The sequence below is a fragment of the Subtercola sp. PAMC28395 genome (assembly GCF_018889995.1).
Lineage (GTDB): Bacteria > Actinomycetota > Actinomycetes > Actinomycetales > Microbacteriaceae > Subtercola.
In genome coordinates this window covers 741569-797262 of record NZ_CP076547.1, presented here as the reverse complement: position 1 = coordinate 797262, position 55694 = coordinate 741569, and the positions used below count along the sequence as shown (strand labels likewise).

Below are 55694 nucleotides of genomic sequence, written 5' to 3'. Positions count from 1 at the left end.
GTGGAAGGCTGGTCCGATCATCTTTCCGATCGGCCACGAGCACCCGGTGAGCCACCACAGCGGACCGATGATTCTCGGCCACGAGTTCGTCGGCGAGATCGTCGAGACCGGTGACGGCAGTCGGTTCACGGTCGGCGACCTCGTTGCGAGTGGGGCGGGCATCTCATGCGGCACGTGCGCCCGGTGTCTCGAGGGTCGCACGAACCTCTGCCTGAACTACTACACGCTGGGGCTGAACGTCGATGGAGGCATGGCGGAGTACGTCTCGTGCCCCGAGCGAGCACTCGTTGCGCTCCCCGCCGGGCTCTCACTCGACCTGGCAGGGCTCGCCCAGCCGCTCGCGGTTGGCCTGCACGCTGCTCGGCGTTCGGGCGCCGCCGACGGCGACACGGTGGTCATCATCGGTGCCGGAGCCATCGGGTCGTTCGTGCTCGCCGGCGTCACCTCGCTCGCCCAGGTCGACGTGACGGTGATCGACTTCGAAGGCCCCCGGCTCGACCGGGCGCTGAGGCTCGGCGCGACACGAGTGGTCGCTGCGGGGCCGGATGCCCGGGCATCCGTTCTCGACGCAGTCGGTCTGCGCGGTGCTGACGTCGTCATCGAGGCGAGCGGGGCACCCGGCCAGCTCAATCATGCGATCTCACTCGTGCGCAACGGAGGCACGATTCTGCAGGTGGGCTTGCCTTCGTCTGAGCAGTCGGTCGACATTCACGCGCTGGTCATGCGTGAGATCACCGTGCGAACCACGCTCGCGCATGTCTGCGGAGAAGACCTCGGGCCGGCGCTCGACATACTGTCGGCGACGAACCTGGGCCCCGAGCTGCTCGAAGGCGTTCTTCCGCTCGCCGACCTCGCCGGCCAGCTCGAGCGTCTCGCGACCGGCAAGCTCGACGGCAAGGTGCTGTTCGACCCGACGCTCCGTGCAGCGGAGCACTCACTGGCAAATGCCACAACAACAACAACGACGAACGAACAGAACGAACGGTGACAAAGCGATGAAGGCAGCAGTATTCCACGGCGCACACGACATCCGCGTCGAAGAGGTCGGCACACCGCGGCCCCTGGCTGGGGAGGTTCTGCTGCGCCCCTACTGGTGCGGCATCTGCGGTACCGACCTGCACGAGTACGCCATGGGACCGATCGTGATTCCGTCGAGCCCGCACGCCCTCACGGGTGCCACGGCCCCTCAGGTCCTCGGTCACGAATTCTCGGCCGAAGTCGTCGAGCTGGGCGCCGGAGTGACGAATGTCACCGTTGGCCAGCGCGTCTCGGTGATGCCGCTGCTCTACTGCGGCCAGTGCTACTACTGCCGCCGCGGTCTCAACCACCTGTGCCGGTCTATGGCCTGTGTCGGCCTCAGCTACCAGTCGGGAGGCATCGCTGAACTGGCCGTCGTGCCCGCGACGCACGTCAGCATTCTGCCTGATTCGATGACCGAACTGCAGGGGGCACTGGTTGAACCGGGTGCTGTCGCCGCCTACGGGGTCGACACAGCGCAGGTGCGTGCAGGTGACACTGTGCTGATCACCGGGGCCGGCCCGATCGGGGCGCTCGCCGCCCTGTATGCCTCATCGATCGGTGCGAACATCTTCATCTCGGAGCTGAATCCGACCCGCGCCGCGCTCGCGAGGAGCCTCGACGTGGGCGAGGTTCTCGACCCCTCGAAGGTCGACGTCGCCGCGTGGTTGAAGGACCACACCGACGGCATCGGTGCCGATGCGGTCATCGAGTGCTCAGGCAACGAGCGGGCCCTGCAGACGGCGATCGCCGCAGTACGTTCAGCGGGTCGTATCTCCCAGACCGGATTGCACACCAGGGCTGCCGCAATCGACCCGATGGTGCTCTCGGAGCACGACATCACGCTCTCGGGCACCTGGTGCTACCCCGTGACCGACTGGCCGCGCATCATCGACCTCATCTCACGTGGCCGCTACCCGGTCGAGAAGGTCGTGAGCGCCCAGATCTCGATGGATGACATCGTCGCCAAGGGTTTCGAGACGCTTCTTTCGCCCACCGGTGACCAGGTCAAGGTTCTGGTCAACGCGCGCTGACAGCGTTCGCTGACCAAGCAACACCCGATCACGGATTCGCGCTGACCACTCGGCGCTGTCGAATTCACGTCGCTGGAACATCAGAAGGGCATCCAATGAAGGCATTGCAGTATGTGGCACAGAACGAACCGACGGTCTCGGAACTGGCAGTTCCCGAGATAGCCGACGATGAAGTGCTCGTCGCGGCACGCTCGGTCGGCGTCTGCCACTCGGACATCGACCTACTCGAAGGCCGGTACATCATCCCGTTCTCGTACCCGATCATTCCGGGGCACGAGTGGTCGGGCGAAGTGGCGCGCGTGGGCTCGAAGGTCACGCAGTTCGCTGTCGGTGACCGCGTCGTGGGTGAGTGCGTCATCGGAGATGACCATTTCGGATTCTCCATCAGCGGGGCCGCGGCCGAGTTCTTCGTGGCCAAACCGGCGTGGCTGCATCACCTGCCCGACGGAATCACGTACACCAACGGGGCGCTCGTCGAGCCGTTCAGCGTCGCCTACGCCGGGCTCATGCGAGTCGGAAACGTGAACGCCAGTGACGTACTTGTCGTGCTCGGCGCCGGCCCCATCGGACTCGCGGTGACGGCTGCTGCATCGGCTCTGGGGGCACTCACGATCGTGGTCGAGCCGTCGCCCGAACGCCAGCGCGCAGCTCGTGCCCTCGGTGCGGTCGCCGCCGTCGGCCCCGACGAGATCGAGGCTGAACTCGCACTCCGTTCGGGAGGGAGAGGTGCCGACGTGGTCGTCGAGGCCAGCGGACGACCCGACGTCATGGCTCGCGCTCTCGAACTTGCCGCCTTCCGTGGACGGGTGGCCTACATCGGCATCGACGTCGGGCGTGAGGCGCCGGCGAAACTGGGCCTGATCCAATCGAAAGAACTGCGCATCACCGGCTCGATCGGCTCGCCGGGGGTCTGGCCGGAGACTCTCCGGTTCCTCGCTCAGACCGGCATCGACCTGAGCCCGCTCGTCACCCAGCAGTTCGCCGTCGACGAGGCTCTCGATGCTCTGGATGCTGCACACCACCCCGCGACGACCATCAAGGCCCACATCCAGTTCTCGGGTTCGCTGCCCGAGTAGGGTCAACGAAGAAGCCCCCGCGATCATCCGGTCGCGGGGGCTTCTTCGTGCTCGGGAGGGTGGGGATCAGGGCAGGATGCGCGCTGCCCGGTAGCGCTCGAGCTTGTCGACGAAGCTGTCTGGGGTGACGCGAAAGTTCAGGAACCCGGCTGTGCGGCTCTTGCCCATGTCGGTGAGGCATTCGATGTTGCGACCGAGGTCACCATCGCTGTGCCACCATGAGGCGAGCTTGGTGAGGTCTGGTTCGACCAGGTCGTATTTCGCTGCGATGCCCTTCCAGGTGTCCTCCATTCCCGCCATCTGGTCGGTCAGCGGCCGGGGGCTGCCTTCGAAACCCGCCCACTCGACGCCGAAGATGCGGGCGAGGCGGGGCCACAGCCAGCGCCAGCGGAAGACGTCGCCGTTCGCGATGTTGAATGCCTCGTTCTGGCCCTCGGCGTGGGTGCTCGCCCAGATGAGTTGCTCGCCCAGCAGATCGGCATCAGTGACGTCGGTCACCCCGTTCCATTGCGTCTCGGAGCCGGGGAAGGTGAAGACAAGGCCCAGCTCTTTGCAGAGCGTGGCGTACACAGAGAGTGTCAACACCATGTTCATTGCGTTGCCGACGGCGTAACCGAAAACCGTGTGGGCGCGGTGCACGCTCCACGTGAAGCCGTTCTTCTCCGCCGACGCGAACAACTCGTCTTCCTGGGCGTAGTAGAAGTTCGGAGAGTCGAGACGAGGTTCGTCCTCGTGGAAAGGGGTGTCGGCCATCACGCCGGTTGCGTAGTTGTCGAACGGCCCGAGGTAGTGCTTCAGTCCGGTCAACAGGGCGACGTGGCGCACCGAGTGCTCTTGTTCGAGCGCGGCGAGGACGTTGCGCACCATGGCGCTGTTGACCCGGATGTTCTCCGCCTCCGTCTCGTTGCGCATCCAGGCCGTGATGAAGACGATGTCAGGCTTCGTGCCTGCCAGCGCGGCAGACAGTGCATCGGGGTCGAGTAGATCGGCGGCGATGGAGGTGACTCCCGGTACGGCGAGGGCACCGCTTCGTGAGAGGCCGAAGGTCTGCCAACCGAGGTCGGCGAGCTGGCGGCCGGCCGTCTGGCCGATGATGCCGGTGGCACCCACGATGAGTGCGCGCCCCGGGCTGGAGTCGGAGGGGTCGGTCTGTGCCATGTTCGATTTCTTTCGTCGGTGTTTCGGGGGGTGGTGGTGGTTGTTCGGCCCGTCGGTGATCAGATCACTGACTCGAGCGGCGGCCGTGTAGCAAGGTACTCGGCAATGCCGGCTGTGCGTTCTTCGCGGTTCACGTAGGCGACCTCGACAAGCTCAAGAGGGATGCCGTCGGGATCATGCAGGTAGACCCAGCGCCAGCCGGCGAGAACGCCCTCGTCGACGACGTTGACCTCGGAGAGGAACTCGACACCCTTTTTCTCGAGCTCAGCGCGGGCCGATTTCGCATCGTCGACACGAAAGGCCAGATGCATCGCACCGAGATAGTTCTGTTGGATCGGTCGATCGTTGTCGGCCGGGCGATTGCCGTATTCGATCAGTTCGACGATGAGGCCGTCGGGAGCGCGCAGGCAGACCTGGCGCAGTCGGGCATCTGGCACGCCCACACCGCGTGAAAGTTCGTCTCCTTCGAACCACGGACTCGGCTCGTTGTCGAATTCGAAGCCGAGGAGGTCGTGATAGAAGTAGATCGATCGGTCGAGATTCTTGACAATGATGCCAACGTGGTGGCCTGCGCTGATACTCATCTCATACCCCTGTGTATGGTCGAAGTGTTTGGTAACACTTAACACTACGACATCGGAGCCACCGTTCTGTGTATATTTGTCGAACGGGCGGCTTGGATCATCTTTCGGGCCGTACAGTGGCACTACACCTTATGCGGCGCCACGCCCGCATTGAGCACCAGCGCACAGAGGGGTACGGTCTGCCGTGGACAATCTAGGCTCCCGAATGCGTGATCTGCGTCTGTCGACGGGAATGTCACTGCGAGAGCTCGCACGGCAGGCGAATGTGTCGGCGTCGTTCATCTCACAGATCGAGAATGACAAGTCCCAGCCTTCTGTGGCGACGTTGTACGTGCTCGCCCAGTTGCTGAACGTCTCTGTCGATGAGTTCTTCGGCACGGAGAACGGGGTCTCGATTTCAGAGGCTCAACCTGTGGGGACGTCGTTCGTGGCTTCGGGAGCCGACCCAACGACGGCGTGGCGCCCGTCGGAATACGCGAACCGCATCTCGGTCGAGCATCCATCGCATCGGCCACACCTCGACATGGCGGCTGGAGTCGTGTGGGAGCGCCTGGCGGCTACTCCCGAGAAGGCCGTGAACTTCATGAAGGTCACGTATGCTCCGGGTGCGTCGTCGAGCGACGGGGGCAGCGTGCAGCAGCACGAGGGCTACGAGTATGGGTACGTGCTGGCCGGCGAGGTCGAGATCACCATCGGTGGTGAGATCTTCGTGCTGCGCGAGGGCGAGTCTCTCGGGTTCGATTCGCGCATCGCCCACACCCTCCGCAACGTGGGCACTGAATACTTCGAGGGAATCTGGTTCGTGCACGGGCACAGCCACTGAGCCGAGCCGACGAGCGCGATCAAGTCAGTGGGCGACAGGGTCTGGCAAGACCAGTGCGCTGCTCACCCCGCGATCCACGCGTAGCGGCGCTGGGGTCGGCCGGTCTGGCCGTAGCGCAACGAGACGGAAGCCTGGCCGTTTCCGACGAAGTACTCGAGGTATTTACGCGCGACGACCCGTGACATTCCGAGCGAATCGCCGCATTCTGACGCCGCGATGTCAGGTGTGGCTTCGCGAAGTACCCGTTCGATGAGCGCGCCGGTCTCCTTGCTGAGGCCCTTCGGCAGGTCTGCGACGCGACCGGATGCTGCACCCCCGGCAGACCCGAGTGCCTGGTCCAGGTCGGCCTGGCTCAATGTCCCGGGCTGCGACAGGAGTTCCCTGCGTTCGGCGTATGCCGCAAGTCGACTGGTCAATTCGCTGATCTTGAAGGGCTTCAACAGGTAGCTCACGATGCCGCCCTGCAGGGCAGCGGTCACCATCTCGGCTTCGCGCGCCGCGCTCAGAACGAGGAAATCGACGTCGACTCCCTCCGATCGCGCACGACGGATCACCTCGAGCCCCGTCATGTCGGGCAGATACATGTCGAGCAGCACGAGCTGGGGTGCGAGCATGTCGATCAATTCGAGCGACTGTTCCCCGGAATGTGCGACACCAACCACCTGGAATCCGGGTAGTTGCTGCACGATTCGCTGGTGGGCCCTTGCGACCATGAAGTCATCGTCGACGATGAGCACCTCACACATGCGAAGCCTCGCTCTTCTCGGTCACGGGCAGCATCGCCTCGAACTGCGCTCCGGCCCTTCCGTCGTGTCGGTACGTCACGTCGCCGCCCCGCCGGGTGGCAACGAGACGTACGATCGCGAGTCCGTAGCCGTGGCTCGACCCACCAGCAACAGCCGACTTCGACGTGACCCCGACCTCGAAGACCTTCTCGAGCAGGGCGCTGTCGATTCCCGGACCGGTATCGCTCACTGCGACGCGTACGGCGGACGGATGCGCAGTGCCTGTGTCGACAGGCCTCACATCGAGCAGTACGACGCGCTGTGTCGCTCCGGCGACGGCGTCGAAGGCGTTCTCCACGAGGTTCCCGATCACCGTGACGAGGTCTGCGGACATCCCGGCGTCGACTCGAGGCAAGACAGCCTCGGCGTTCAGTCGGAGCTCAGTGCCGCGCTCCCTGGCGACCGAGGTCTTCGCGATGATCAGCGCTGCGACAGCAGGCTCCTGGATCCGCGTGAGCACGGCGGAATCCAGCTCTGAGCGGTCACGACTGACAGCGTCGATGTAGTCCACCGCAGCATCGGTGTCGCCCAGCTGCATCAGCATCGAGATGGTGTGCAAGCGGTTCGCGAACTCGTGCGTCTGGGCGCGCAGGGTGTCTGTGGCCTGGCGGCTGCTGCCGAGATCGTTCTGAAGGGTGACGAGTTCTGTTCGATCCCGCAGAGTGGTCACAACTTCGGGTCTAGCACGCGGCGGATGAATCGTGGTCTGGTTGAGAACGAGCAGCATGCCGTTGTTCACCAGGAGGGTGTCCTGGTCGAAGCCGTGTGATCGCAGTGTCTGCACAGCGTCAGCGTCGAGCCCGACTCCGCCGATCGGCTTGCCCTCTGCGTCGGCTGGCAATCCGAGCAGCGCCTGGGCACTGTCGTTGGCCAGGGTGATGATTCCGTCGGCGTCGACCGCGATCATCCCCTCCCTGATGCCGTGGATCATTGCGTCACGATGTTCGACCAGACGCCCGATCTGTTCCGGCTCGAGGCCCAGGGTCTGGCGTTTCACCCGGGCAGCCAGCAGCAAGGAACCCGCGGTTCCCAGAACGCCGGCCACACCGAGGTAGGTCAGCAGGTTCGGCGCGGCAGACGCGAGAAGCCCGGCAAGCGAGGGAACCTGCCGCCCGGCGATGATGGTGCCCACGAGCGTGCCCGCATCGCTGAGAATGGGTACCTGTGCAACGACGTGATCCACGCCTCCGAGTGCGACCTCGCCCGTCCAGGCCCCGTCGGACGGAGCTTCTTCGAGTTGCAGTGTGGAACGCAACAACCGGGGGTCAGCGGGCGAAGCGAGCACTAGACCCGCGGCGTCCGTCACGATGAGTTCGTCGACGCCTGTCGTGGTGCGCAGGGATTCGACCGGCCCGACGAGCTGCTGGGGGAGGATGCCCGTGGAGAGCTGGCTTCGCAGCAGAGGGTTGGCGGCGGTGTATTCGGCGACGGTGAGCATCCGGCGCACTGACCCGCTGGTGAAGGAGCTGCGGGACTGTTCCAGGCTGATGGCCGTGACAGCGACAAGCACCATCGCGATGAGCACGAGTTGGAAGAGCAGCAGCTGCCGGGTCAGGCTGAGGCGGGCGTGAAAGGGTGATCTGGAATGCATGTGCCCCCTGACGGCCGACGGTGGCCCCAGAAAGATTGTGCCTCACAATTGAAGAAGGAGGAAATGGAACGCAAGCTACACAACGTTCCCTAACTCCACAAGTTGTGCGGGGTATGGCGGCTCGCAGACCATGAATCTGTGCAGCGATGAGGCTGTCACCCAATCAAAGAGGATTGTCATGAGCACAACCACAGCACCCCGGCGCATGTTCGGCACCGCCCTTCTTGCCTCCGCACTGGCGATCGCGCTGAGTGCCTGCGGCGTCACCGGAGCCGGGAGCACAGCGGCGACGGACAGCGGGCCGCTCAAGAACCTGCAGGTCATGGTGCCCAACGCACCGGGCAGCGGATACGACGTGACAGGCCGTGCTGCAGTGAAGGTGATGGACGAGATCGGGGTCGCCACCGGCACCGAGGTGACCAACCTGGCGGGAGCAGGCGGAACCGTCGGTCTTGCACGCACGCTCACCGAGAAGGGCAACGCGAACTTCATGCTCATGATGGGGCTCGGCGTTGTCGGTGCTGCCTACACCAACGAGGGCGACGCAAAGGTGGCCGATGCAACGCCGATCGCCAGGCTCATCGAGGAGGCAGGAGCGATCTTCGTTCCCGCCGATTCTCCGTTCATGACCCTGGACGACATGGTCACGGCGTGGAAGACCGACCCGGCCTCATTCGCGGTGGGCGGCGGGTCGTCGCCCGGTGGCCCTGATCACCTGCTGCCCATGCAACTGGCTGACGCTGTCGGAATCGACCCGACAGCGGTCAACTTCATCTCGTACGACGGCGGCGGTGAGTTGCTCCCCGCCATCCTCGGCGGCAAGCTCAAGTTCGCGGCCTCCGGATACGGCGAGTTCCTGGAGCAGGTCAAGTCCGGCGACCTGCGTGTGTTGGCCGTCACCAGCAAAGAGCGTGTGCCCGTGATCGATGCGCCCACCCTCACCGAGCAGGGCGTCGACCTGGTCTTCACCAACTGGCGAGGCTTGCTCGCGGCACCAGGCTTGAGTGACGCTGAGACTGCCCGTCTGGTCGGCGCCGTCACAGCCATGCACGACAGTGAACAGTGGGGTGCTGTTCTCGAGGCCAACGGCTGGACCGATGCCTTCCTCACCGGCGCCGACTTCGATGCCTTTCTGACCGAACAGGACAACCGCGTCTCGACGACGTTGAAGACACTCGGCCTGATATGAGTGCCGACATCCTGGGCACCTCGCCCACTTCAAAGAGCAGGGGAGCGTCGGCTGCCCGGGCAGCGACACGGCTGCCGACATGGCTGAGGGGTCGTTCAGAACTCGGAGTCGCTGCCCTTCTTGCCACACTGGCGATCGTGATCGGTTTTGACACGGCTCACATTCGCCGCACAGCAGTCAACGCTGGGGTGATGGGCCCGCAGGTCGTCCCCACAATCATCGCGATCGGCCTGGGCGTCTGTTCGATCGCCCTCACCGTCAGCGTCTTGCGCGGCGGGCGCGCGGCCGCTGAAGAGGGCGAAGACATCGACCTCACGCTGGCGGCACACTGGCCGACCGTGTTCGGTCTGGCGGGTGTCATCCTGGCCTATGCCCTCACGCTCGACTTTCTCGGTTTCGTCGTTTCGAGCGCACTCCTCTTCTATGGCTCTGCACTACTGCTCGGATCGAGGCGCTTCGTCTGGGCCCTGGTCATCGGTGTGCTGCTCGCCGTCGGTGTGTTCTACGGCTTCGTGCTGGGGCTCGGCATTCCGTTGCCAGCCGGCGTACTGACAGGAATCCTGTAATGGAGAACCTCACTCTGCTTCTTGACGGGTTCGCCAACGCACTGACGCTGCAGAACCTGCTCTTCGCGCTCATCGGTGTGCTGCTCGGCACCGCAGTGGGGGTGCTGCCGGGCATTGGCCCGGCGATGACGGTTGCGCTCCTGTTGCCCCTCACCTACGCACTTGATGTGACTGGTTCACTCATCATGTTCGCCGGTATCTACTACGGCGGCATGTACGGCGGGTCGACGACGTCGATTCTGCTCAACACCCCCGGCGAGTCCTCCTCGGTGGTCACTGCGCTCGAGGGCAACAAGATGGCCAAGGCAGGGCGGGGCGCGCAGGCTCTCGCCACCGCGGCCATCGGTTCCTTCGTTGCAGGCACGATCGCAACGGGCGGCATCGTCTTCGTTGCCCCGTTCGTGGTGGCGATCGCCATCAGCCTCGGCGCCCCTTCGTACTTCGCCATGATGGTGTTCGCGTTCGTCGCGGTGAGCACCGTGCTCGGAACAAGCCGCATCCGTGGCCTGTCGTCACTGTTCATCGGTCTCGCCATCGGCTTGGTGGGAATGGATGCCACGACCGGCCAGCCTCGACTCACTTTCGGTCAGCCTCTGCTCTCCGGTGGCATCGACGTGGTCGTCATCGCTGTGGCACTGTTCGCCGTGGGGGAGGCGCTCTGGATCGCCGCCCACCTGCGGCGTGGCAAACAGGCCACCATTCCCGTGGGCGTGCCCTGGATGGGCAAGGACGACTGGAAGCGCAGCTGGAAGCCGTGGCTGCGAGGCACCGTGATCGGCTTCCCGTTCGGCGCGATCCCGGCGGGAGGAGCAGAGATACCCACCTTCCTCTCCTATGTCGCCGAGAAGAAACTCTCGAAGCACCCCGAGGAGTTCGGGCACGGTGCCATCGAGGGCGTGGCCGGCCCTGAGGCGGCGAACAATGCCTCAGCAGCGGGGACTCTCGTCCCTCTGCTCACGCTCGGTCTGCCCACCACGGCTACTGCTGCCGTGATGATCGCCGCCTTCAACCAGTACGGCATCCACCCGGGCCCGCTTCTGTTCGCGACCGAGCCTCTGCTGGTGTGGACGCTCATCGCCAGCCTCTTCATCGGCAACGCCCTGTTGTTGGCGCTCAACCTGCCGCTCGCGCCGATGTGGGCGAAACTGCTGCGGATTCCCCGGCCGTACCTCTACGCGGGCATCCTGTTCTTCGCTACCCTCGGTGCGTATGCGGTGGGGATGCAGCCATTCAACATCGTCATCCTGCTGCTGATCGGTGCTCTCGGGTACATGGCGCGGCGCTTCGGGTTCCCCGTACTGCCGATCATCGTCGGAGCGATTCTCGGCCCGGAGATGGAACGCCAACTGCGTCGCTCGCTGCAGATCAGTGCCGGCGATCCGTCAGCGCTGGTGAGCGAACCTCTTGCCATTGTGGTCTACTCGGTCATCGCCCTGTACCTGGTGGTGCCCCCGATCGTGAAGCGGGTACGCAGGCGGAGCGGTACCGGGAATTCAGGCCCCCGTGGTTCAGACCTGGGAGCAACGACCCCGCCTGAGGTGATCTCCGAACCGGCGCCCACCCGACGGTGAGGTCGCGACTCAGGCTGGCTCGTCGCCCGCGCGGGAGCGGTCGAGGTAGCTCCGCGAACGTGCAACCTGGCCCTCGAGGGCCGCGATGGTGACGGCCATGTTCGTGACCGCCTCCGCGCGATAGCCGTCGATCGCATCCATCGTGGCGAAGACGTTGTCGAAGGCGCGCTGCAGCGTCTCGACGTTCACGCCTGACGACGACGCCTGCTCGTGGATCATCACCGTCTGCTGCTTCAGAGCCTCGCTGGTTCGTTCGATCATCGAGTTGGTCGCGTCGTTCAGTGCTGTGACCTGGTCGAGAACGAGTCGCTGGTTGGCCAGAGCCTGGGCGACGATCACAGCCGTGCGGAGGGCGGCGACGGTCGTGGTGCGAGCGCGTTCGACTCCCTTGACCAGTTCGAGGTTGTTCTTTCGGATCATGTCCAGTGCGAGGTAGCCCTGGACCGAGACAGCGATCTGAGTCGTGAGGTCCTGCCGGCGTTGCCGGATGGGAAAGAGCGCGTCGGAGATGAGGGCGTCGGCCAGCCGGGGGTCGGTTGCACAAACCTCGGCTGCGCGGGCCGAGACGGCATCGTCGAGTGCAGCGGCCAGGGCCGCGTACTCGCCGAGCTTGCCCATGGTGACCCAGAGGTTCGCGCGTTCCTGTTCTATGGCCGCATTGTCTTTGAGCAGTTCGTCCTGCCCTGAAACGAGGGCTTCGATGATGGCGTCGAGCTGCTTCTGTGCCGACTGATACCGGGCGAAGTACTGGGTGAACTTGTTGCCGCCGGGCAGGCGGCTGAACAGCCGCTTCGCGCCGGTGAGGTCTGCGCGCGCCGGGTCGAGCTGGGTGAGGGTGGCCCGCAGATCGTTCAGGGTGAGGGCAACAGTGACTTGCGGGTCACCTGCCGGGCCCCTGCCACGGGCGGCGGCGAGTGACGAGGCCGGTCTGGTGAGCATCCGGTTCGACGTCTCTGCGCTCTCGCGGATCTCGCGCTCACCCATACGGATGATGTCACCGACCTTGGCTTCGAACTCAGGGCTCCCGGGCGTGAGTGCGGCGAGCCCGGCGACGAACGACTGCGCGGTCTCGTGGAGCTTCGCGCGGCTGTCGGCGGCGAGCGGGACCATGCCGACAGCCTGTTCGGTCGTGACTTCTGCGACGGCCGCGGGCGGTGTGAGCACAACCGGGGCGGCCGGCTGTGGCTCTGGTGCTGTCGGGGCCGGGGTCAGATCGAGCTCGGACACGTTTCTCCCTTCGTGCGCGAGTCGCACGTGTGTTCCTCAGCGTAGAACGATCTGCTGCAGATTGACCGCAGATATTCACGCGGATGAGCGCGGGGCACGTGCGCCTGGTCGCACCTGCTCACCTGGTCAGTTCAGATCGCCGAACTTGTAGGTGAGGAATCGGCCATTGACCAGCAGCACGTCGGCATCGCCCCGCAGGGCGGCGTCGTGCATCTGGGAGGCTGCCTGCTCGAGCATCGCCAGCTGGGACGCCAGAGCGCTTTCCGGCGTGCTGCCGTCGGCGTAGACGTGCGTGCGTGCCCAATCGGTCGGCAGTGCGAGGTAGGCCTGCAGGGTTTCAGGCAGGTAGACCGTCGCCGTGCGTTCGGCGTTCGTCTTCAGTTCGAACCCGGCAACCACTCTCGGCAGCGTGTCGAGCAGCAACTCGACGATGCGATCGAGCGCCAGCGAAGCCTCCTCAGGGATGAGGCCGCGAACCTTGAAGGGGAGCGTGCGAAGATCTGGGAGCATGTTCTCGCGACGGACACTGAGCAAAGGGCCAGAGACGGAGATGCCGAGCAACCGCAGCGCATCTGCAGGCCCTGATGACGCATCTGTGGCGACCCCGGCGAGAACCGCCACTCGCCCGGCAAAGGCCTGCAGCCATTCCCCGAGTGTCTGGATGCGGCGTGAGACCACAACGCCGTGTACGACTCGGCGCGTCTCCGCGGTGTAGTTCTGCCCGGTGCGGGTGAGCTCCATGATGTACCCGCGTGTGGCGAGGCTGATCGACGTGATGGACCCGCTGCGGAGCGCCAGGCGGTCAGCGAACGACCGGGTTCGCACGACGGTCAGTGCGGACTGCGCCGCCTCACGGGAGACGACACTCTCGACCGCCTCGACGAGCCCGCCGAGGAATGCCTGCGGATCATCGAGTGCGAGAACGTGCCCTGGCATGAAGAGAGTTTATCGCTGGCGCGGTCTCCGCCGGCTGGTATTCAGCCCTTCGGTGTAACGACGCGGGAGCCTGCAGAGGTCACTCCCGAAGCTCGAGGTACTTCGCGATGAGCGACTTCGTCGACGAATCCTGCGACTCGAGGGCTTGTGCATCACCATCGACCGCCGGTGCGACCTGAAGAGCGAGCTGCTTGCCGAGCTCTACGCCCCACTGGTCGAACGAGTCGATGCCCCAGATGGTGCCCTCGGTGAACACGATGTGCTCATAGAGAGCGATGAGCTGGCCGACCACGCCTGGCGTGAGGGCGGGAGCCAGGATGCTCGTGGTGGGCTTGTTCCCGGTGAAGACGCGTGCCGGCACGACCGACTCTGCAGTGCCCTCCGCGCGAACCTCGTCGGCGGTCTTGCCGAAGGCGAGGGCCTTGGTCTGTGCGAAGAAGTTGGCCATGAAGAGGTCGTGCACGTCTTGGCCAGGACGCACGGAGTGACCATCGCCGGTCTCGTCCTTCAGCGGGCGGGCGGGGTTCGCGACAGCGATGAAGTCGGCGGGAATCAGCCGCGTGCCCTGGTGGATGAGCTGGTAGAACGCGTGCTGGCCATTGGTGCCGGGCTCGCCCCAGAAGATCTCACCGGTGTCGGTTGTCACGGGCGAGCCGTCCCACGTGACGCTCTTGCCGTTCGACTCCATCGTCAGCTGCTGCAGGTAGGCCGGGAACCGGTGCAGGTACTGCACATAGGGCAGAACGGCGTGGCTCTGCGCCTTCAGGAAGTTCGTGTACCAGACGTTCAAGAGCCCCATCAGCACCGGCACGTTCTCCGCGAGGGGTGCGGTGCGCATGTGCTCATCGATCGCGTGGAAGCCAGCGAGGAATTCGCGCCAGTTGTCAGGGCCGATGGCGACGACGACGGCCGTGCCGATGGCCGAGTCGACCGAGTACCGGCCGCCCACCCAGTCCCAGAACCCGAAGGCGTTCTGCGGGTCGATGCCGAACGCTGCGACCTTGTCGAGCGCGGTCGACACGGCGACGAAATGTTTCGCAACGGCGTTCGAGCGGTCACCGTCGCTGTCTGAGATGGCCCCTGCCTCGGCGAGGGCGTTCCACAACCACTGGCGTGCCAGGCGCGCATTCGTGAGCGTCTCGAGCGTGCCGAAGGTCTTCGACGCCACGATGAACAGCGTGGTCTCGGGGTCGAGCCCTGCGGTCTTCTCGAAGATGTCGCTCGGGTCGATGTTCGACACGAAACGGCACTGGATGCCCGTCTGTACGTAAGGCTTCAGAGCTTCGTACACCATGACCGGCCCGAGATCCGAGCCGCCGATGCCGATGTTCACAATGGTCTCGATGCGCTTGCCGGTGACCCCGGTCCAGGCTCCCGATCGCACGTCGTCGGCGAAGGAGTACACCTTGTCGAGAGTGGCGTGCACGGCGGCATCGATGTCTTCGCCGTCGACCACGAACCCCTTCGGTGGTGTTAGGCCCGTGCCGTCTTTCGGCCGGCGGAGTGCCGTGTGAAGTACCGCGCGGTCTTCGGTCACGTTGATGTGCTCGCCGGCGATCATCGCTTCGTAACGGCCAGCCACGCCGGTGTCTTCGGCGAGCTGGAGCAATGCGCTCAGGATCTCATCGGTGAGGAACGACTTCGAGAGGTCGACGGTGAGGTCGGCTGCCTGGAAGGTGAAGCGGGATGCCCGTGACGGGTCGGCGGCGAACCACGCCCTCAGGTCGGGCGCGAACCCGTCAGCAATGGAGGCCAGGTTCTTCCAGGCAGTAGTCGAAGTGGAATCGATGGGATTGGATTCGGTCACAGTACTTCTCCTGAACGCCGTGGGCTGGTGACCCCGTGTATTCCGCGCACCGCGAAACGGGCCCCTTCAACACTATTACCTCGGCACCCCGCTCGGGCGTCGGTGTCAGGCACGCGCTCAGGCGTCAGGCGTCAGGCGACATCGACGTGGTCACGGTCATCCTGCCCCATGTCGCCGGTGGCCGGCGCGGTGCCGGTCGGGCCGTAGCGAAGCAGAACCGTGCCTCTCGCCGACGGCGGTTCGGCGGCCAGCAGTTCGAGCGCCGCTGGCGGGCCGTCGTCGGGAAAGAGTCGCTTGCCGGGGCCGACGACGATCGGGTAGACCCAGAGGTTCAGCTGGTCGAACAGGCCCTCAGCGACGAGAGTGCGGGCGAAGTCGATGCTTCCGATCACGTGGATCTCTCGATGACGCTCGCGAAGTGCTGCGATCTCGGCTGCGAGGTCTGGGCCCAGCAGGTGTGAACCGCGCCAGGAGAGGTCGGGCCGGCCGCGCGAGGCGACGTACTTGGGGATCCGGTCGAAGGTGCGGGCGATGCCGGAGTCAGGGCCGTCGAGCTGGCGGGGCCAGTACCCGGCGAAGATGTCGTAGGTTCGCCGACCGAGCAGCAGGGCATCCATGGCGGATATTCCTTCACCGACCTGGTCGCCATCGATCGAGTCGATCAGGGGTGCCTGCCAGCCGCCGAACGCGAAGCCGCCGTCGGTGTCTTCGTCGGGGCCACCCGGTGCCTGGGCGACCCCATCGAGGGTTGTGAAGTGGTCGATGTGAATGCGCCCCGGCATGATGATCTCCTCTGAACACTGCTTCGGTGCGCCCCCAGCGTCTGCCGGGCTGCACCGAGGCCATGATCACCGCCGAGAGCTCGACTTGTCAAGAATTCCGACGGTGTTCTGCCGATCCGTCACACCGTCACCCGGGACCTGCGGAAACGCGCACCAGGGTGGGTGTCTGGAAGGGTGCGCTGGCCCTCGCCGAAGAAGTGCTCGCGGAGCGTGCTCCCGATCAGGGAATCCTTGATCAGCCCGCGTCGGCGGAGCTCCGGCATCACCTCGGCGAAGAAGCGGTCGTTCCTGCCGTCGGGGTCGGGTTGAACAAGGAACCCGTCGGCTCCCGTCTCGGCGATCATGGCTTCGGCCTGGTCGGCCACTTCAGTGGGTGAACCGAGGAACGGTTTTCCCATGACGCCGTTCGCGCGGAACTCCTCGAGCACCTCCCGCACGGTCGGTGCATCGGGGCCGAGGAATCTCTCGACGTTCGTGCGCCCATTGTCGCCGGTGGCCGCCGCGCCCGGAATGGGCTTGTCGGGGTCGAGGGAGAGCAGATCGATACCGGTGAAGTAGGCATAGAGCGTCGCGGCTTCCTCGAGGGAGACTGCGGCGATCGCCTCCTCGTACTCGGCGACGGCCTGTTCCATGGTGTCGGCGACACGGAAGGTGCCGGCGATGAGGCATTTGATGGCGTCGGGGCCCCGCCCGTACTCGACGGCCCTTCGCCTGATGTCGGTGATCTGGTCGGCCAGCGCCTTCGATTCTGCAGCGAGGAAGACGGCCTCGGCGTAGCGCGCGGCCAGGTCGCGACCGGCAGCCGACGCGCCCGCCTGGAACAAGGTGGGTGTGACCTGTGGGCTCGGGGGAGTCACGAGCAGCCCCGTCGACTGGAAGTACGGCCCGTCGTGCTCGATCTCATGCACTTTCGCTGGATCGGCCCACACTCCGGTCTCGGCGTTCCGCTGCCAGGCATCGGCTTCCCACGAGCCCTCCCAGAGCTTGAGTGAGAGCTCGACGTGATCTGCTGCCCTGCTGTACCGGTCGCCGTGCGCCATGAGCGGTTCCCCGAAGAGCAGGGCCGATCCGGCCTGGGCTGACCCGGTGACGATGTTCCAGCCGACCCGGCCGCGCGAGAGGTGATCGAGAGTACGGAACTGGCGCGCGACCACGGGAGGAGATTCGACCATCGTCGAGACCGTCGTGACAAGCCCGATGTGCTCTGTCACGGCCGCGAGCGCGGAGATCAGCATCTGTGGATCGATCGTCGAGAAGTTGACGTCACGCTCGATCGCAGTGGGGATCACGTGGTCGTCGGCAGTGGGGTACCCGTAGGAGTCGGCGAGAAAGAGAAAATCGGCACCATTTGTCTCGAAGGTCTGTGCGAGGTCGGTCCAGTACTCGATATCGGTGAAGGTGGGGCCGTCGAAGCCCGGAATCCTCCAGGTCGGGCGCGCCCTCGTGACGTGGAACATTCCGATCGTGAGTGTCTTCGTCATGATTCTTCCCGCCGTGCATCGAAGTGAATAGATCAGTTCACTTTAGCCACAACGATATTTCGGGTGCATTTCGGGCGCGACACATCTCTGCGTCGCCCGCGCCTCCGCTCCACCGCTCAGCGCCGCAGGGCGTCGACAAGCGCATCCACGCCGACGCGATAGGCCTCGCGCAGGCGCGCAGGTTCGGCATCGGCGAGCAGGGCGAACTGCATTCCGCGCCAGACTGCCAGAAGGTGGGTGCCCCAGAGGGCGGCAGAACGGTCATCCGCTCCCTCGGCGACGAAGATCTCGGCCAGATCTTCGGCCCAGCGGTGTGTGGAGGGGTGCAGGTCGTTGCGCCACCGGTCTGGGTCGCCCATTGCTGCACCGAAGCGCTGGAAGAACAGCACGAGATATGGTCTGTTCTCCGGGGCCGCAAGGTCGTCCCACGCGGCGTAGAGCCGCTCGCCCAGGTCGCCCTCGGCTGCCAGTCGGGTGAACATCGTCTCGAGCCGCGGGAAGCGGTCGAATGCCCGGACGCATGCTTCATCGAGCAGCTTCTCGCGGGAGCTGAAGTAGTACAACAGCATGCGGTTGTTGGAGCCGATCTCGCGGGAGATCGCGCTCATGCTGAGATCGAGAACGCCGACCCGCAGGATGAGATCGATGACCAGATCCAGCAGTCGCTGTCGTTCGGGCTTCATAGCTGCAACTTACACGGCTGTCGGAGGCGAGACCGGAGGGGCCCGCGGTCGCCCGCGAGCACCGGGTGTGACGGCAGCGCCGACGTGTCTTCGCCCGATCGGCTCAGTGTGAAGTTCCACAACAGAGCCCTGTGGCTCTGGGCAGCGGTGCCCCGCGGCCAATACGATGGGCGACGCAGCCATTTCGACCGCTTCGAAGAAAGATCGTTGACTCATGAGCCACTATGCCGTTGTAGATCCTTCGACAGGGGAGACCCTGCGCGAGTACCCCACCATCACCGACGAGGCGCTGGTCGAGGCGATCGGCGACGCCGACGCTGCGTATCAGTCATGGTCGCGAAAGGTTCCGATTGCCACCCGCATCGCGCTCATTCAGAAGGTGGCTGACCTGCACCTCGAACGGCGCGAAGAACTTGCTGCCAGTGCCGTCCGTGAGATGGGTAAGCCGCTCGACCAGGCACTGGGCGAAGTCGACTTCGCCGCCGCGATCTACCAGTACTACGTCGACAACGGGGCAGAGTACCTCGCCGATGAGCCGATCGCGCTCACCGACGGCACCGGTTCGGCGATCATCCGCCGATCGGGCCTCGGCGTGCTGCTGGGCATCATGCCGTGGAACTTCCCGTACTACCAGGTGGCGCGGTTCGCGGGCCCGAACGTCATCGTGGGAAACACCATCCTGCTCAAGCACGCGCCGCAGTGCCCCGAATCCGCAGAGGCGATCGCGAGCATCTTCGCCGAGGCCGCAGCCAGTGTCGGCGCGCCCGCCGGTGTCTACATCAACATCTTCGCGACCAACGAGCAGTCGGCTGTCGTGATCGCCGACCCGCGCGTGCACGGCATTTCGGTGACCGGCTCCGAGCGGGCAGGCTCAGCTGTTGCCGAGCTCGCCGGCAAGCACCTCAAGAAGGTCGTTCTCGAGCTGGGTGGCTCAGACCCGTTCATTCTGCTGTCGACCGACGACCTGGATGCGGCGGTCACCGACGCGGTGAACGCCAGGCTCGACAACAACGGGCAGTCATGCAACGCGGCGAAGCGGTTCATCATCATCGACGATCTCTACGAGGAGTTCGCCGAGAAGTTCACCGCGGCCTTCACTGCCGCCCAGCCCGCGGACCCCTTCGCCGAGGGCACACTGCTCGGCCCGCTCTCGTCTGCTGCGGCCACAGAGCGGCTTCAGTCGCAGCTCGACCAGGCCGTCGCCCAGGGCGCAACAATCCTGGCGAGCGGAACCGCGACGGGCAACTTCTTCCCGCCGGCGGTGCTCACCGACGTCACCCCGCAGATGGCGGCGTACCGCGAAGAATTCTTCGGACCGGTCGCGGCGCTCTACCGGGTGTCGTCTGAAGACGAGGCGGTGACCCTTGCCAACGACACGACCTTCGGGCTCGGTTCGTATGTCTACACGACAGACGAAGCCCAAGCGCTTCGTGTGGCCGACGCCATCGACGCCGGCATGGTGTGGGTGAACCTGGTGCTGGGTGACGCGGCAGAACTGCCGTTCGGTGGCGTCAAGCGCTCCGGCACGGGCCGCGAGATGGGCCGGTTCGCACTCGAGGAATTCGTGAACAAGAAGCTCATCCGCATCGCCTGACGCAGCCAGCGCGAGCAGCAGTGACCGCAACGGGTGTCGCTGCTGCGCCTGTGGGAGTAGCGTGTGCCCCACGAACTCCCTGTGTGAGCCACATTCGCGGGGTTCGGAATGGGTCGACAGCGCAGTCGGCCCAGAAGCGAAGGGAGTTGCGCCGATGTGCCGCTGGCTTGCCTATAGGGGGGAACCGCTTCACCCGTCGAGACTGGTTCTGGATGCCCAGCATTCGCTCGTCGCCCAGTCGCTGAATTCACCGCTCGGCGCCGAGACGGTGAACGGAGACGGTTTCGGATTCGGGTGGTACCCGACGGGTGCCGTCGCAGGCAGCATTCCAGCTGTGTTCCACAGCATCGAGCCGGCCTGGCACGACGAGAACCTTCGCGAGCTCACGCGGGCAATCGAGAGCCCGCTCTTCTTCAGCCATGTTCGCGCGGCGGCTGGACCGCCCATTCAGCAGACCAACTGCCACCCGTTCCGCTATGAGAACTGGCTGTTCATGCACAACGGTGCGCTCGCCGGGTTCTCCGAGACCAAGCGAGACCTCACCTTCGCGATCGACCCCTCGCTGTACTCGCACGTACACGGCACGACCGACTCCGAAGTCCTGTTCCACCTTGCTCTGACGTTCGGCCTGCATGACGACCCGGTCGGAGCGATGACGAAGGCGGTGCAGCTGGTCGAATCAGTCGGCCACGACCACGGGGTGAGGTTCGCCATGCAGGGCACGATCGCCGTTTCAGACGGGTCGACCCTGTGGGCGTTCCGGTATTCGTCCGAAGGGCGTTCACGAACCCTGTTCCACTCCGCCGACATCCCGAGTCTCCGGCAGATGTACCCCGACGTCCCCCAGCTCCAGAACTTCGGCGTCTCGGCGCAGGTCGTGGTCTCAGAACCCCTGGTCGACCTCCCCGGTGCCTTTCTCGAGGTGCCCGAATCTACGGTGGTCGTTCTCGACGAGTCTGGCTATCGTCACCAGCCGTTCATGGCAGTGGCTGACTGAGAGACCCCGGCGCCTGGTCAGCGAGACTGGCGGCGCTTGCCCACCCGGGGTGCGCCCTTGACCGCAGGTGTCCTGCCCTTGCCCTTCGACGCTTTCGCCTTCCCGCCGGGGGGCGCGACTGTCGCAGCGGCGTTGGCTGCCGACTTCGCCCGTTCGATCTGTGCCTTCTCCAGGAGGGCCTCGCCCGCTGCTGTGAGCGTGGTGGTCGGTGCCGTGTAGTCGAACAGCGGGTAGCCGAGTTCAGCCTCGAGCTCTTTGATCGAGGCGACGAGTGTGGCGCGCGAGACACCCTCTGAGCGCGCGGCGTGGGCGAAGTGCAGTTGTTCTGCGGCGGCGACGAAATGGCGCTGGAGTTCGCTGTTCAAGGGCATCCCTTCGTTTCACACGTCGTGAAGGCTCAGACTACGCGTTGGGTCGGCGTCGAAGTCGCCCTTCGCCCAGCTCGGGGTCAGAAGTTCGCCAGGCCCTTGCCGATGACCACCACCCCGATCACCAGCAGGAGCACGCTCATGACCGCCGCGTTGTTGTGCACCAACCAGTCGCGGAGCGACTCGAGAGGCCCTGCCATCTTCTCGGAAGCCGCCAAATACGCGATGACGGGGATGGCGACCGTCAGGGCAGCGATGACGGTGAAGACAGCGATGGCGAGGGCGCTCTGGCCGCCAGAGAGCGACGAACCACCGATGGCGAGCCCGGCCGTGATCGCCATCAGGAGGTTCTTCGGATTCACAGCCGACAACAGAAAGCCGAGTCCTAGTGCCTTCGCCGGTGTCATGGTCGCGATCGCAGACATCCACTTCGGCAGAACCGGTTCGACACCCGCCTTCGGGCGACTGCGCCACTGGCGAATCGACAGCAGCAGCAGAACGAGGCCGAGCACGATCTTGATGGTGCCGTTGATCGGTTTCGAGCCGTCGCTGCCTGCTGGTGGGAGGAGGGTCGAGACCAGCGTGAAGATCGTCGTCGTGACGACGATTCCGAGAATCCAGCCGGCGAGAAACCCGAGACTGGTGCCCTTGGCGCGAGGTGAGAGCAGCATCAGGATCGCAGCAATCACGGGGATCGGGCTGATGGCAATGCCGAAGGCCAGAGGAAGGATGTCGCCGATTACGGAATTCACAGTCAAGCCCCGATTCGAGCACCAGCGTTGATCCCGACGCCGGGGGCTGATGCCCGACTGTACCGCGCCATCGCCCAGTGCGACAGTCTCGGGTGATGGTGCGGCGTGCCCGCCGCCAGTGGCATAGGGTCGCATCAGGTACTCACAAGAGAGGCGTACGCATGACTGAACACGAACTTCACCAGATGTGGGCGACGACGAGGCTTCACATCATCCTGTCGCAGCTGGGGCCGATCGTTCTGCTGACGGCCAGTGTCGGGCTCGTGATGGCCGGGCTCGGTCACCAGCCCACGCCCATCAGGCTCGCAGCAGCGCTCATTCTGCTTTCGACGGGGATTCTCGGCGCTCTCGCCCAGTTCTCTGCCGCTTCTGAAGCCCAGGCCATTTCGAACGACCTGATCGCGCTGGGCGCGTCGAGTGCCGTGAGCCGGCGAATCGTGGCCTCGGCGGGGTACGCGAATGTGGTCAAGTTCGTGACGCCGACGATCTTCGTGCTGACGTATGTCGCCCTGCTCTGGGCGATCTTCGCGCCGCCCGCATACGGCGGCATGCAGTAGGTCTGTCGCTTCACCGCTCCGCAGTTCTGCAACTCAGCCGCGGCGCTCGCGGAACGCGACCATGTTCATGCGGTTGCCGCAGCGCACGCTGCAGAATCGCTTCGAGCCGTTGCGTGACAGGTCTGCCAGCAGGCCCTCGCAATCGTCGGCCCCGCAGGCCCGGAGGCGTTCGTACTCATCGGTGCGGATGACGTCGACCAGGGCGAGGGCGACCTCGGCCATGATCCGTTCCTCGAGCGGCGCCTCGGGGCTGGTCGCGTGCAGGTGCCAGTCGAAGTCGTCGTGCCGCACGAGGAACGGCATCGCTCGGGATTCGGCGAGCATCGCATTGACTTCGTTCACCGCAGTGTCGCGGTCGAGCATCCAGATGCCCCTGAGCCTGTCTCTGGCGTGACGCACGGCCATGAGCTCGCTCTCGTCGCGGTCGAAGCGCCCGGAGTAGCGGTGTGCGGTGAGGAGGTCGGTCAGTTGGGCGGGCGTGCTGAGTTCGTCAGTGCCGCTCTTGGTCGCCGTTGCGACGGTGTTCGCGAGTGCGACGGTGAACTCGAGGGTCTCTTCAGTGTCAGGGGCAAAATGCAAATTGACTCCTTACTCCTCACCAGACTAGCGTCAGTGCTGAAGAAGAATCCACTACCGTGCCCAGGAGCTCCATGAAACGCCCGTCGATGACCGTTGGCCTTGCGATCGCCGTCGTTGCGGCGCTCACCTTCGGCACCTCGGGGGCGTTCATCAAACCGGTGCTCGAGGCAGGGTGGAGCCCGGCGGCCGCGGTGACCGTGCGGGCGCTGGTCGGGGGGATTGTGCTCGCGCCATTTGCGATCGTGTCGCTCCGTGGCTCGTGGGCCGCTCTGTGGCGGGCCCGCTGGCGGGTCACGCTGATGGCCCTCATCGGGGTCGCCGGAACCCAACTCGCCTACTTCGCTGCCATCCAGCGGATTCCCGTCGGTACGGCGGTTCTGATCGAGTATCTGTCGCCGCTGCTCCTCGTCGTCGTGGTGTGGGCGCGCTCGCGAAAACTGCCGAAAGCCGTGGTTCTGATCGGCTCAGTGCTGGCCCTCGTCGGAATCGTGCTCGTCGTCTCGCCGGGGGGAGCGGTGGCCCTCGACCCGATCGGCATCATGCTGGCGCTTGCAGCCATGGTGGGCTGTGCGATCTACTACGTCGTGGCGGCGCGGCCCAGTGATGGCCTGCCGCCCGTCGCGCTCGCAGCGTTCGGTCTTCTGCTCGGCGGCCTGCTGCTGGGCATCATCGGCGCCACCGGCCTTGTGGCGTTCACGGCCACGTTCGGCGAGGTGGGGTTCCTCGGGGCGACCGCGCCCTGGTGGGTTCCCCTGGCCTTCGTTGGCATTGTCAGCACGGCGATCGCGTATGCGGCGGGAATCACGGCCGGCGAGATTCTCGGCTCACGGATCGCATCGTTCGCCGGGCAACTCGAGGTCGTGGCGGCTGCGGTCTTTGCGTGGTTGCTGCTCGGCGAGACGCTCTCTATACCGCAGATCATCGGCGGCGCGCTCATTGTTGCGGGAATCGTGTTCGTGCGGCTGGAGAAGAGTACCGCCGGCGAGCTGGATGCTGCACTCGAGCCCTTCGAACCGATGGGTCTGCCCTCTCGGGTCTGACTCACCGAGCCGAAGGGCTCGAGTGCAGCGATCGCGTGGGGAGGCTCTACTCCTCGAGCGCGGCGTCGAGCGTGATCTCCACGCCGGTCAGGGCCTTGCTGACCGGGCAGCCCGACTTCGCGTCGTTCGCTGCTGCCAGGAAGGTCGCACTGTCGATTCCGGTGACCTCGCCGCGAACGGTGAGGTGAATGCCGGTCAGGCGGAATCCACCGGCCGGGTCCGGGCCGAGCGAGACATCTGCCTTGACGTCGAGTGCTTCGATCGTTCCACCGGCGGCTCCCAGCACGGCAGAGAACTGCATGGCGTAGCACGCGGAGTGGGCCGCGGCGAGCAGCTCCTCCGGGCTGGTGAATCCGTTGGCGTCGTCGGCGGCGCGCTTCGGGAACGACACGTCGTAGGTGCCGAGCTTCGAGCTGCTGAGCTCGACCTGGCCTTCGCCGGTTTCGAGGCTGCCGTTCCATGCGGTGCGAGCGGTACGTGTGGGCATCATTCTCTCTTTTCTCGTTCGGTTCTCAGTGGACGGATGAAGCTTCAGTTGCCGGTCCGTGTAGATCGGTCGGTGTTCTCTGCCGGGTTTCTCATTCGTGGGCCGCGCTTCGCACGTGCTCCGCGACCGACACCACCTGTACCTGCAGAGCCTTCAGCTCGGCCAGGTCGAGGCCTGTAGCGGCGCAGATCTGTTCGGGAATGTGCGCCGCCTTCGTGCGGAGGGCCATGCCTGCATCGGTGAGGGAGACCTGCACGGTGCGTTCGTCTTCGGGAATGCGCGTGCGGGTGAGCAGGCCGGCCGACTCGAGCCTGCGGACCAGGGGCGAGAGGGTGCCGGAGTCAAGGTGCAGGCGCTCGCCCAGCTGGCCGATGCTGACGCGGTCGGTCTGCCAGAGCACGAGCAGCACGAGGTACTGCGGGTAGGTCACGCCGAGGGGTTCGAGCAGTTCACGATAGCGGGCCGTGAGTGCCCGCGAGGCGTTGTAGAGCGCGAAGCAGATCTGCTCGTCGAGCAGCAGGGCAGCGTTCGCGACTTCCGTGGACATGCAGGCAACGGTATCACACTGCGGGCAATCAAGTTGTGCACAATTGAAAGGCTCGGGAGGGATGCCCGGGTCTGATCGCTTTCGTGAACGTAGTATTGACGGACTATGGATGAGCCCCGCATGAACGTAGAGTCGTTCAACCTCGACCACCGCTCCGTGTCTGCCCCGTACATCCGTGTTGCCGATCGCAAGACCCTGCCGGCTGGCGATGTGATCACGAAGTACGACATTCGCTTCACCCAGCCGAACAAGGCGCATCTCGACATGCCTGCTGTGCACTCGATCGAGCACCTCTTCGCCGAGAAGTCCCGCAACCATTCCGACGCCGTGATCGACTTCTCGCCGATGGGCTGCCAGACCGGTTTCTACCTGATTCTGCAGGGCGACCCGGCCTACGACGATGTAGAGACGCTCGTCGCGACGACGATGGAGGACATTCTCGCTGCGACGAGTGTTCCTGCCGCCAACGAGGTGCAGTGCGGCTGGGGTGCGAACCATTCGCTCGTGGCCGCGCAGGCGGCTGTCGCCGCTTTTGTCGCCGGCCGCGATTCGTGGAGCACCGTCTCAGCATGACCGCCGGCATTCCACGAGCCATCGTGATCGTGGCGATGGACGACGAAGCCGCGCCCTTCATCGAGCGAGCCACCGCTGTCGGCGAACCGCGCTCTGTGGGCAACGCGATGATCCGCGAGATAACGTTTGCGGGCCTGCCCGTGCTGCTCGTGCGAAGCGGCATCGGTCTCGTCAACGCGGCGGGTGCCGCGACGGCTGCCATCCTGGCCACTGCACAAGACCGGGCGTCGTCGCTGCCGATGGTCATCAGCGCAGGAACCGCTGGTGGAGTGGATGAATCCGTGGCCGTCGGTGATGTCGTCATCGGCGGCACATACATCAACATCGACGCCGACGCCCGAGCGTTCGGTTACGAACTCGGCCAGGTACCCGGCATGCCACCCTTCTACACCGCGAGCAGTGAACACCTCGATGCTCTGGCCGACGGCTCATGGATGCCCGACCTCAGCGTCGCGAACCTTCCGGCCGTTACGACCCCGCTCGGCGCCGCAGACTCGGGCACGCTGTCCACGGGCTCGGTGCCTTCGGGCACGGCATCGCGTGGAACGGTGCCGTCGACGATCCACGTTGGCCTCATCGTGTCGAGCTACTCGTTCGTGAGCGAGCCACGTGCGCTGGTCATCCGGGATCAGTTCTCCGGCGCCCTGGCAACCGACATGGAATCGGTCGCCATCGCCCAGACCAGCTTCGTGCACGACCGGCCCTTTCTCTCGGTGCGTGGTATCTCCGACCTCTGCGGCCCCGTCGCCAACGCAGACTTCCTCACCCACGTCGACGACGCGGCCGACCGCTCGGCCCAGGTGATCGCCGCACTGCTGCAGCGCCTTCTGGCGCCAGGGTACTGAGAATCGGGTCCCGGGAACGCGACTTGGCGTGAGAGCGTGACCATGCACGGCAAATTGCGCCATTTATCCGCTGGGGGACCAAAGTCACTTTAGTGATTTGATCAAACGCGCACACTTGCTCCATGAATGATTTCTCGTCACGAAATGTCGCTCCCGTGGGGGGTGACAACGGCGCCGGTCAGAACACCGGGCGCGTGTTGGTCGGCATTGACGGATCTGCTGCTGGGACGAAGGCTCTCGCACAGGGAGCTCAACTTGCACGGACCCTCGGAGTGCCGCTCGAAGCGATTGCCGTCTGGCAGGCGCCGAAGATGGGCGGTCTGGCCCTTGGTGCGCAGAGTCGCGCACTTGCCGAACACGAGGCCAAGCATCGGGTCGACGTCAGCGCCTCGGCCGTCTTCGGTACGAGCAGGCCCGTGTGGTTCCATGGTTACTCAGCTGAGGGGCCGACAGCGAGCGTTCTCATCCAGCAGAGCCGTCGCGCATCGATGCTCGTTGTCGGCAGTCACGTCGCCGGGCAGGGAACGACTCACTCGCTGGGTTCGGTCGCCTCGACGTGCGCTGAGTATGCCTACTGCCCGGTTCTGGTGGTGCGGGTCGTGTCCGTCCCGATCCATGCGCCAGACCTCGTAGCCGTACCGTGAGTGCCCCGCCAGCCCCCCGACTGGCGGGATCACGATTACGCCTGGCTCGTCTCTTCGATTCTCGCTACTATCCCGGCCGCTTCGACGACCCGCAGGCCGCAGGTATAGCGATGGGATTTCTCGCCGTAGTCGGCTTCTGCGCAATCTGGCTCTACTCAACGACGATCGACGTCGCGGCTTCTCCCGCCCTCGTCTTCGTATTCCAGGTCTTCGGTGCCATCTGCCTGTTCTACAGCGTGATCGCCTGAGCCGATGCGTCGACGCGCCGTCACAGCGCTGCGCCGGTACGGTGGAACGTCCCAAACGGAGCCGATTGGGGACGTTTTCGCGCACCGGATGCCAGCCGACCCCCAGCCCTGCGTGCTCTCGGTACCGAGAGGGGCCGCAGTACTACGCTGGGCCCGAGCGGAACACTCGCAGTTCCCACGGCCGCAGCTCGCCCGCTGTGCCCTCTTCGGCATAGTTGCCCAGCACGAGCACGCCTGGCGTACCCGCGTCCGACTCCGACGTTGTGAATCCGGGCAGTGGCGGCAGGGGTTGCGGCTCAGACGAGAAGTTGCCGAGAACGAGCAGCCGGGCATCCGGGGTCGAACGCGTGAAGGCGTAGATGTGCTCGTCGCCCGGCAGCAGCATGGTGAAGTCGCCCGAAGCGACGACCGGGTCGCTGTGACGGAGCTCGATCACGCGGCGGTAGAAGCTGAACACCGAATCGGGGTCATCGACCTGGGTCGCTGCGTTGATCGTGGTGTGGTTGGGGTTGATGCCGATCCACGGAACGCCGCTCGTGAAGCCCGCGCCCGGCGCGTCGCTCCACTGCACCGGCGTGCGCGCGTTGTCGCGGTTCATCGGCGCGAGCGACGCCAGCACATCGGACTCTCGCAGCCCCCGCTTCGTCGTCGCTTCGCGGTGGTGGTTCAGCACCTCGATGTCACGGTAGTCGCCGATCTCGGCGAACGTCATGTTCGTCATGCCGAGCTCTTCGCCCTGGTAGACGTACGGCGTTCCGCGGTGCAGGTGCAGGATGCCCGCCAGCATCTTCGCCGAGAGCTTGCGGTATTCGCCGTCATCGCCGAAGCGCGACACCGCGCGGGGCTGGTCGTGGTTGCTCCAGTACAGGCTGTTCCAGCCGTGTTCGGCCAGGCCCGCCTGCCAGCGCCCGAGCGAGCGTTTCAGGTCGGTCAGCCGAAGCCGGGTCGGCTGCCACTTGTCGCCGTCGAGGTGGTCGAGTGATACATGCTCGAACTGGAATACCATGTTCACCTCCTCGCGGGCCGGGTCGGTGAACTGCGCTGCGTCGTCGACGGTGACGCCGGGCATCTCTGCCACTGTCAGCAGCTCACGGTCGCCGCGCGGGGCGAAGACCTCGGTGTGCATCTCGTGCAGAAACTCGTGGATGCGGGGCCCAGAGATGAAGAACGCAGACCCGTCGCCGTAAAGGCGGCCTTCATGCTGCACTCCGTCGGGCAGCAGCGGGTCTTTCGAGATGAAGTTGATGACATCCATGCGAAAACCGTCGACCCCGCGGTCGAGCCACCAGTTCATCATTTCGTACACCGCAGTGCGCACCTCGGGGTTCTCCCAGTTGAGGTCGGGTTGCTTCTTCGAGAACAGGTGCAGGTAGTACTGGCCGCTGGACTCGTCGTAGGCCCACGCCGACCCCGAGAAGGCCGAGCCCCAGTTGTTCGGCTCGGCACCAGGGGTGCCCGGCTCGAAGCCCGGCCGGGCATCCTGCCACCAGTACCAGTCCCGTTTCGGGTTGTCGCGTGACGAGCGCGACTGCACAAACCACGGATGCTCGTCGCTGGTGTGGTTCACGACCAGGTCCATCACCAGTTTCATACCCCGCTGGTGCAGGCCCTCTGTGAGCTCGGTGAGGTCTTCGAGGGTGCCGAAGAGCGGGTCGATGTCGCGGTAGTCGCTGATGTCGTAGCCGTTGTCGTCCTGTGGCGAGGTGTAGATGGGCGAGAGCCACAGCACATCGATGCCGAGGGTGTGCAGGTAGTCGAGCTTGCCGATGACCCCGCGCAGGTCACCCACCCCGTCGCCGTTCGAATCGGCGAAGCTTCGGGGGTAGACCTGGTACACGACGGCGTTCTCAAACCACTGATTCATGTCTCCATCCTCTCCCTTCGGCGCACAATTCGGCGTAGTAGTGTGTGGATGCTCGCCCAATTCTGCGGCGCAGCAACACGTCTGCGATGAACATGCGGGGGGCGGTGATCAGGAGTGGCTGCAAAGAAGCTGCGCGGCGCCAAGCCCGGCAGGCGCCGGCGCACCCTGTACTTTCCCGTGGACCCTGAGGCGATCGGCCGGGCCGTTGACGAAGGTGCGCTGATGTCGCGAACCGCCGCCACGATGGCGACGATGAACCACATCATCGTGGGCGCACTGCGCAACGGTGTCGACTACGACGCCGACGAGGTCGCGAGGTTCGTGAAACACGAGCTGCGCCTGCTCTCGCTGGAGCAGGCCGAGATGGCTGAGCACATCAAGCGGCTGATGTGGGAGTTCCCGCCGATGCTCCGCAAGTCGAGCACGGTCGCCGACTTCCAGCTGCTCACCCAGCGCCGCGTCACCTATTCGGCACTCGCGAGTGAACTCGCCCGCCTGCACGATGACGCGGACTACATCGCCGAGGCGGTCGATTCCTCCCAGAAGTGGGCGTGGTCAGAGCTCAGCCGCGCCATCGAGGTGCGGCTCGACGAGGTCATCGACCCGAGCGAGTCTGCCGAGTACGAGAGCATGCGCGAAGAGCGCATGCGAGCCCTCCGCGAAATCGACATCCCGCGCCTCGCCCGCAACTAGCGATCGACTTTCCCGAAGGTGCACGCTTTCGGCGCATTTGTTGCACCTTCGGGAAAGTCGATGGGGTGAGGGGGAAAGTCGAGCGGGGATTCAGGCGCGGGAGGTGCGGATCTCGCCGGTGGTGCGCATGCCCTCCTGGCGCAGCTCGAGCTGCGTGACCACGAGGGCTGCCAGATCTTCGAGGTTCTCGACCTCTGCCGGCGAGACCTCGCGGGGGACCATGTTGAGTACCACGAGCGTGCCGATGGTCTTGCCGGTGTGCCTCTTCAATGGCACACCGATGTAGAAGCGCAAGCCGAACGCGCCGGTGACCAGCGGGTGATTCTTGGTTCGCTCGTCGACACTGCAGTCTTCGATGATCACCGGGTCGTCGCTTGGCACATTGTTCACCGAGAAGTCGACATCCCTGACGATCGCCTCGACGTCAGCACCGAAGTGCGACTTGAACCACACCCGGTCGTGGTCGACGACGCTCACGAGCGAGATGGGCGCCGAGAAGAGTCGCGCGGCCATGGCCGTCACTCGGTCGAGAGCCTCGTCGGGAAGCGTGTCGAGAATTCCGCTGCGTGGTGCGGCGGGTCCGAATTCCTGGCCAGACGGGAAGAGGGGTTCTGTGGACTCCTCCTTGTGCCGGCCGCTCTCGGCTATGACGATGACCTTGAGAGCTGCAACAAGTTCGTGACGAGTCGGGCGATCGGCCGGCTCCCGCGCCGTCATCGCGGCGAGCAGTTGTTGCCAGAGCGGAGAGAGCGTGTCGGGGATGACCGGGTCACGTGTGAGACGGGCGATGGCAGACTCGACGATGCTGCCGGGGAACTCGAGCTTGCGGGTGAAACACTCCAGCAGCACGAGGCCGAGCGCGTACACGTCGCTCTCGGGGCCGACCGGTCTGCCTGATGCCTGCTCCGGACTCAGATACGCCGCCGTGCCCGTGGTCGCTCCTTCGGCCGTCATACGTTCGATGTCGTCTGAGAGGGCGATGCCGAAGTCGGTGAGTTTCGCCCTCGCTCGAGGCGCCCCGTCTCCGTAGTCGACAAGCAGGATGTTCGAGGGCTTGATGTCGCGATGAATCACGTTGTGCGCGTGAATGTAGTCCAGTGCTTCGGCCATGTCGTAGCCGATCTCGCCGATGTGCCGCGGAGACAGCGACGGAGCCGTCGGCGCGAGGCGGCGGTGCAGATCGGTGCCCTGCACCAGGGTCATCACGATGTAGCGGTTGGCGCGGCCGAACCCATCGAACTCGATACCGGCGTCGTGCATCTGCACGAGCGCATGGTGGTCGAGGCTCGCCAGAACTGCCAGTTCACCCTCCTGGCGCTCGGAGTCGACAGAAGAGTTGTGGAACAGCTTGATGGCGACGTCGCGCCCGAGCGTTTCGTCACGCGCCCGATAGACGGTCGCCATTCCCCCGTGCCCGAGAGGGTGCTCGAGCCTGTACCGGCCACCGAGAACTCTGTCAGTCGAGTCTGGTGCTGGCAGAGAGGCCACAGATACCCACTTTCATTGCTCATTTTAGCCAGCAGCTACCGCTCGATCGGGCTCTTTGGGAGGGACTTGACAGCGGGGAATATTTAGGGCAGTCACCGCGAATGAGGCGGGGTGGCACGGCCCGTGAGTCGACTGGCCCGTCCCGAGGTTCGCGGGGTCTTTGCGCGGTGTACCAAATCTGCACTAGCTTGAGCCGTACGTGCGCCCGATCATCCGGCCGGGCTGCTCGCACCAGGGGAGCACGACGCATGGCGACACTGCTGTACAGGATCGGTGGCTTCGCGGCCAGGCGGCACTTCGTGGTCATCGGGATCTGGGTGTTGCTGATCGCTGCGGCGCTGCTCGGCTCCAAGGTCTTCGACGGGCAGATGGCGCAGTCTGTCGAGATTCCCGGGACCCAGTCGCAGACCGCGATCGACATGCTGCAGAGCCGGTTCCCGGCAGCAAGTGGAGCCAGCGCAAAGGTGATCTTCGTCGCCCCGGAGGGCGGCGACATCCATGCCAACCAGGCGCAGATCGAGTCTGCGGTGAAGGCGCTCACGGCTCTCGACGATGTCGCCGCTGTGAGCGACCCCTTCGTGGCAGCCAACTCGGCCCAGATCGCAGCGAACAACTCGATGGCCTACGTCGCGGTGCAGTACTCCGTGCCCCAGTCTGAGCTGACCCAGGAGCAGGAGAATGCGGTCAGGGCCATCGGCCAGGCCGAAGCCACCGACGGGGTGACCGTGGCGTTCTCCGGGTTGGTGCCGGTGCCCGCGGCCGCCGACAACTCGCAGGAGGCCGTCGGGCTGCTCGTGGCGTTCATCATTCTCGCCATCACGATCGGGTCGCTGCTGGCGGCCGGTATGCCGTTGGTCACCGCAGGGATCGGTGTGGTCATCTCCACCAGTGCGATCACGATCTTCGCGAAGTTCGTCACGATCTCGTCGACCGCGCCCGTACTGGCGTCGATGCTGGGGCTCGCCGTGGGCATCGACTACGCGCTCTTCATCGTCTCGAGACACCGTTCGCAACTGGCCGCAGGCGTGAAACCGCGGGAGTCGATCGCGCTGGCCATCTCGACGGCCGGCAGCGCCGTGGTCTTCGCTGCCCTGACGGTGATCATCGCCCTCATCGGGCTGTCGGTGGTGCAGATTCCGTTCCTCTCTGTCATGGGTATCGGGGCGGCGGTTGGGGTGCTGCTCGCACTGGTTGTCTCGGTGACGCTGCTGCCGGCCATCCTGAGCCTGTTCGGCCGGAGGCTCATACCGAAACCGGGGTCTCGCGCGTTCAAACGTGAGGCAGCGACGCACGACACCGCCGGCGCCAAGCCGACGCTCGGCCGGCGCTGGGTGACGCTGGTCACGAAGAAGCCTCTGATCACTCTCATTTCGACGGCCCTCTTACTGCTCGTCGTCGCGGTGCCTGCGCTTGGCATGAAGCTCACCATTCCCGACGCCGGGTACGACCCGGAGGGGTCAGAGGCGCGGGTCGCCTATGACCTGCTGACCGAAGGCTACGGGCCCGGCTTCAACGGGCCGTTGCTCGTCACGGCAGACATCAGCAAGACCACCGATGTGCTGGGCGCACTGAAGGCGCTCGAAACCGAGTTCACGGGGCTGGCCGATGTCGCCGCCGTGAGCCAGGCCGGGCCGAACGCGGCCTTCGACATGGCGGTCATCTCGATCACCCCGTCGAGTTCGCCCGATTCCGATGCCACCAAGAACCTCGTCAACACCCTTCGCGCTGGTGCGCCGGCCTTCGAGAAGGCGAACGGCTTCACCTACATGGTCACCGGGCAGACCGCCGTGTCGATCGACATCTCGAACCGGCTCGGTGACGCGCTCGGCCCGTTCGCCCTCGTGGTGGTCGGGCTCTGCCTGGTGCTGCTCACGATGGTCTTCCGGTCGATCGCCGTTCCCATCACGGCGACCCTCGGCTTTCTGCTCTCGGTGAGCGCGTCGCTCGGAATCATCACCGCGATCTTCAACTGGGGCTGGCTCGCGGGGCCGATCGGGGTTCAGAAGGTCGGTCCCGTCATCAGCTTCATGCCCATTTTGGTCATGGCGGTGCTCTTCGGGCTGGCCATGGACTACCAGGTCTTTCTGGTGTCGCGTATGCGCGAGGAGTACACGAAGACCGGGCGCGCCTTCACCTCGGTGGTCGACGGGTTCAGCGCTTCGGCCCGTGTGGTCACGGCGGCTGCGCTCATCATGTTCAGCGTCTTCGCTTCGTTCGTGCCTGGTGGGGGAGCCGTGCTGCAGCCGCTCGCCGGCGCGCTCGCGATCGGCGTGCTGATCGACGCCTTCCTCGTGCGCATGACCCTGATTCCCGCGGTGATGGCGTTGCTGGGTGACAAGGCCTGGTACCTGCCGAAGTGGTTGCAGCGCATCGTGCCCGACGTCGACCTCGAGGGAGAGAAGGTGCACGCACTGCTGGCGGCGCGCAACTGGCGGCCCGAGCCCGAGGTTGCCGCTGGGCCCGCCACCGCCGTGCGCGCTGATGCTTCGGCCTCACCCGCCGCAACCGATACTGCGGCGAGCGATACCGCAGCGAACCCTGAGGGCGGCGCACTCGCCCTCGCTGAGACCACTGCGGCCGCGACAGGTTCTGTCGCGATCTCCGCTGAGGGTGCGCCCACTCCCGGCGAGGCCGGACTGCCCGCTGCGGCCGGCAGCGAAGTGGATGCCCGTCCCGGCACAGCCCCAGCCCTCGAAGCCAGCGCCCCCGAACCGGGCTCAGTCCTCTCCATCGCGGCAGGGGCCCTGCTGCTCGACGGCGTCGAACCGTTCGATCTGCGCGTCGGCGCAGGCGACATCCTCATCGTCGGCGGCACCCGCCACGACTCGGTCGCACTGCTCGCCGCGGTCACAGGCCGCCACACTGCCGGCGGGTTCCTCACCGTTCTGGGCCACGCCCAGCCCTTCGAGGCGAGCGCCCTCCGCCGCGAGGCGGTGCTCGTGCTCGCCACCGAGCTCGACGATTCGACCCTCACCCTCGCGGAGTACCTCTCCACCCAGGTCGCCCTCGTCGCCAAACGACTGCACCGCGCGCACCGCCGGGCGAAGGCGGTCAGTCTTCTCGGGCAACTCGAGGCCGTGCATCCGGAGCAGTTCACCGAGGTTTCGGCGCACACGCCCATCGGCCAGCTCAGTACCTATGCGCGAACCGCCGTCGACGTGGCGGTCGGCCTCGCGGCGGAGCGGCCACTGCTTGCGATCGATCTGACCACTCTCGGGCATCCGCTCGCTCTCGATCTCATCGAATCGGTCAACACGCTCGCGCCGGCATCGACCACGCTCGTCTTCGCGGTGTCGCCATTTGTCGACGGTGACGCCCTCTCGCTCGACGACGTCGGGTACGGCAACGCCCTGATAGCTCGCGAGATCGACCCAGAGGTCTTCGCGCCGTCGGCCTTCGGCCTCGAACTCGCTTCTCGCACGATCATGCGGCTGGAGCTTCACCCCAGCGCTCGAAAGGTACTGGCATGAAACGCCTCGCATCGCTGCTGAAATCCCCGGATACGGCCTCGCGTTCGAGGCCGGTGCGGATGATCGCCCTCGTGCTCGCCGTTCTGACCCCCCTGCTCGTTGCCGGCATCGCCATCGGCTCGGTCTCGGGCGCCTCGGCCGGGGCATCGGGTCGCCCGAACGTGCCGGCGGCCGTCGTCAACCTCGACACTGCCGTCACCACCACCCTCGGTGGCAAGCAGACCACCGTCGCTGCCGGCAAGCTGCTGACGCAGCAACTGCTCTCGTCGAACACGAGCGGGTTCTCGTGGACCATCACCGATGCCTCTGCCGCCTCGGCGGGTCTGGCGAGCGGCACCTACTCGGCCGTGGTGACGATTCCGAGTGACTTCTCGGCCCAATACATCTCGAGCCAGGGTGCCACCCCGATGGCTGCGACGCTGGCCGTGGAGACCAACGGCTCGCAGAGTTATGTGTCGGGCCTCCTCGCCACTGCGCTGGCCTCGAACGTGCAGTCGGCGCTCTCCACCAGCCTCACCGAGGCGTACATCAAGGGGCTGCTGGGCGGCTTCACGCAGCTCAACACCACCGTCGCCTCGGTCGGCACCCAGGCCGCACCGCTTGTCTCCGGCGCGGCCCAGCTCTCCACCGGAACTGCCAGCATGGCCACGGGAATGGCCAGCGCAGACAGCGGCATGCAGGCACTGAGTTCGGGGCTCACAGCTATCTCCTCTGCCGTTGACCAGCTTCCGAAAGCCACCGCAGACCTGAATGTCGGCGCGCAGATCGCCCAGGGCGGCACCAAGCTTCTCACCGACGGTCTCGCCGAGATGGTGCTGAAGCAGGCCGACATCGAACTTCGCCAACGCGTTCTCGATGACGGGTTCGCCGCCCTCACGCGCGATCTGCCGACACTCACCCCCGCCGAGGTGGCCAGCCGTGTTGCCGATCTCCAGTCGCAGTCGGCTTCCATCACGAAGTCGAGCGTTGCCGTCGGAGACGACCTCGACGTGGCCGTGCTCGGCACCGCCGCACTGCACGTCGACACCGACCTGGTGGCCAAAGGCACGTCTGCGCTCGCCGGCTCGATGCCGGAACTGGCTTCGAGCGTCTCGGCCGCGTCATCGGGGGCTGACGCCCTCGCCAGCGGTACCGCACAGCTCAGCTCCGCCAGCGCTGAGGTCGCCACGGGTGCTGCCGGTGTCTCGACCGGCACGACCCAACTCGTCGACGGCGTCAATCAGATCGCCGCCAACATCCCCACCTACACAGAGGCACAGCAGACGACGATCTCCACCGTGGTCGCCGCGCCGATCACCACCACGGTGACCAACGCCACGCGTACGTCTTCAGCCATGGATGCCGTGGCCGGCGTCATGGTGCCCATCGCGTTGTGGGCCGGTGCTCTTGCCCTGTACCTCGTGCTGGCACCGTTCACGGCCCTCGCGCTGGGCTCGGTGGCATCGACCTGGCGCATCGCACGCCGCTCGTTGGTGCCCGCGCTGCTGCTGGCGATCATCCAGGCCGCTGTTGTGCTCGTCGGTCTCGCCCTGCTCGGGGTGACGCCGGGGCACCGCATCGGCACGGCCGTGTTCGTGGTCGGCGCGTCGCTGGCCTTCGTCGCCCTGCACCAGGGCCTCGTTGCGATGTTCGGCAGGCTGGGCCGGATGCTCTCGCTCTCGTTCCTCGCGCTGCAGGTCGTCGCCGCGGGTGTTCTGGTTCCTGCCGCCTTCAGCCCTTCGTGGTTCGACGCCCTCTCGGGCATTCTGCCGCTGTCGGTTGCGGTCACCGGGCTGCAGGCGCTCGTAACTGGCGGCGACGTCGGTGGGGCGATCTCGGCACTCGTCATACTTGCGGTGATCGGGGCGATCGGCATCGCGCTGACCCTCGTGGCGATCTCGCGGCGACGAACCGTGGTGCTGCCGACGGCGTGACGGAGGGCCGCGGCTCCGGTCCTGGTTGCTGCACCGGCGGCACGGCGTCGCCGCGGGATCACCACGAATTCGGGGCGGTTCTTTCTTCGGCTATGATTACTGACGCAACACCTAGGAGCTGTCGCATAGTTCGGCCTAGTGCACCACCCTGCTAAGGTGGAGAGGGGTTTATACTCCTCCGTGGGTTCAAATCCCACCGGCTCCGCTGAACCAAAGACGACGACCTGCGGGTCGTCTTTTTTGGTTAGCGCGGTGCCCGTGGCAGAAAGTCTTGCTGTGCATCGGTGTTCATCGAATCACTACTGGTGCCCAGAGAGGCGCGTGCGTGGCGCGCAGCGATGGCATTCAGTGCGACAGTCTCAGATCGGAGACTTTTGACCGGCATGGACTCCGTGACGGCGTCGACTGTCGGGTCTCCCGCCGTGGTGGCGAGCCAGCGACGCATCGTTCGAGCATTGATCGCCGGGCAGATCTTCGGTGGCGTCGGCATGGGTGCCACGCTGTCGCTCGGTGCTCTGCTTGCTGCCCAGCTCGGGGGTTCGACGGCATGGTCGGGCATGGCGGCGACGATGAGCACGCTCGGCGCGGCCGCCGTTGCCGTTCCTCTCGCGCGTCTGGCTGCGGCTCGCGGCCGACGCCTCTCGCTTTCAAGCGGTTCGCTCCTCGCCGCGGTCGGCGCGATTCTTGCGATCACCTCCGCCCAGATCCAGTCGTTCCCCCTGTTGCTTGTCTCGCTCATGCTGCTGGGCGCGGGGTCGGCGACGAACCTCCAGGCGCGTTTCGCGGCCACCGACCTCTCCCAGCCGCGATCGCGTGCGCGTGACCTCTCGATCGTTGTCTGGTCGACGACAATCGGTGCCGTGCTCGGGCCGAACCTCTTCGGTCCGGGCGAGGTTGTCGGCGCCTTCCTGGGGTTGCCGCCACTGACGGGAGCCTTTGCGTTCTCACTTCTCGCCCAGCTGTGCGCTGCCGTCGTCTACGCCTTCGTCTTGCGACCAGACCCGCTGCTGACGTCATATGCACTGCTCGGAACGCGGCCCCTCGCGGGTTCGCGCACCGGCGGATGGGCGATCCTGCGCGCCAACCCACGCGCACGATATGCGGTGGCGACGATCGCGTTCAGCCAGGCCACGATGGTGGCGTTGATGTCCATGGCGCCGGTGCATCTCCGGGAGAACGGCGCGATGCTCACCATTGTCGGATTCTCCATCAGCCTGCATGTCGCGGGAATGTACGCTCTCTCGCCGGTCTTCGGGCGGATGTCTGATCGGTGGGGCCGCATGCCCGTCATCCTTGTCGGTCAGGGCCTGCTGCTGGCCTCCCTGCTCGTCTCCTCGCTCGGTGGAGCATCACAATCGTCGATGATGATCGCCCTCGTGTTGCTCGGGCTCGGGTGGTCGGCTTCGGTGATCGCGGGGTCGGCGCTCGTTTCCGACGCGGTCACGGCAGAACAGCGAACGCCGCTGCAGGGCTTCTCCGACCTGTCGATGAACGCTGCGGGTGCCCTCGGTGGTGCGGTGGCGGGCCCGATCATGATGGCCGCGGGATACTCGGGGCTGGCGTGGGTCGCCATGGTGCTCGTTGCTGCGGTCGGCGCCTGGTCGATCATCCGGATGCTCGGCTCACGCCCAGTCGCACGCCAGGTCGAGGCGGAATGACATCTGCGGAAAGATCATCTGGGCCGGCTGCGGCTTGCGCAAGCGCTTACGCACTGGGCTCAGGTGCGTGAGGCCTGCCGGCCCGTGGGTGCCTCGTCCGACAAATTGGGTTCAGGCGTGATGGTCAACTCGCCGTTGTTCGCGGTCACCATCATCTGTTCCACCCAGGCCCTGTTCAGCTGGGGTCTGACGTTCTCGGCGAACTCGAAGTGCAACTCGATCGCCGGATGCACCCACACCGTGTGGCGCCCATCGCCCGTCGGCGAAGCCCACGAGAAGGTGAACTTCTCTTCGCGCCGCAGCTTGGCGACGATCACCACTTTGAGGTGCGCGAGCACGCGGTCGTCGAACTCGGCCAACCTCGAGCCGGAACCGTAGAGGAGATTTCCCACTAGTGACACACCATCTTTCGGGTTAGCGGCCCCTCGTTACGAAGTGCACAAGAGGCCTCCGATGCTCGTCGACCATGGCGGGGTCCGGGCCACGCGGCGACTTCGTGCCTCAATGGTAGTCGGGCCTGACGTGCAGGACTCACTCATCCGAGATCGAGTTTCGTCAAGGGGCTGGTCGACAGCGAAAAGCCCGGCTTAACGTGGACTCATGACCTCACCGTATGCTCCGCAGGATCCCATCCGTCAGTACCCCAACCCGCCCTTTCCTCCTCAGCAGCAGGCAGCTCCAGGCGATGTGGCGAAGATGGACCCGCGGCCGGATCATGGCGAGAGGAGCTACGTCGGATCCGGGCGTCTCGCCGGAAGGAAGGCGATCGTGACGGGCGCGGATTCGGGCATCGGCCGGGCCGTGGCCATCGCCTATGCCCGTGAGGGGGCCGACGTCGCACTCTCTTATCTGCCAGAAGAGCAGGCGCAGGCCGAAGAGGTGGCAAAGCTCGTGGAGGATGCCGGGCAGAAAGCGCTTCTCTTTCCAGGAGACCTGCAAGTGGAGGCCACCAATGCCGCGCTGGTCGAGGCGACGGTCGACGACTTCGGCGGGGTGGACATCCTGGCCATCATCGCAGGCACGATGCCAACCGTCGACAGCATCGACGATTTCGAAACGGAAACTCTCGACCACGTATTGAAGACGAACATCTACCCCCTGTTCTGGCTGACGAAGGCGGCCTCTCCACATCTGAAGCCGGGCGCTTCGATCGTGACCTGTTCGAGCATCCAGGGCTTCAATCCCTCACCCCAGTTGGCCGAATACGCGGTGTCGAAAGCGGGGATCGCCAACTGGACGCGGGCCATGGCCCAACAACTCGCCGAGCGTGGCATCCGTGTCAACGGCGTCGCGCCGGGGCCGGTGTGGACCCCTCTTCAGCCAGCGTTCGTGCCCAATGAGAAGATCGAATCGTTCGGGAGTGAATCGGCTTACGGGCGCCCCGGTCAGCCTGCAGAACTGGCGCCGCCCTTCGTTCTACTCGCTTCGCAGGAGGCGAGCTACATCAGCGGTGAGACCATCGCGGTGACCGGTGGCACGCCGGTGCACTGAGCCGCACGAGGCGGAGGTCGACGCAACCCCGCGACGGGGTACGACGGCCCGATCATCCCCGATATCTGCCGATATGGGGTCGACACAAGAAAAGAGACCAGGATCCATGAGTACAGACAGCGATTCCCCCCGATCCGACGATCAGGGTCGGCCCGATGCCGATGACCTTCCCGATGGTTCGTCCTCTGACAGTGGTGACGGTGAAAGCCAGTCTGACACCGCGTCGGGCGGGGCGCCCGAGAAACCGTAGAGCGGATGGTTGTCGCACGATGCGATGACGCAGAAGAAGGGACGCGGCCGTGACCGCTGTCAGTGACTTCGTCATCGAGCGTGTCGGAGTCACCCTCATCGATGCGCAGGTCAGTCGGAATGTTCCGCCCCTGCCGCCGCACATCACCCTCGAGCACGCGAAGAATACAGCTCACGCCCTTCTGTAGGGCGATCCGTTCGAGCTCTCGGTGATCCGGGATTCGGCCGAGGCGCTGGCCAGCGAAGGTGTGCAGCGTGTGAAGCATGCACTTCACCTCGATCGAGACGACGATACGGAAGACCCCCGCTGACCGACATCCGGTCGGGGGATGGCCAGTGCGGAAGAGATGGCTCGTCGGTCTGGACCGCGCCGTCGTCAAGCCCCTTTCCGTGTGTTCCGACTTCGCGTAGACCAGAATCATGCGAGCTCTCACTTTTCAAGGAACCCAGAATGTCTCCGTCGAGACCGTACCTGACCCGATCATCCAGGAGCCGACGGATGCGATCATCCGGGTCACTTCGTCGGCCATCTGCGGCTCAGACCTGCACCTCTACGACGTTCTCGGAGCATTCATCAACAAGGGCGACATTCTCGGCCACGAACCGATGGGCGTCGTGGTCGAAATCGGCACAGGCGTGAAGAACCTTGCCGTCGGCGACCGGGTCGTGATCCCCTTCGTCATCGCCTGCGGGCACTGCTACATGTGCCAGCGGGGCCTTCACAGCCAGTGTGAGACCACGCAGAACCGGCACAGTGACAGTGGCGCATCGCTCTATGGGTACACCGAGTTGTACGGCGGAGTTCCGGGAGGGCAGGCAGAGTATCTGCGGGTGCACCTCGCGGACTTCAACGCTCTCAAGGTCGGCTCCGAACTGCCAGACGAGCGATACCTGTTTCTCAGCGACATTCTCCCCACTGCATGGCAGGGCGTGAAGTACGCTGACGTGCCCGACGGCGGAACGCTTGCGGTTCTCGGACTCGGCCCGGTCGGCCAGTTCGCCACTCGTATCGGCAGGCATCTGGGTTATCGGGTTCTCGGTGTCGACCCGGTGCCAGAGCGTCGCGCCATGGCCGAACGCCACGGGGTGCAGACCTTCGATCTGAACGATGACGTACTTGCTGTGCTCCGGGATGAGACCGAGGGCCGGGGCCCCGATTCGGTGGTCGACGCGGTCGGCATGGAGGCGCATGGCAATCCGGGTGCATCATTCGCGCAGAAGGCTGCCGGGTTGTTGCCCGACGCGGTGGCGCAGAAGGTCATGAAGACCGCAGGTGTCGACCGGCTGGCAGCACTGCACCTGGCGCTCGACGCGGTGCGGCGCGGCGGCACGGTCTCGCTCAGTGGCGTCTATGCCGGGGCGGGAGACCCACTGCCGATGATCCACATGTTCGACAAGGGCATCACCCTGCGAATGGGCCAGTGCAATGTGCAGAAGTGGCGCGATGAACTGGTGCCGATCGTCGAGGACCCCTCCGACCCCCTCGGCACGGAGGACCTCACGACCCACGCGGTGCCGTTTGAACGTGCCCCGGAGATGTACAAGACGTTCAAGGATAAGGAAGACGGCTGCATCAAGGTCGTTCTGAAGCCCGGCCTGGAATCCTGAGTAGCAGAGGGGCATTGAGGAAGACATGTCGACAAATCACCGAATCCTGAAGTGCCAGCCCGATGATGTCTTCGCGGTCATCGCGAACGGATGGTACTTTCCCACCTGGGTCGTCGGCGCCTCCCGCATGCGGGACGTCGATGCGGAATGGCCGCACACGGGTTCGCGGCTGCGGCACTCATTCGGGGTGTGGCCTGCGCTGATCAATGACGCGACCACGTCCCTGCAGTGGGATCCCCCGCACCGAGTCGTGATGCAGCCGAAAGGCTGGCCGATCGGGGAGGCGCGGGTAGTGATTGAGGTCGAGCCGCATTCGGCCGGGTGTCGCGTCACGATCGTTGAGAACGCGGTGAAGGGGCCGGGCACGCTGGTGCCGGGCATCCTGATGAATGCCCTGTTGTTCATCCGTAACATCGAGACGCTTCGCAGGCTCTCCTTCATGGCTGAAGCGCGAGCCGGCGGTGAGCTGTCCGCCTCTCACACGCCGACAGTGGATGATCGGACCCCGCCGAAGCGCGCATCGCGGGGCATCCTGCGTCGCGCCCTTCTCTACGGCGTGGGTGTCGCCTTTCTCTTCGGCGTGGTCACGCGCGGGCCGGCCACCCGAAAAGACTGAAAGCAGACGACGGCCGGGGAGGCCAGTGCCGGCGCAGGCCAACCAGATGATTGCCGCTCATGTCGGATGCGATATCAAATCCGCGCGCCCCTGGACCTGCTATTTCGGTGCCATGCGAATTGCTCCGTCCAGCCTGATGACTTCGCCGTTCAGCATCGCATTCGAGACGATGTGTTCGACCAGGGCGGCATACTCGTCAGCGCGTCCCAGCCGGGCCGGGTGAGGAACCTGCTGACCCAGCGAGTCCCGTGCATCCTTCGGCAGGGTCGCCAGCAGGGGGGTTTCGAAGAGCCCGGGCGCGATCGTGACGACGCGCACCAGTGATCTCGCGAATTCCCGCGCCAGGGGAAGCGTCATCGAGACGATGCCGCCCTTCGAGGCCGCGTATGCCGCCTGGCCGATCTGGCCGTCGTAGGCTGCGACCGACGCCGTATTGATGATTACTCCACGCTCTTCGCCCTGTTGCTCCGATCTGAGCAGTTCGACGGCGCTCAGGCGAATGACGTTGAACGTCCCGATGAGATTGACTCTGATGACACGTTCGAAGGCATCGAGCTCGAGTGGAACGCTCCCGCGAATTGTCAGTGCCGGTGTGCCGATTCCCGCGCAGTTCACGACCACCCGAAGCGGGCCGGTGCGGGCGGCCGCGGCGACGGCCGCTTCGACTTCAGGACCGTTGGTAACATCGGCTGCGACGAACTGAGCCGATGTCCCAAGGTCGCTGGCGACGTCGGTTCCGGCCGATGAGGGCAGGTCGACGAGGGTCACCCTCGCGCCGCCCGCTATGAGTCGGCGGGCGGTGGCCAAACCAAGCCCCGATGCTCCTCCGGTGATGATTGCACTTGCTCCCCTGATGTCCACCATGGCGTGGAGACCCCTTTCGTCCGGTGTTGATCTTCTTCACGACTTCGATCTGAGTTTCTGGTGACGGGTGCTGGGCACCTTCTCTCTCGTGATGAAGAATCAGATCTGGCCATGAAGCACTAGAGGCGTTCGATGATCGTCGCGTTGGCCATGCCGCCGCCCTCGCACATGGTCTGCAGCCCATAACGACCACCCGTCGCATCGAGGTAGTTCACCATCGTCGCGAGCAAGCGGGTTCCTGACGAACCGAGCGCGTGCCCGAGCGCGATTGCGCCGCCCCAGGGATTGACCTTGGACTCCGGGGCCCCGGTTTCGGCCCGGAAGACCAGAGGAACGGGAGCGAACGCTTCATTCACCTCGAAGGTGTCGATGTCATCGATACTGAGCCCGGCTTTGATCAGTACCTTCTGGGTGGCGGGAATGACGCCGGTGAGCATGTACAGCGGGTCACTGCCGACCACCGCCAGGCTGTGAACACGGGCCCGTGGTCGGAGCCCGAGTTGTGCGGCCTTGTCGGCACTCATGATGAGGGCAGCCGATGCGCCGTCAGTCAGGGGGGATGAGTTGCCTGGGGTGATCGACCAGTCGATCTGCGGGAAGCGCTTTTCATACCGTTCCTCGCGAAATGACGGCTGAAGCGAGCTGAGGGCTTCAACCGTGGTCGAGGATCGGATCGTCTCGTCGCGGGTGAATGGGCCCGACGGGGTGTCAACAACAGAAAGCTCGCGGGCGAAGTGACCAGCGTCTTGCGCCTGCGTTGCCCGCGCATGGCTTGCGGCGGAGAATTCATCGAGTCGGGTGCGACTGAGCTTCCACCTGGCCGCAATCAGCTCGGCAGAGATTCCCTGGCCCACCAGCCCCTCGGGGTATCTCACGGCGAGGCGGTCTCCGTGCAGATCTGCACCCTGCGTGGATGACCCCAACGGTACGCGGCTCATCGATTCGACGCCGCACGCGATCACCACGTCATGAGTCCCCGCGACGATCGCCTGAGCAGCGAACGCAACGGCCTGCTGACTGGATCCGCATTGCCGATCGATCGTGGTGGCCGGGATGGCCTCGGGAAAGCCTGCTGAGAGCACGGCGCTCCGAGTGAGGTTCAGTGATTGCTCGCCGACTTGCGACACGGTGCCGCCGATGACGTCGTCGATGATGTCCGGTGAGATCCCGGTGCGGGCAACGAGATCAATCAGCACGCTGGCGAGAAGATCGACTGGATGCACGGCGGAGAGCCCGCCGCCAGGTTTTCCTTTTCCGGAGGCTGTGCGAATGACTTCGATGATGACTGCTTCTGGCATCGTGTGGATCGCTTTCTCTGCGGTACTTTCTCAGCGGGTGGAGGGTGAACAGTGGAAGGTCTGGTCACACTGTGAAGCGCCGGCCGGCGTCGTCAGGCCATCAGTGGAGCATCGCGCGAAGAGCCTCGAGCTGTTCGATACGAGCCGTGGTGGTCTGTGCGAGGGTCGAAACGGATACCGTGGTCACACCGGAGTCGCGTAATGCGGCCACACGATCGCGGACATGCGATTCGGTGCCGATGAGAGACGTGCCCGTCACAAGGTCCTCGGGCAGTGCGCTGACCGCTTCGGCTTTCCTACCGGTCAGATACAGCTCCTGCACGGTGGCCGCCTCTGGTCCGAAGCCATACCCGGTGGCGAGATCGTTGTAGAAGTTCGCACCTCGTGCGCCCATGCCACCGACATAGAGGGCGACCGTCTGGCGGTACGTCTCCAGGGCTTCATCGACGTCGTCACCGATGTAGAAGGGCATCTTGGCGATGATGTCCAGAGGCTTGAGCTCGGGAGAGCGAAGTGCTGCTCCCTCAGCGAGGGCCCCTCCCCAGGCGGCAGCCGACTTCTCGGGGTGAAAGAAGATCGGCACCCACCCGTCGGCGATCTCTGCCGCCTGCGCGACGGCCTTGGGTGTCAGGGCGGCGATCGTGATGGGGATCGATGAGCGCACCGGGTGATTGACGAGTTTGAGGGGCTTGCCGAGGCCGCGGCCTCTGTCTGACCCCAGAGGCGCCTGGTAGTAGGTGCCCTGGTGGTCGAGCGGCTCGCGGCGCCACACAGTGCGACAGATTTCAACGTTCTCGCGAATCCGACCGAGGGGAGCGCTGAACGGCACGCCGTGGAAACCTTCGATCACCTGGGGTCCGGATGAACCGAGCCCGAGTTCGAATCGGCCGCCGGAGACGAAGTCGAGGCCGGCAGCTGTCATTGCCAGTAAGGCGGGGGTTCGTGAATAGATCGGAAGGATTCCCGAGGCGAGAGTGATCGACGTGGTTTTCGCGGCGAGGTACCCGAGCTGACTGACCGCGTCGAACGAGTACGCCTCTGCGACAGTGAGAAGGTCGACGCCGATCCGTTCGTACTCGACTGCCTCGTGGGCGGTTTCGGCAAATTCGCCCGAATACCCGAAGACAACGCCGAGTCTCGGTGGTACGGCTGTCGTTTCCATGGATGTCTCCTTCGACATCGGCCCCAAGCCCATGTCAGACAATCATCGCATTCGCGATCAAGGCATGGCGGAGGCGCTACGGCGTCATACGCTTGGATGGCGCGACCGGCATGGCACCGCGCAAGCGACGCGAGAAATGAGAAACATGCTCCCCCTGAAACTCGGTTACAAGGCCTCGGCCGAACAGTTCGCTCCGCGGGAGCTCGTCGAGATCGCCGTCGCCGCTGAGGGCCACGGAATGGAATCGGTGGTCGTGTCAGACCACTTCCAGCCGTGGCGGCACGAGGGAGGCCATGCACCGTTCTCCCTTTCCTGGATGGCAGCGGTGGGCGAGCGCACCTCGACGGTTCAGATCGGTACCTCGGTGATGACGCCGACGTTCCGCTACAACCCGGCGGTGCTCGCCCAGGCATTCGCGACCATGGGGTGCCTGTATCCGGGGCGCATCATGCTCGGCGTGGGCACCGGCGAGGCCCTCAACGAGGTTGCGACCGGGTTCCGCGGCGCCGGCGCCCAGGACTGGCCCGAATTCAAGGAGCGATTCGCCCGGCTGCGCGAAGCAGTCGACCTGATGCGGCAACTCTGGACCGGCGAACGGGTCGACTTCGCGGGCGAGTACTACTCCACTCACGGGGCCTCGATCTACGACCGCCCCGAGCATCCGATTCCCGTCTACATCGCAGCCGGCGGCCCGGTCGTTGCCCGCTATGCCGGGCGCGCGGGGGACGGCTTCATCTGCACCTCCGGCAAAGGCATGGATCTCTACACAGAGAAGCTGCTTCCCGCCGTGGCCGAGGGCGCAGCTGCGGCCGACCGTGACCCTGGGGCCATCGACCGGATGATCGAAATCAAGCTCTCGTACGACACCTCAGCTGAAACTGCGCTGGACAACACCAGGTTCTGGTCGCCGCTGTCGCTCAGCAAGGAGCAGAAGCACGACATCACCGACCCGATCGAGATGGAGCGAACGGCCGACGCCCTGCCGATCGAGCAGATTGCATCGCGCTGGATCGTCGGCAACGACCCTGACGTCGTGGTCGCAGCGATCAAGCCGTACCTCGACGCAGGCCTGAACCACCTCGTCTTCCACGGCCCCGGCCAGGATCAGCGACGCTTCCTCGAGCTGTTCGAGCGTGACCTGGCCCCCCGGTTGCGTGCCCTCTGACCGAGCGACCTGCTAGGAAAGCACCGGTCGCGACGCGCGCTGGGGCGCGATGAACACCAGCGCCGGAAAGGTGATCAACGCCAGCGCGATGTGCATGAGCACCAGGATGAACACTCCTCCAGCCGGTTGCCCCTTGTAGAGGATCCAGACGTCGGGGGCAAACCCGACGATCGTCACGATCACGGCGAGCCAGAAGTAGAGGCGCCTCGCGCGGGTGCTGAGCAGGGTGACGATCGGCCACGCGAGCGATGCAAGAATCACCCCGATGATGGTGAGTTTTCCATAGTCGCCGAAACCGTAGTGCTCGTAGCCCTTCGTTGAAGGGAAGAGCACGACGCCCAGCTGGGCGAGCGCAGCGCAGGCGGCGAGTGAGGCCACGACGGCAACCACGGTCGCGACGATGAACCGCACGACGCCCGGTTGGTTTGTGCCGAGCGGAAAGTCGAGTCCGAGCACATCGACGAGGCGGTTTCCCGGGCCTTTCACGGGCGTGCTCTGCGAATTCTGGGTCATGGTGAGACGTTCCTGTCTGCCTGCACCGGAGAGTTCTGCGGCAGGTTCACTCGCCACTCTAGGGTTCTGCCGTCGCGGCGGCATCGAACGAGCGAGTGATTCTTCGATCATCCCTGAGGATGACGCGGTGGGCGATCGGCCGCACGCTGCTCGAGCCACTGCTGAAAGCTCTGCTGGCCGAGCCGGGTGCCCGGCGCCGGCAACAGGCCGCCGTTGCGCATCGCTCTGCCCATTGCCCCGGGCAGAGCGACCCCCAGCACCGGGCGGCGTAGCCCGAGGGATCGGAGATACCGGCGCACCATATCGGGCATGCTCTCTTGGAGGGGGCCGGCGAGATCGGGTGCCAGGCCGATCGGCTCGGCGGTGGCGATGCGAAGGAGCTCGGCGGCGACCTCGGCGGCCGCGATCGGCTGGGAGCGCATCGCGGGTACGAGCTGGATGCCGACGCCAGTGCCTCGAGCCACGCTCTGCTGGGCGAACTCGTGGAATTGCGAGGCGCGGAGCAGCGACCATCCATCGCCTGATTTCATGATTTCTCGTTCTTGTGCCGCTTTGCCTGCGTAATAACCAGAGTCTGCTGCTGCGGCACCGATGATGGAGAGCGCGACGTGGTGCGGCACCCCGGCCCGGCGTTCGGCAGCGAGAAGATTCTGCGTCACGGTGCTGAAGAACGAGACGGCGACCGCCGTTGACAGGCTGCCCGTCGAGGTGACATCGATGACGGCGTCGACACCGGCCAGCCGCTCGGCCAGGCTGTCGGCAGAGGCCGTGGTCGCGGTGCTGAGGTCGACGCCCGACGCCCGGGTCATCGCGAGGGTCTCGTGCCCGGCGGCACGCGCTGCGGTCTCGACGTAACGGCCGATGGTTCCGCTTGCGCCGACGATGGCGATCTTCACTGGGGGTTCTCCTTCGTGGTGAGTGGTCTGCGGGAGGGAAACAGGAGGATGATGCCCAGAAGGGCGCTGAGGCCGAGCGTGACCAGGTTTCCGACCCTGTCGGTCGTGCTTCCCATGAGATTGGTGGCGTGGTAGTAGAAGTGCAGCACACCGAAGATCGCCCAGCCAAGCCCCGCCAGCCGGCCAGGGAACGCAGAGCGCGTGAAGATCGCGGTGATGCTGATCGCCGACAGTGCGAGGTAGAAGCTGCCCACATCGCTGATGAGGTGGTCGTTGAACGGGCCCATCATAATGAGCCAGTGCAACCCGAGGCCAGGGAACGTGTCGTAGAACGAGCGGTGGAAGAACTCCGCCCAAATGCCCACGCAGAGCCCGATGACCGCGGTGAGCGAGAGAATCACTCGCCGAAAAGGTGTGTTCATACTTATCACGACGACGCAGCCACCCGAAGTGTGAGTCCAGACCTCACATTGGCAGCCTCTGCATCGTCGTGACGGTAAGAGGAGTTGGGTTCATGACCGAATACGATGCAGCGGAGAGCGATATCGACGCCGAGCTCATCGGTGAACGCCGTCAGCTGCTTTCGCTGGCATTCCGGATGCTCGGTACCCTCACCGAGGCCGAAGACGCCGTGCAGGAGACCTACGTCCGGTGGTACCGAATGGCGCAGGCCGACCGTGATCGCGTCGACGTACCCGCCGCCTGGCTCACGCGCGCCGCAAGCCGCATCTGCTTGGACATGCTCGGGTCTGCGCGGGCGCGTCGCGAATGCTACGTCGGGCCGTGGTTGCCGGAGCCCCTGCCGGTCTCGACGTTCGCCAGCCTGCCCGTCGACCCGCTCGACCGCGTCACACTGGATGACTCGGTCAGCACGGCGCTCCCCCTGGTGCTCGAACTCCTGACTCCAGCCGAGCGCGTGGTTTTCGTTCTGCACGACGTGTTCGCCGTGCCGTTCGCGGAGATCGCCGAGATCGTGGGCAGGTCGCCCGCGGCCTGCCGCCAGCTCGCAACCTCCGCGCGCGCTCGTGTGCAGATGCAGAAGACCCGGGACGTACCGAGGCCAGAGCACGACCGGGTCGTGCGCGCGTTCGCCGAAGCGAACCGCTCAGGAGACCTTCTGTCCTTGATCCGCACTCTCGACCCGAACGTGGTGCTGAGCTCTGACGGGGGCGGTAGAGTCTCTGCGGCGCGCCACCCGGTCTCTGGTGCCGACCGAGTTTCGAGGTTCCTGTTGGGCGTGCTGAGCAAGGGCGGGGGAGTTGACGTGCTCGAGCAGCAGACGAACGACGGGCTCGGATTCGCTCTTTGGAGAGAGGGACGCATTGTAGGCGTCGTGACGCTCGAAGTCGGCGCTGGACTGGTTACGAATGTTCGTATGGTGCTGAACCCCGACAAGCTCACCCTCTGGAACTGACCACGACTTCAGAATCGGCCCCCGAATCGCGCCACTGAACTGCTACAGTCCAGATAGTTGCTCCAATCCTTGGCGACGGATATATGCCGTCCTCAAGCAGGGATTCTCATGGTAGCCACGCGCACTGACCCGAACAGTGAAGAGATCGCCGTCGTCATCGGCTGGAGCGACCCGGGCAACGTGCTCTTCACCGGAACCACGTCGTTCCAGGTCGAGTTCGAGCCGACGTCGGCGAATCACGACCAATGAACGGCCCAGCGAACAGGGTCGCCCTGCTCAGCGCGCTGGCATTCAGCTGATGCGAGTGGCATTGAGGCAGATCGGTGAACAACTGCTGATCAATGGTGGCAGTGCTGTCACGTCGACGAAGAGATCTGCGGGCTCGACAACGGAGATAACGCGAGTCGCCGACTACTTCTTCTCGGTGGCCGACCTCTGCAGAGCCACGCATCCCGTGATGCTCACAATCACCGCAGACGAACTGGTGTTGACGGGCACGGCACCGATAGGTTCCACGATGATCGTGTGTGCGCCGAGCTGCGGCACCCCGCGCATCGCACGACATGCCGCAGCATCGCTCGCCGCCGGGAACACCGTCGAGCTGGCCCTGCTCGAGGAGCCGTCTCCGCTGCTTGCATTGCTCGCACTGATTGTGGAGAACGTCTTGCCGGCCCCGAGATTCGCAATCATGAGCGAGCGCACAGGCTGGGCCGTCGCTGGTGTGAACCCCACTGTGGTGATCCTCACGACGACCGACGTGTTCATGAACGGCGAACCGCGCACGCGCCGCCGAGAAGAAGCCGATGCCGATGGCGGTTCTGGCGCACTCATCGAGTTCTACAGTCGCCGCGAGACGGTCAGAGTACCGGTGCGTCGGTCATAGCTGGTTCACGGTGCCGGAGCTGGGCCGTCTGATGGCGTGGCATCAGGAAGCTGAAGGAGTCCGTGAGCCAGGAGCAGTTCGTTGACGATCTGCTCCTCCAGCGCGTCTTCTGCGCTCTCGATGCGGTCGGACCGCTCTGGTGTTGTGTCGGTCATCGTCAGACGCCTGTCTCGACCGGTTGACGGTCGGTTGTGTTGTTCGGGGGATTCACCGGGGTGGTCGGTGCCACAGTCGCAAAGCTGTTCTCACGGGGCCCCTGGTCGTGCTCTGCGGCACGCCAGCTCGGCTTCTTGAAGTGGAATATCAGCAGCGCAGCGGCAACGAAGACCACGAGGCCGCCGGCGACAAGGGCGACATACGTCGTCGGATTCCCGATGGGAAGCTGGGTCGGCGGAAAGAATGACACGAGGAGGGAGAACGCCACCGCGAGAAACCCGATTCCTGCGACGATCCACATCCCCGGCTTGCCTCCCGGGATCCGGAAGGCGCGAGGCAGGTCGGGTTGGGTGTATCGGAGGCGGATTGCCGCGGCGTACATGAACATGTACATCACGATGTAGAGGCTGATCGTGACGGTGGAGATGAGGAAGAACGCCCCGCTCACGTCAGCTGTGAACAGGTAGATCGACGAAACAGCCGTGACGATGATTGCCTGGAGAATCAAGATGTTGCGCTGGATACCCACCTTGTTGGTCTTCTGCAGAATGGGGGGCAGCAGGCCGTCGTGCGCGGTGGTGAGCAGCGCCCGGCTCGGCGCAGAGATCCAGGCGAGCGCGCCGCTGAGCGCTCCGTAACAGACGAGCACGGCAAGGATCTGCAGGAGCCAGTTCATGTTCCAGAGGCCGACGAGCACCGTGCGCATCGCATCGAAGACACCGGTCTGCAAGACGAGGTCGTTGTACGGCACAAGGCCAGCAAGGGCGATCGAACCGAACAAGAAGACGGCCACTGAGATCGCCGACGCGAGTAGCATCGCCGCAGGGAAACCCCGGCGCGGGTTCTTCATGTCCTGCACGTGCACGGCCTGGACCTCGACACCTGCGAAGAGCAGCATGATGTTGCCGAGGAAGGCGAGCGAGCCAAGCCCGGTGAGCAGTGGGAGGAGCCGCGGCGTAGTCACGTCTCCGACCGTGGTCGACACGGCGGGATCGGTCGCTGTCGCCCAGCCCATGGCGTGGCCGGTCGCTGCCCAGTAGATGAAGAGCCCCAGCAATACTGCACCCGGCACGACCGTGCCTACCATGAAGCCGTATTTCGCAACTCGCGCAAGCATCGCGTTGCCCCGAAAGGCGAGGAGCGTCGCCAGCCAATAGCTGACGATGCAGAACACACCGACGTAGATGTGAGCTTCGGCGAGCCCCGCCTGGTTTAGTGCGTAGGCGGCGGCTGCAGCGGCGAAGGCCAGCCCGGTCGGGTACCACACAACGTTCTGGATCCACTGCAACCAGATGCCCACGAAGCCCCAGCGCTGGCCGAAGGCCTCACCGATCCAGGTGTAGACCCCACCCTTACGGTCGGCGAAGGCGCTGCCGAGCTCTGCCGAGATGAGGGCTGCGGGAATGAGGAACAGAATGGTGGCGAACCCGATGTACACGAACATCGTCAGTTCTTCTTTGGCCATCACCGGCAACCCGCGCAGGCTCGTCACCACCGCTGCGGCCGTCAGGAACGCGACGGTGGGAACCGTCATGACGACTTTCCGGCGCTTCGGTTCGAACGAACTGCGCTTCGCGGGCTTCTCGCTCACGAGAGCACCAGCGCATCGGGAACCGCGACGGTGCCGGTGTGACTGAAGCTCGGTGCCTCAGCAGCGGTCAGCGGCCGAGACGGCGGCCGGGCATCCAGTTTAGCGATGGCGTGCCGCAGATCGGTGAGCAGCAGATCGGCCATGTCGATGCTGAGGCCGTGGCGCACGATGATGCGCTGCACGGTCACCTCCTGCTGGTCGGGCGGCAGCGTGTACGCGGGTACGAGCCAACCGCGGGTCCGAAGCTCTTCGGCGAGATCGAAGAGGTTGAATGGGCATTCCTGGCTGTTCTGTTTCCACGTGACCGCGGGAATGCCTTTCAGCGGGTCGCCATCGAAGACGATGTCGAAACGGCCCGTGCTCCGGATGCCCGCACTCAGGTGCTTCGCGACCGCATACGTTGCCGACTGCACTTTTCGGTACCCCTCTTTGCCCAGTCGAAGGAAGTTGTAGTACGACGCGACGACCTGCCCGCCCGGGCGGGAGAAGTTCAGGTTGAACGTGGGCAGCTGGCCGCCGAGGTAGTTCACGTTGAAGACCAACTCCTGGGGCAGGTCGGCTGCCTCACGCCAGATCACCCAGCCGCTGCCGAGGGGCGCGAGTCCGGTCTTGTGTCCGGAGACATTCAGCGATCTGACCCGGGGAAGGCGAAAGTCGAACCGGATGCCCGGGGCGCAGAATGGCGCGACGAAGCCGCCGCTGGCCGCGTCGACGTGAATATCGATATCGAGCCCGGTGCGGGTCTGCAGATCATCCAGAGCGGCACTGATCGCGTCGACATCTTCGAACTTGCCAGTGAAGGTCTGCCCGAAGGTGACCACCACCGCGATGGTGTTCTCGTCGCAGAGGGCAATGGCTTCGGCCGGAGTCATGATGTTGCCGGCGTTCATCGGGGCCTGTCGGATCTCGACGTCGAAGTAGCGAGCGAACTTCTCCCAGCAGACTTGCACGGGGCCGCAGACCATGTTCGGCCTCGTCGTGTCTTTGCCCGCGGCCTGGCGACGGGCCTTCCAGCGCCACTTCGCGGCGAGTCCGCCGAGCATCGCCGCTTCGCTCGACCCGGTGGTCGAGGTGCCGATGGTCGTCGCGGCCTCTGGCGAGTGGAACAAGTCGGCGAGCATGTGGATGCATCGGGTCTCGAGCTCGGCCGTCTGGGGGTATTCGTCTTTGTCGATGATGTTCTTGTCGAGCGAGTCGGCCATCAGTTGCCGTACCTCGGGCTCCACCCACGTCGTGCAGAATGTTGCGAGGTTCATGCGGGCGACGCCGTCGAGCATCAACTCGTCGCGCACGAGTTGATAGACATCGCGCGGCTCCTGTTCGGCAACAGGAAATCGTGTCTTCGGCGCGCCCGTGGTCATCGGCGTGCTGGCGAACACATCGTCCAGCTCGTTGTCGACGGCGACGTCGAGCTTCCATTCGCCAGGGCCCGCCGTGTTCTGGTGCACGCTCTGCTGGGAGTCGGGATCGAACGATAGCGCGGTGCGGAGCTCGTTCGGAGCCAGCTCGCTCGTGGTGCCATCGGGGATGCTGGTGCGGGTGGTGCTGTCGCTGCTCGTCATTGAAATCCTCGGTCGGGACGGAAGGTGATCCGCTGCCGGGGATTGGAGCAACTAAGGGGACTGTAGCACGGCCGAGCAGACCGCCGACGAGGGCCGGTCAGCCGCGGTTCTGAGCAGGGGTCGTCGCGACGATCTGGTTGACGCTCACCTGGCGATTGCTGACGCTTTCAGCGACTGACCTGATGGTGAGATTGTGGTCCCTGGCGAATTTTCTGAGCAGCTGGAACGCGTCGTCCATGCTGAGAGTGAGCTCGTTCGCGATCACGCCCTTTGCCTGCTCGATCAAGATCCTGCTGTCGAGCGCCCGGTGAAGTTGCTCCTCCATCAGGTGACCCTCACGGATGATGCGCTCCTGCAGGATCCCGATCGTCGCCACATCGGCGAGTGCCTGGGCGACTGCGGCATCACGCCCGGTCACCTCTTCGGGAGTCGCACCGAACAGGTTCATCGTGCCGATGATCTTGCCCCGTAACTTCATCGGTGTCGCCAGAACGGAGTGGAACCCCTGATCCAGTGCTGCTTTCTGGAACGCCGGCCACCGTGAGGGTGCAGCGATGTCTTTCACCGAGACGGCGACGCCCGTGCGAAAGCAGTCGATGCAGGGGCCGGCTGCAGCATTCAGTTGCATCACTTCGACAAACCCGGCAGCCTCGCTGGTCGATGTCATGAGCTGGAGTTCGCCGTCGCCGCCGACCAGCATCAGTCCCCCCGCCTTCATACCCAGTATCCCGGCGCACTCCTGAACCAGCGTGTGAAGCAGATCGACCATGTCGTAGTCGGTTGTGAGGGTGTCGGCGACCGCGACGAATGCGGCATTGATTTGGGCTTCGCGGGAGGTGCCGTCCATAGGGTCCTAGTTTCTGCTCAGTGATTCGTTCAGTCGGGGAGGCGGGCGAAGTCGATGGTTCGCGCAACGACTTTGTGGGCGACATCCTGCAGGGTGGCTCCGGTGGCGAACGCGTAGCCTTGCAGGCGCGAGAACGCCTCGGATGCGGAGACATCGAGCTGGGAGATGATCATCCCGGTCGCCTGATGTACTTCGCGACGGAGCGACGGCGCCAAGATCGATTCATCCGAGCGATGGTCTTCAGCCGAGTGAAGGGCTTTCTGTACGGCCGCGCTCGCGACCCGGCCGGTCAGGAGTTTTGCCTGTGCAACGAACGCAGGGTCCGAGGTCACCGTTGCCACACTATACAGATCGACCACGCCCACCAGCGCCGCTCCCATGAGCATCGGAAATGAGAATACGGCGTGGACGCCGAGTTCCCGAGCGGCAGCGAGAAAGATCGGCCACGAGGTGTTCTCGCTGCCGGTCAGGTCAGGGCACAGCACCGGCGTACGTGACGAAAGCGCTTCCCACCGCGGACCTTCGCCCAGATCGAATTGCAGAGCATCCGCCCGGGCGGCAAACGCCCCGCTGGAACAGATGGACGATTGACGGCCACCGAACCCCACCACTGAGATCGAAGCGCCAGAGACGCCAAGGTCCCTGACAAAGGGCAGACAAAGGGAACCGTCGCTCGCCACATCGTGTGTTGGCGCCGGGGCCGGGGGCATGCGGACCTTCATCGAAACATCGCTCGATCAGAGAACCCCGGC

At 65.0% G+C, this 55694-nt stretch carries 57 protein-coding genes and 1 tRNA gene (1 of these 58 cut by a window edge); 29 read left to right on the top strand and 29 right to left on the bottom strand.

Annotated elements, in window-relative coordinates; genetic code table 11:
• The 3 genes from KPL76_RS03845 to KPL76_RS03835 form a co-directional block, all read left to right on the top strand.
• On the top strand, positions 1-988 hold the 3' portion of the coding sequence (locus tag KPL76_RS03845; protein WP_216335200.1) for a zinc-binding dehydrogenase. Its footprint begins 128 nt before the window's first position; 988 of the gene's 1116 nt are visible here — the last part of the coding sequence; its start codon lies off the left edge, out of view; the stop codon is at positions 986-988.
• Positions 989-995: 7 nt separating this feature from the next.
• Entirely contained in the window at positions 996-2051 is a 1056-nt protein-coding gene (locus KPL76_RS03840; RefSeq protein ID WP_216335199.1) for a 2,3-butanediol dehydrogenase, read from the top strand.
• 95 nt (positions 2052-2146) lie between these two features.
• Positions 2147-3127 carry a zinc-binding dehydrogenase gene (locus KPL76_RS03835; protein ID WP_216335198.1) on the top strand — a complete coding sequence of 327 codons (981 nt, stop codon included), beginning with the start codon at positions 2147-2149 and terminating at the stop codon, positions 3125-3127.
• 66 nt (positions 3128-3193) lie between these two features.
• Here the strand turns inward: KPL76_RS03835 and KPL76_RS03830 are convergent, their stop codons facing one another.
• Both KPL76_RS03830 and KPL76_RS03825 read right to left on the bottom strand, forming a co-directional pair.
• The gene (locus KPL76_RS03830) at positions 3194-4285 is read right to left on the bottom strand and encodes an SDR family oxidoreductase (protein ID WP_216335197.1); all 1092 of its coding nucleotides are present in this window, start codon (positions 4283-4285) and stop codon (positions 3194-3196) included.
• A gap of 59 nt (positions 4286-4344) precedes the next feature.
• Positions 4345-4869: a VOC family protein gene (locus tag KPL76_RS03825; RefSeq protein WP_216335196.1), complete on the bottom strand. Its 525-nt coding sequence runs from the start codon at positions 4867-4869 to the stop codon at positions 4345-4347.
• Positions 4870-5074: 205 nt separating this feature from the next.
• On the opposite strand from KPL76_RS03825, the gene KPL76_RS03820 reads away from it, so the two are divergent.
• On the top strand, positions 5075-5692 hold the full coding sequence (locus KPL76_RS03820) for a cupin domain-containing protein (protein ID WP_216335195.1): 618 nt from the start codon (positions 5075-5077) through the stop codon (positions 5690-5692).
• A 62-nt stretch (positions 5693-5754) separates the two neighbouring features.
• On the opposite strand, the gene KPL76_RS03815 is transcribed toward KPL76_RS03820, so the two are convergent.
• Together KPL76_RS03815 and KPL76_RS03810 are read right to left on the bottom strand one after the other, a co-directional pair.
• Positions 5755-6438: a response regulator gene (locus KPL76_RS03815; RefSeq protein WP_216335194.1), complete on the bottom strand. Its 684-nt coding sequence runs from the start codon at positions 6436-6438 to the stop codon at positions 5755-5757.
• Positions 6431-8068 carry an ATP-binding protein gene (locus tag KPL76_RS03810; protein ID WP_216335193.1) on the bottom strand — a complete coding sequence of 546 codons (1638 nt, stop codon included), beginning with the start codon at positions 8066-8068 and terminating at the stop codon, positions 6431-6433. The genes KPL76_RS03815 and KPL76_RS03810 overlap by 8 nt, the downstream gene beginning before the upstream one ends.
• A gap of 178 nt (positions 8069-8246) precedes the next feature.
• Between KPL76_RS03810 and KPL76_RS03805 the strand changes: the two genes are divergently transcribed.
• Genes KPL76_RS03805 through KPL76_RS03795 form a run of 3 tightly spaced genes read left to right on the top strand, consistent with a single transcriptional unit; the run spans position 8247 to position 11394 of the window.
• Positions 8247-9257 carry a tripartite tricarboxylate transporter substrate binding protein gene (locus KPL76_RS03805; RefSeq protein ID WP_253202156.1) on the top strand — a complete coding sequence of 337 codons (1011 nt, stop codon included), beginning with the start codon at positions 8247-8249 and terminating at the stop codon, positions 9255-9257.
• Complete coding sequence (locus tag KPL76_RS03800; protein ID WP_216335192.1) at positions 9254-9823, top strand: tripartite tricarboxylate transporter TctB family protein; 570 nt, start codon at positions 9254-9256, stop codon at positions 9821-9823. The genes KPL76_RS03805 and KPL76_RS03800 overlap by 4 nt, the downstream gene beginning before the upstream one ends.
• Positions 9823-11394 (top strand): tripartite tricarboxylate transporter permease, encoded by a 1572-nt coding sequence (locus KPL76_RS03795; protein ID WP_216335191.1) that lies wholly within the window; start codon positions 9823-9825, stop codon positions 11392-11394. The genes KPL76_RS03800 and KPL76_RS03795 overlap by 1 nt, the downstream gene beginning before the upstream one ends.
• A 9-nt stretch (positions 11395-11403) precedes the next feature.
• Here the strand turns inward: KPL76_RS03795 and KPL76_RS03790 are convergent, their stop codons facing one another.
• The 6 genes from KPL76_RS03790 to KPL76_RS03765 form a co-directional block, all read right to left on the bottom strand.
• On the bottom strand, positions 11404-12621 hold the full coding sequence (locus KPL76_RS03790; protein ID WP_253202155.1) for a toxic anion resistance protein: 1218 nt from the start codon (positions 12619-12621) through the stop codon (positions 11404-11406).
• A 126-nt stretch (positions 12622-12747) separates the two neighbouring features.
• Entirely contained in the window at positions 12748-13557 is an 810-nt protein-coding gene (locus tag KPL76_RS03785; protein ID WP_216335190.1) for a hypothetical protein, read from the bottom strand.
• A 79-nt stretch (positions 13558-13636) separates the two neighbouring features.
• Positions 13637-15364 (bottom strand): glucose-6-phosphate isomerase, encoded by a 1728-nt coding sequence (gene pgi, locus KPL76_RS03780; protein WP_216335189.1) that lies wholly within the window; start codon positions 15362-15364, stop codon positions 13637-13639.
• A gap of 131 nt (positions 15365-15495) precedes the next feature.
• Complete coding sequence (locus KPL76_RS03775; protein WP_216335188.1) at positions 15496-16146, bottom strand: dihydrofolate reductase family protein; 651 nt, start codon at positions 16144-16146, stop codon at positions 15496-15498.
• Between the two features lie 119 nt (positions 16147-16265).
• On the bottom strand, positions 16266-17627 hold the full coding sequence (locus KPL76_RS03770; RefSeq protein WP_216335187.1) for an NtaA/DmoA family FMN-dependent monooxygenase: 1362 nt from the start codon (positions 17625-17627) through the stop codon (positions 16266-16268).
• A 116-nt stretch (positions 17628-17743) separates the two neighbouring features.
• Complete coding sequence (locus tag KPL76_RS03765) at positions 17744-18310, bottom strand: TetR/AcrR family transcriptional regulator (protein WP_216335186.1); 567 nt, start codon at positions 18308-18310, stop codon at positions 17744-17746.
• A gap of 214 nt (positions 18311-18524) precedes the next feature.
• Here KPL76_RS03765 and KPL76_RS03760 point away from each other — a divergent pair, with 214 nt between their 5' ends.
• Positions 18525-19904, top strand: a complete 1380-nt coding sequence (locus tag KPL76_RS03760) for an NAD-dependent succinate-semialdehyde dehydrogenase (protein ID WP_216335185.1) — start codon at positions 18525-18527, stop codon at positions 19902-19904.
• Positions 19905-20058: 154 nt separating this feature from the next.
• A complete protein-coding gene (locus tag KPL76_RS03755; protein WP_216335184.1) occupies positions 20059-20901 on the top strand; it encodes a class II glutamine amidotransferase in 843 nt (280 codons plus the stop codon).
• Positions 20902-20918: 17 nt separating this feature from the next.
• On the opposite strand, the gene KPL76_RS03750 is transcribed toward KPL76_RS03755, so the two are convergent.
• Both KPL76_RS03750 and KPL76_RS03745 read right to left on the bottom strand, forming a co-directional pair.
• Positions 20919-21272, bottom strand: a complete 354-nt coding sequence (locus tag KPL76_RS03750) for a LysR family transcriptional regulator (RefSeq protein ID WP_253202154.1) — start codon at positions 21270-21272, stop codon at positions 20919-20921.
• 77 nt (positions 21273-21349) lie between these two features.
• Positions 21350-22021 (bottom strand): GAP family protein, encoded by a 672-nt coding sequence (locus tag KPL76_RS03745; RefSeq protein ID WP_216336013.1) that lies wholly within the window; start codon positions 22019-22021, stop codon positions 21350-21352.
• Positions 22022-22182: 161 nt separating this feature from the next.
• Between KPL76_RS03745 and KPL76_RS03740 the strand changes: the two genes are divergently transcribed.
• Positions 22183-22578 (top strand): hypothetical protein, encoded by a 396-nt coding sequence (locus KPL76_RS03740; protein ID WP_216335182.1) that lies wholly within the window; start codon positions 22183-22185, stop codon positions 22576-22578.
• 33 nt (positions 22579-22611) lie between these two features.
• Here the strand turns inward: KPL76_RS03740 and KPL76_RS03735 are convergent, their stop codons facing one another.
• Complete coding sequence (locus tag KPL76_RS03735) at positions 22612-23157, bottom strand: CGNR zinc finger domain-containing protein (RefSeq protein ID WP_216335181.1); 546 nt, start codon at positions 23155-23157, stop codon at positions 22612-22614.
• 71 nt (positions 23158-23228) lie between these two features.
• On the opposite strand from KPL76_RS03735, the gene KPL76_RS03730 reads away from it, so the two are divergent.
• On the top strand, positions 23229-24197 hold the full coding sequence (locus KPL76_RS03730; RefSeq protein ID WP_216335180.1) for a DMT family transporter: 969 nt from the start codon (positions 23229-23231) through the stop codon (positions 24195-24197).
• A 46-nt stretch (positions 24198-24243) separates the two neighbouring features.
• Here KPL76_RS03730 and KPL76_RS03725 read toward each other — a convergent pair whose 3' ends face one another.
• Together KPL76_RS03725 and KPL76_RS03720 are read right to left on the bottom strand one after the other, a co-directional pair.
• Positions 24244-24684 carry an OsmC family peroxiredoxin gene (locus KPL76_RS03725; protein WP_216335179.1) on the bottom strand — a complete coding sequence of 147 codons (441 nt, stop codon included), beginning with the start codon at positions 24682-24684 and terminating at the stop codon, positions 24244-24246.
• A gap of 91 nt (positions 24685-24775) precedes the next feature.
• Positions 24776-25231, bottom strand: coding sequence for a MarR family winged helix-turn-helix transcriptional regulator (locus KPL76_RS03720; RefSeq protein WP_216335178.1), 456 nt, complete (start codon positions 25229-25231; stop codon positions 24776-24778).
• A 120-nt stretch (positions 25232-25351) separates the two neighbouring features.
• Between KPL76_RS03720 and KPL76_RS03715 the strand changes: the two genes are divergently transcribed.
• The 4 genes from KPL76_RS03715 to KPL76_RS03700 all read left to right on the top strand — a co-directional run bounded on the left by KPL76_RS03715 (position 25352) and on the right by KPL76_RS03700 (position 27541).
• Positions 25352-25804: an S-ribosylhomocysteine lyase gene (locus tag KPL76_RS03715; protein ID WP_216335177.1), complete on the top strand. Its 453-nt coding sequence runs from the start codon at positions 25352-25354 to the stop codon at positions 25802-25804.
• Positions 25801-26649, top strand: a complete 849-nt coding sequence (locus tag KPL76_RS03710; RefSeq protein ID WP_216335176.1) for a 5'-methylthioadenosine/S-adenosylhomocysteine nucleosidase — start codon at positions 25801-25803, stop codon at positions 26647-26649. The genes KPL76_RS03715 and KPL76_RS03710 overlap by 4 nt, the downstream gene beginning before the upstream one ends.
• 122 nt (positions 26650-26771) lie before the next feature.
• Positions 26772-27293: a universal stress protein gene (locus tag KPL76_RS03705; RefSeq protein WP_216335175.1), complete on the top strand. Its 522-nt coding sequence runs from the start codon at positions 26772-26774 to the stop codon at positions 27291-27293.
• A gap of 110 nt (positions 27294-27403) precedes the next feature.
• Positions 27404-27541 (top strand): hypothetical protein, encoded by a 138-nt coding sequence (locus tag KPL76_RS03700; protein ID WP_216335174.1) that lies wholly within the window; start codon positions 27404-27406, stop codon positions 27539-27541.
• A 142-nt stretch (positions 27542-27683) separates the two neighbouring features.
• Here KPL76_RS03700 and KPL76_RS03695 read toward each other — a convergent pair whose 3' ends face one another.
• Positions 27684-29405: an alpha-glucosidase gene (locus KPL76_RS03695; protein WP_216335173.1), complete on the bottom strand. Its 1722-nt coding sequence runs from the start codon at positions 29403-29405 to the stop codon at positions 27684-27686.
• A 114-nt stretch (positions 29406-29519) separates the two neighbouring features.
• On the opposite strand from KPL76_RS03695, the gene KPL76_RS03690 reads away from it, so the two are divergent.
• Positions 29520-30098: a hypothetical protein gene (locus KPL76_RS03690; RefSeq protein ID WP_216335172.1), complete on the top strand. Its 579-nt coding sequence runs from the start codon at positions 29520-29522 to the stop codon at positions 30096-30098.
• Positions 30099-30188: 90 nt separating this feature from the next.
• Here KPL76_RS03690 and KPL76_RS03685 read toward each other — a convergent pair whose 3' ends face one another.
• Positions 30189-31586, bottom strand: coding sequence for a protein kinase (locus tag KPL76_RS03685; RefSeq protein ID WP_256438722.1), 1398 nt, complete (start codon positions 31584-31586; stop codon positions 30189-30191).
• 248 nt (positions 31587-31834) lie between these two features.
• On the opposite strand from KPL76_RS03685, the gene KPL76_RS03680 reads away from it, so the two are divergent.
• The 4 genes from KPL76_RS03680 to KPL76_RS03665 all read left to right on the top strand — a co-directional run bounded on the left by KPL76_RS03680 (position 31835) and on the right by KPL76_RS03665 (position 38627).
• Entirely contained in the window at positions 31835-35056 is a 3222-nt protein-coding gene (locus KPL76_RS03680) for an MMPL family transporter (protein ID WP_216335170.1), read from the top strand.
• A complete protein-coding gene (locus KPL76_RS03675; RefSeq protein WP_216335169.1) occupies positions 35053-36969 on the top strand; it encodes a YhgE/Pip family protein in 1917 nt (638 codons plus the stop codon). The genes KPL76_RS03680 and KPL76_RS03675 overlap by 4 nt, the downstream gene beginning before the upstream one ends.
• A 114-nt stretch (positions 36970-37083) precedes the next feature.
• A tRNA-Ser gene (locus KPL76_RS03670) sits at positions 37084-37174 on the top strand.
• Between the two features lie 178 nt (positions 37175-37352).
• Positions 37353-38627, top strand: coding sequence for an MFS transporter (locus KPL76_RS03665; RefSeq protein ID WP_216335168.1), 1275 nt, complete (start codon positions 37353-37355; stop codon positions 38625-38627).
• Positions 38628-38686: 59 nt separating this feature from the next.
• On the opposite strand, the gene KPL76_RS03660 is transcribed toward KPL76_RS03665, so the two are convergent.
• Positions 38687-39028, bottom strand: a complete 342-nt coding sequence (locus tag KPL76_RS03660) for a hypothetical protein (protein ID WP_371733934.1) — start codon at positions 39026-39028, stop codon at positions 38687-38689.
• A gap of 199 nt (positions 39029-39227) precedes the next feature.
• Here KPL76_RS03660 and KPL76_RS03655 point away from each other — a divergent pair, with 199 nt between their 5' ends.
• The 5 genes from KPL76_RS03655 (at position 39228) to KPL76_RS03635 (ending at position 42591) form a co-directional block, all read left to right on the top strand.
• Entirely contained in the window at positions 39228-40118 is an 891-nt protein-coding gene (locus KPL76_RS03655; RefSeq protein ID WP_216335167.1) for an SDR family oxidoreductase, read from the top strand.
• Positions 40119-40224: 106 nt separating this feature from the next.
• A complete protein-coding gene (locus tag KPL76_RS03650; protein ID WP_216335166.1) occupies positions 40225-40368 on the top strand; it encodes a hypothetical protein in 144 nt (47 codons plus the stop codon).
• A gap of 49 nt (positions 40369-40417) precedes the next feature.
• A complete protein-coding gene (locus tag KPL76_RS03645) occupies positions 40418-40555 on the top strand; it encodes a hypothetical protein (RefSeq protein WP_216335165.1) in 138 nt (45 codons plus the stop codon).
• A 232-nt stretch (positions 40556-40787) separates the two neighbouring features.
• Entirely contained in the window at positions 40788-41975 is a 1188-nt protein-coding gene (locus tag KPL76_RS03640; protein ID WP_216335164.1) for a zinc-dependent alcohol dehydrogenase, read from the top strand.
• A 25-nt stretch (positions 41976-42000) separates the two neighbouring features.
• Positions 42001-42591, top strand: a complete 591-nt coding sequence (locus KPL76_RS03635) for an SRPBCC domain-containing protein (RefSeq protein ID WP_253202153.1) — start codon at positions 42001-42003, stop codon at positions 42589-42591.
• 99 nt (positions 42592-42690) lie between these two features.
• On the opposite strand, the gene KPL76_RS03630 is transcribed toward KPL76_RS03635, so the two are convergent.
• The 3 genes from KPL76_RS03630 to KPL76_RS03620 all read right to left on the bottom strand — a co-directional run bounded on the left by KPL76_RS03630 (position 42691) and on the right by KPL76_RS03620 (position 45915).
• On the bottom strand, positions 42691-43452 hold the full coding sequence (locus tag KPL76_RS03630) for an SDR family NAD(P)-dependent oxidoreductase (RefSeq protein WP_216336009.1): 762 nt from the start codon (positions 43450-43452) through the stop codon (positions 42691-42693).
• A 122-nt stretch (positions 43453-43574) separates the two neighbouring features.
• Entirely contained in the window at positions 43575-44753 is a 1179-nt protein-coding gene (locus tag KPL76_RS03625; RefSeq protein ID WP_216335163.1) for a thiolase family protein, read from the bottom strand.
• A gap of 100 nt (positions 44754-44853) precedes the next feature.
• Entirely contained in the window at positions 44854-45915 is a 1062-nt protein-coding gene (locus KPL76_RS03620; RefSeq protein ID WP_216335162.1) for an LLM class F420-dependent oxidoreductase, read from the bottom strand.
• 145 nt (positions 45916-46060) lie between these two features.
• Here KPL76_RS03620 and fgd point away from each other — a divergent pair, with 145 nt between their 5' ends.
• Entirely contained in the window at positions 46061-47080 is a 1020-nt protein-coding gene (gene fgd, locus KPL76_RS03615; protein WP_216335161.1) for a glucose-6-phosphate dehydrogenase (coenzyme-F420), read from the top strand.
• A 12-nt stretch (positions 47081-47092) separates the two neighbouring features.
• Here fgd and KPL76_RS03610 read toward each other — a convergent pair whose 3' ends face one another.
• The 3 genes from KPL76_RS03610 to KPL76_RS03600 form a co-directional block, all read right to left on the bottom strand.
• Positions 47093-47593, bottom strand: coding sequence for a DUF6069 family protein (locus KPL76_RS03610; RefSeq protein WP_216335160.1), 501 nt, complete (start codon positions 47591-47593; stop codon positions 47093-47095).
• 107 nt (positions 47594-47700) lie between these two features.
• Complete coding sequence (locus KPL76_RS03605) at positions 47701-48489, bottom strand: SDR family oxidoreductase (RefSeq protein ID WP_216335159.1); 789 nt, start codon at positions 48487-48489, stop codon at positions 47701-47703.
• Positions 48486-48911: a hypothetical protein gene (locus tag KPL76_RS03600; RefSeq protein WP_253202152.1), complete on the bottom strand. Its 426-nt coding sequence runs from the start codon at positions 48909-48911 to the stop codon at positions 48486-48488. Before KPL76_RS03600 ends, KPL76_RS03605 begins: the two co-directional genes overlap by 4 nt.
• A 92-nt stretch (positions 48912-49003) precedes the next feature.
• Here KPL76_RS03600 and sigJ point away from each other — a divergent pair, with 92 nt between their 5' ends.
• The 3 genes from sigJ (at position 49004) to KPL76_RS03585 (ending at position 50786) form a co-directional block, all read left to right on the top strand.
• Entirely contained in the window at positions 49004-49903 is a 900-nt protein-coding gene (gene sigJ, locus KPL76_RS03595) for an RNA polymerase sigma factor SigJ (RefSeq protein ID WP_216335158.1), read from the top strand.
• A 108-nt stretch (positions 49904-50011) separates the two neighbouring features.
• Positions 50012-50152 carry a hypothetical protein gene (locus KPL76_RS03590; protein ID WP_216335157.1) on the top strand — a complete coding sequence of 47 codons (141 nt, stop codon included), beginning with the start codon at positions 50012-50014 and terminating at the stop codon, positions 50150-50152.
• 55 nt (positions 50153-50207) lie between these two features.
• On the top strand, positions 50208-50786 hold the full coding sequence (locus KPL76_RS03585) for a hypothetical protein (RefSeq protein ID WP_216335156.1): 579 nt from the start codon (positions 50208-50210) through the stop codon (positions 50784-50786).
• Between the two features lie 5 nt (positions 50787-50791).
• On the opposite strand, the gene KPL76_RS03580 is transcribed toward KPL76_RS03585, so the two are convergent.
• The 5 genes from KPL76_RS03580 to KPL76_RS03560 all read right to left on the bottom strand — a co-directional run bounded on the left by KPL76_RS03580 (position 50792) and on the right by KPL76_RS03560 (position 55652).
• A complete protein-coding gene (locus KPL76_RS03580; RefSeq protein ID WP_216335155.1) occupies positions 50792-50941 on the bottom strand; it encodes a hypothetical protein in 150 nt (49 codons plus the stop codon).
• A 2-nt stretch (positions 50942-50943) separates the two neighbouring features.
• On the bottom strand, positions 50944-52533 hold the full coding sequence (locus KPL76_RS03575; RefSeq protein WP_216335154.1) for an amino acid permease: 1590 nt from the start codon (positions 52531-52533) through the stop codon (positions 50944-50946).
• Entirely contained in the window at positions 52530-54095 is a 1566-nt protein-coding gene (locus tag KPL76_RS03570; protein ID WP_216335153.1) for a glutamate decarboxylase, read from the bottom strand. Before KPL76_RS03570 ends, KPL76_RS03575 begins: the two co-directional genes overlap by 4 nt.
• Before the next feature lie 97 nt (positions 54096-54192).
• Entirely contained in the window at positions 54193-54942 is a 750-nt protein-coding gene (locus tag KPL76_RS03565) for a GAF and ANTAR domain-containing protein (protein ID WP_216335152.1), read from the bottom strand.
• A gap of 29 nt (positions 54943-54971) precedes the next feature.
• Positions 54972-55652 (bottom strand): GAF and ANTAR domain-containing protein, encoded by a 681-nt coding sequence (locus tag KPL76_RS03560; RefSeq protein ID WP_216335151.1) that lies wholly within the window; start codon positions 55650-55652, stop codon positions 54972-54974.
• Positions 55653-55694: the final 42 nt, after the last annotated feature.

Coding starts and splice junctions, on each gene's coding strand:
- KPL76_RS03620 (WP_216335162.1), bottom strand. CDS start 45,915: ATGGAAACGACAGCCGTACCACCGAGACTCGGCGTTGTCTTCGGGTAT.
- KPL76_RS03570 (WP_216335153.1), bottom strand. CDS start 54,095: ATGACGAGCAGCGACAGCACCACCCGCACCAGCATCCCCGATGGCACC.
- KPL76_RS03730 (WP_216335180.1), top strand. CDS start 23,229: ATGAAACGCCCGTCGATGACCGTTGGCCTTGCGATCGCCGTCGTTGCG.
- KPL76_RS03565 (WP_216335152.1), bottom strand. CDS start 54,942: ATGGACGGCACCTCCCGCGAAGCCCAAATCAATGCCGCATTCGTCGCG.
- sigJ (WP_216335158.1), top strand. CDS start 49,004: ATGACCGAATACGATGCAGCGGAGAGCGATATCGACGCCGAGCTCATC.
- KPL76_RS03815 (WP_216335194.1), bottom strand. CDS start 6,438: ATGTGTGAGGTGCTCATCGTCGACGATGACTTCATGGTCGCAAGGGCC.
- KPL76_RS03665 (WP_216335168.1), top strand. CDS start 37,353: ATGGACTCCGTGACGGCGTCGACTGTCGGGTCTCCCGCCGTGGTGGCG.
- KPL76_RS03830 (WP_216335197.1), bottom strand. CDS start 4,285: ATGGCACAGACCGACCCCTCCGACTCCAGCCCGGGGCGCGCACTCATC.
- KPL76_RS03695 (WP_216335173.1), bottom strand. CDS start 29,405: ATGAATCAGTGGTTTGAGAACGCCGTCGTGTACCAGGTCTACCCCCGA.
- KPL76_RS03755 (WP_216335184.1), top strand. CDS start 20,059: ATGTGCCGCTGGCTTGCCTATAGGGGGGAACCGCTTCACCCGTCGAGA.
- KPL76_RS03680 (WP_216335170.1), top strand. CDS start 31,835: ATGGCGACACTGCTGTACAGGATCGGTGGCTTCGCGGCCAGGCGGCAC.
- KPL76_RS03700 (WP_216335174.1), top strand. CDS start 27,404: ATGGGATTTCTCGCCGTAGTCGGCTTCTGCGCAATCTGGCTCTACTCA.
- KPL76_RS03710 (WP_216335176.1), top strand. CDS start 25,801: ATGACCGCCGGCATTCCACGAGCCATCGTGATCGTGGCGATGGACGAC.
- KPL76_RS03740 (WP_216335182.1), top strand. CDS start 22,183: ATGACTGAACACGAACTTCACCAGATGTGGGCGACGACGAGGCTTCAC.
- KPL76_RS03610 (WP_216335160.1), bottom strand. CDS start 47,593: ATGACCCAGAATTCGCAGAGCACGCCCGTGAAAGGCCCGGGAAACCGC.
- fgd (WP_216335161.1), top strand. CDS start 46,061: ATGCTCCCCCTGAAACTCGGTTACAAGGCCTCGGCCGAACAGTTCGCT.
- KPL76_RS03560 (WP_216335151.1), bottom strand. CDS start 55,652: ATGCCCCCGGCCCCGGCGCCAACACACGATGTGGCGAGCGACGGTTCC.
- KPL76_RS03705 (WP_216335175.1), top strand. CDS start 26,772: ATGAATGATTTCTCGTCACGAAATGTCGCTCCCGTGGGGGGTGACAAC.
- KPL76_RS03840 (WP_216335199.1), top strand. CDS start 996: ATGAAGGCAGCAGTATTCCACGGCGCACACGACATCCGCGTCGAAGAG.
- KPL76_RS03720 (WP_216335178.1), bottom strand. CDS start 25,231: ATGTCCACGGAAGTCGCGAACGCTGCCCTGCTGCTCGACGAGCAGATC.
- KPL76_RS03640 (WP_216335164.1), top strand. CDS start 40,788: ATGCGAGCTCTCACTTTTCAAGGAACCCAGAATGTCTCCGTCGAGACC.
- KPL76_RS03590 (WP_216335157.1), top strand. CDS start 50,012: ATGGTAGCCACGCGCACTGACCCGAACAGTGAAGAGATCGCCGTCGTC.
- KPL76_RS03775 (WP_216335188.1), bottom strand. CDS start 16,146: ATGCCGGGGCGCATTCACATCGACCACTTCACAACCCTCGATGGGGTC.
- KPL76_RS03765 (WP_216335186.1), bottom strand. CDS start 18,310: ATGAAGCCCGAACGACAGCGACTGCTGGATCTGGTCATCGATCTCATC.
- KPL76_RS03785 (WP_216335190.1), bottom strand. CDS start 13,557: ATGCCAGGGCACGTTCTCGCACTCGATGATCCGCAGGCATTCCTCGGC.
- KPL76_RS03580 (WP_216335155.1), bottom strand. CDS start 50,941: ATGACCGACACAACACCAGAGCGGTCCGACCGCATCGAGAGCGCAGAA.
- KPL76_RS03795 (WP_216335191.1), top strand. CDS start 9,823: ATGGAGAACCTCACTCTGCTTCTTGACGGGTTCGCCAACGCACTGACG.
- KPL76_RS03810 (WP_216335193.1), bottom strand. CDS start 8,068: ATGCATTCCAGATCACCCTTTCACGCCCGCCTCAGCCTGACCCGGCAG.
- KPL76_RS03625 (WP_216335163.1), bottom strand. CDS start 44,753: ATGCCAGAAGCAGTCATCATCGAAGTCATTCGCACAGCCTCCGGAAAA.
- KPL76_RS03600 (WP_253202152.1), bottom strand. CDS start 48,911: ATGAACACACCTTTTCGGCGAGTGATTCTCTCGCTCACCGCGGTCATC.
- KPL76_RS03725 (WP_216335179.1), bottom strand. CDS start 24,684: ATGCCCACACGTACCGCTCGCACCGCATGGAACGGCAGCCTCGAAACC.
- KPL76_RS03770 (WP_216335187.1), bottom strand. CDS start 17,627: ATGACGAAGACACTCACGATCGGAATGTTCCACGTCACGAGGGCGCGC.
- KPL76_RS03835 (WP_216335198.1), top strand. CDS start 2,147: ATGAAGGCATTGCAGTATGTGGCACAGAACGAACCGACGGTCTCGGAA.
- KPL76_RS03820 (WP_216335195.1), top strand. CDS start 5,075: ATGCGTGATCTGCGTCTGTCGACGGGAATGTCACTGCGAGAGCTCGCA.
- KPL76_RS03825 (WP_216335196.1), bottom strand. CDS start 4,869: ATGAGTATCAGCGCAGGCCACCACGTTGGCATCATTGTCAAGAATCTC.
- KPL76_RS03800 (WP_216335192.1), top strand. CDS start 9,254: ATGAGTGCCGACATCCTGGGCACCTCGCCCACTTCAAAGAGCAGGGGA.
- KPL76_RS03750 (WP_253202154.1), bottom strand. CDS start 21,272: ATGCCCTTGAACAGCGAACTCCAGCGCCATTTCGTCGCCGCCGCAGAA.
- KPL76_RS03760 (WP_216335185.1), top strand. CDS start 18,525: ATGAGCCACTATGCCGTTGTAGATCCTTCGACAGGGGAGACCCTGCGC.
- KPL76_RS03635 (WP_253202153.1), top strand. CDS start 42,001: ATGTCGACAAATCACCGAATCCTGAAGTGCCAGCCCGATGATGTCTTC.
- KPL76_RS03650 (WP_216335166.1), top strand. CDS start 40,225: ATGAGTACAGACAGCGATTCCCCCCGATCCGACGATCAGGGTCGGCCC.
- KPL76_RS03655 (WP_216335167.1), top strand. CDS start 39,228: ATGACCTCACCGTATGCTCCGCAGGATCCCATCCGTCAGTACCCCAAC.
- KPL76_RS03805 (WP_253202156.1), top strand. CDS start 8,247: ATGAGCACAACCACAGCACCCCGGCGCATGTTCGGCACCGCCCTTCTT.
- KPL76_RS03715 (WP_216335177.1), top strand. CDS start 25,352: ATGAACGTAGAGTCGTTCAACCTCGACCACCGCTCCGTGTCTGCCCCG.
- KPL76_RS03675 (WP_216335169.1), top strand. CDS start 35,053: ATGAAACGCCTCGCATCGCTGCTGAAATCCCCGGATACGGCCTCGCGT.